Genomic DNA, 53,317 nt, shown 5'->3' with positions numbered 1-53,317 from the left:
CTCGAAAGAGATGCGCATTCTACAGACTTCTCGGTGGCCGTCAACAAGGTTTTTGAAGAAATCTCAAAAACCTTGTTGAGCAGGCCGTTACCGGCCGCCTGCGTGTGCCGTTTGCACTGCCGACGACCGCGGCCCACCTACTTATTCCGGCTTTGGTGCGGAACGGCGCCCTTTTCTCACCAGCGCCCGAATCGGACCAGACAGCGCGTAAATCAGGAAACCTGTAAACAGGACCGTGCCCGGGTCCAGGGCCACCACGACAAACATCAGCACCACCAGCAGGATCGCTGCGAATGGCACCCGACCACGAAGGTCCAGATCCTTGAAGCTGCGGTAAAGCACGTTGCTGACCATCAGCACGCCACTGCCGCCGACGACCACAATCGTCAACGCGGTGAGCCAGCTGGCCGGTTCAAAAGCGTGAAAGCACCACACCAACCCAGCCACACAGGCCGCGGCCGACGGGCTTGGCAACCCAACAAAGAATTTCTTGTCGACCGAGCCGATCTGGGTGTTGAAGCGGGCCAGACGCAGGGCCGCGCCGGCTACGTAGATAAAGGTGACCGCCCAACCAAACTGGTCCAGGTCCTTCAGGGACCAGAAGAACGCAACCAGCCCCGGCGCCACGCCGAAGGCAACCATGTCCGCCAGACTGTCGTACTCTTCGCCAAACTTGCTCTGGGTGTTGGTCATCCGCGCTACCCGACCATCCAGGCCATCCAGAATCATCGAAACGAAAATGGCAATGGCCGCGTTATCGAACACGCCGTTGGCGGCCGATACGATGGCGTAGAACCCGGAGAACAGCGAGGCCGTCGTCAACGCATTGGGGAGCAGGTAGATGCCTTTGCGGCGGACCGGCGCTCCTTCAACAAGCTCTTCCTCAACCACTTCGCCGTCTTCATGAAGGCAGTCGGACTCCTTCACGCTCTTCTCGGTGTCCGTCACTGATTCGGTTGATGCGTCTTTCTTGGTTGTCATTCCAATCTACCCTGAAAATGTGTGCAGGCATTATAGCAGCCAGGCCACTGGCTCAGTCCGTCAGCAATACCACAGATTGTTACTCCACAACGAAAAACGCGGCCACCAAGGGCCGCGCTTTTCTCAGAACTGCCGGTCGGCTTAGTTCTTGTCCTTGTCCACGATCTTGTTCGCGGAAATCCAGGGCATCATCGCACGCAGCTTCTCACCAACCTGCTCGATCGGGTGCGCCGCGTTGTTGCGACGGGCAGCTGTCATGGATGGGTAGTTGTGAGCGCCTTCGGAGATGAACATCTTGGCGTACTCACCACTCTGGATACGCTTGAGCGCATTGCGCATCGCTTCGCGGGACTCGTCGTTGATGACCTCAGGCCCCGTCACGTACTCGCCATACTCCGCATTGTTGGAGATGGAGTAGTTCATGTTGGCGATACCACCTTCGTACATCAGGTCTACGATCAGTTTGAGCTCGTGCAGACACTCGAAGTAGGCCATTTCCGGGGCATAACCGGCTTCGGTCAGGGTTTCAAAGCCTGCCTTGACCAGCTCAACGGCACCACCGCACAGAACCGCCTGCTCACCGAACAGGTCAGTTTCGGTCTCGTCCTTGAAGGTGGTTTCAATGATACCGGTCCGACCACCGCCCACACCGCTGGCGTAGGACAGTGCCAGGTTCTTGGCGTTGCCGGAAGCGTCCTGGAAGATGGCGATCAGGTCCGGAATACCGCCGCCCTTGGCGAACTCGGTGCGAACCGTGTGGCCCGGTGCCTTCGGCGCCACCATGATAACGTCCAGATCCTTGCGCGGTACGATCTGGTTGTAGTGGATAGCAAAGCCGTGGGCAAAGGCCAGAGTGGCGCCCTGCTTCAGGTTGGGTTCGATGTCGGACTTGTACAGCTGCGCCTGGAACTCGTCCGGCGTCAGTACCATCACCACGTCCGCCGCAGCAACGGCTGCCGGAACGTCGGTGACTTTCAGGCCATGAGCCTCGGCCTTGGCAATGGAGGAAGAGCCCGGACGCAGGCCAACGGTCACATCGACACCGGAATCTTTCAGGTTACAGGCATGGGCGTGACCCTGGGAGCCATAGCCGATCACGGCTACTTTCTTGCCCTGGATGATGGAGAGATCACAATCTTTATCGTAGTAAACCTGCATGACAAACCTCTATTTTTTATTGGGCCCTGGGCCCTGGATCAATACGGATTAAAAGCGTTTAGATGCTGAGGATCTTTTCCCCGCGAGCGATACCCGACACCCCGGTCCGAACCACTTCAAGCACTCCGGCAGTACCAACCGCCTGGATGAAGCCGTCGAGCTTCTCACTATCGCCAGCAAGCTGGACGGTGTAAACCGAACTGGTGACGTCCACGATCTGACCACGGAAGATGTCCACGGTACGCTTGATCTCGGCACGCTGGGAACCGGTGGCTTTGAGTTTGACCAGCATCAGCTCCCGCTCGATGTGGGCCCCCTCTGTCAGGTCCACCAGTTTGACTACCTCAATCAACTTGTTGAGCTGTTTGGTGATCTGCTCGATCACCTTGTCGGAACCGGTCGTGGTCACCGTCAGGCGGGACAGGGTCTCGTCCTCGGTCGGCGCCACCGTAAGGGTCTCGATGTTGTAGTTGCGCTGAGAGAAAAGCCCGACAACCCGCGACAGCGCACCCGGTTCGTTTTCCAGCAAGACAGAAATGATACGACGCATGGTGATCAGACCCTCTCCGTTTTGCTGAGCCACATATCTTTCATCGAGCCACGGGCAACCTGCATCGGGTAGACGTGCTCAAAGCGGTCCACGTAGATGTCCAGGAACACCAGCCGGTCTTTCATCGCCAGCGCTTCCTTGAGCTTGGGCTCCAGGTCTTCCTTCTTCTCGATTCGGATACCGACGTGACCGTACGCTTCCGCCAGTTTGATAAAGTCCGGCAGGGACTCCATGTAGGACTGGGAGTGACGGGACTCATAGTTCATATCCTGCCACTGTTTCACCATGCCCAGTGCCTGATTGTTCAGGTTGATGATCTTGACCGGCAGATCGTACTGCTTGCAGGTGGACAGCTCCTGGATGTTCATCTGGATACTGCCTTCCCCGGTTATGCACAGCACGTCGTCTTCCGGGAAGTTCAGCTTAACCCCCATAGCGGCTGGCAGCCCGAAGCCCATGGTGCCGAGGCCACCGGAGTTGATCCAGCGGTTCGGCTTGTCGAACTTGTAGTACTGGGCGGCGAACATCTGGTGCTGGCCGACGTCGGAGGTCACGAACGCCTTGCCGTCCGTCAACCGGCACAGAGCCTCGATCACTTCCTGGGGCTTGATGACATCCGGGCTGGTCTCATAGCGCATGCCATGGAATGCCCGCCACTCATCAATCTGCTTCCACCAGGCCGCCAGCGCGTCCGCATCCGGTTGCTCTTTGGCTTCCTTCACCAGCGCGATCATCTCCTTGAGCACCGCGTCCACCGGCCCAACAATGGGCACGTCCGCGTCGATGGTCTTGGAAATGGACGCCGGATCAATGTCGATGTGGACGATGCGCGCGCCCGGACAGAATTTCTCCGTGGCGTTGGTGACCCGATCGTCAAACCGTGCACCGACCGCCAGGATCAGATCCGAGTGGTGCATGGCCATGTTCGACTCGTAGGTGCCGTGCATGCCCAGCCAGCCAAGATGCTGCTTGTCCGTTGCCGGGAAGCAGCCGATGCCCATCAGGGTATTGGTCACCGGGTAACCCAGCATACGCGCCAGATCGGTCAGTTGTGAGGAAGCCTTGCCCAACACCACGCCACCACCGGCGTAAATGATCGGACGCTTGGCCGCCAACAGCATGTCCACCGCCTTCTTGATCTGACCGGCGTGACCGCGAACCGCCGGACTGTAAGAACGCAGCTTGACCTTCTTGGGGTAGCTGTATTCGTACCGCTCGTTGGGCGTGGTCATATCCTTGGGAATATCCACCACGACCGGGCCCGGGCGACCAGTGGCTGCGATGTAGTAGGCCTTGCGAATCACCTCCGGAATTTCTTCCGGGTGACGGACACTGAGGTTGTGTTTCACCACCGGGCGGGAGACACCGATCATATCGGTCTCCTGGAAAGCGTCTTCCCCGATCAGCGAGGAAGCAACCTGCCCACAGAGCACCACCATTGGAATGGAATCCATAAAGGCAGTGGCAATGCCGGTAATGGTGTTGGTGGCTCCAGGGCCAGAGGTCACCAGGACAGTACCCGGTTTACCGGTGGCACGGGCATAGCCGTCGGCCATATGGACCGCCGCCTGCTCATGACGCACCAGAATGTGCTTGACCTCGTCCTGCCTGAACAGCGCGTCATAGATATGCAGCGCTGCCCCACCCGGATAGCCGTAAATGTATTCGATCCCTTCATCCTGCAGGGACCGGATCAGCATGTCGGCGCCAGACAATAACTCCACGTTCTTCTACCCTCTGCTACGAGTGAATGATCCGGAACCACGTTCCGGTTGCCTGGATTCCGGTTCCCAGGCTTCTTGTGAAAGCCGGAACGGATGTCCGCCACACCAATAGACGAGAGGTTGTCTCCTGGCCAAACCGCGCTCCTGAGGGTTGCGGAGAGCGGCCAATCAACGGGTTGCACGAAAGCAACAACCATGGCGCGCACACGGCGCATAGCGTTCAGTGTGGTAATTGAAGGGGGATACTCGCTCGGGATTGCCTGCCGTATTGACCCCTGTCTTCAGGCAATCGGTAATTCTGACAGGGCGAAACTCGCTGTCAATAGCGACGAGGCCGGTGAGCACGGCGCAGGCGCCGGAAAGAAAGCCCGATGGCCTCGCTTTCCTGCCCAATCTGTGACCTGGGAAATTGCACTGAGCGAGTGAAACACCGCACAATAGGCCAGTAACGGTACCGGCCGTCCTGACGGCGCTCGGACTCAAACAAAGGACGACGAGAACAGGCATGAACAGCAGATCCCTTATTCTGGCGCTGACCATCGCACTGGCGCCAGGCGTAGCCAGCAGTGCATCGGTCTACAAATGGACCGATGAGAACGGCGTCACCCACTTTGGTGACCGGCAGCCTACCGGGCAACGCACCGAGTCGGTGAACATCCGCACGGGAGCACCAAGCGGCTCCCCTTCCACCAGTCGCAGCCCCCAGGAGCGCGCCGCGGAACTGGAACAGCGGCAGATGGACGAGGCGGAGATTGAGCGCCTGACCGAGGTCGAGCGCGCCCGCCAGAAGCAGCGGGCCGCTAATTGCGAGACCGCCCAGGCCAATCTCAAGGTGCTGACCCAGGGGGGACGTGTCCGGATGGAGGAAAACGGCGAACAACGCTATCTGTCGCCAGAGGAAATCGTTGAACAGAGAAGGACGTTCCAGGAACTCGCCGACGAGAACTGTGGCCCGGAAACGCCCTGATACGGAATCAGCGGGCTGAAACGGGCGGGCTTTTCATGGCCCGCCCCATTGGCCGTCAGGCTTTCCGAAACACCAACTGATCATCCTGAACCGTGCCATGGATGGTATCACCCGGTACGAACTCTCCCTGCAACAGGCGCTGGGCCAGCGGGTTCTCGATCATCCGCTGGATCGCACGCTTGAGCGGTCTCGCACCGTAGACCGGGTCGTAGCCCACTTCCGCCAGCAGCGTCATTGCAGCCTCGTCCAGCTCCAGCTTCATATCCTGCTCACGCAACCGCTTGCTCAGCAGATCGATCTGGACCCGGGCAATGCCGTGTATCTGCTCCCCGCCCAAGGGGTGGAACACCACCACTTCATCGACCCGGTTGATGAACTCTGGCCGGAAGTGCGTACCCACCACTTCCATCACCGAGGCCTTCATTGCCTCGTAGTTTTCTTCACCGGCCTTCTGCTGGATGATGTCTGAGCCAAGGTTTGAGGTCATCACAATCACGGTATTGCGGAAATCCACCGTGCGCCCCTGACCGTCCGTCAGCCGGCCGTCCTCCAATACCTGCAGCAGAACATTGAAGACATCCGGGTGGGCTTTTTCCACCTCATCCAGCAACAGCACCGAATAGGGACGCCGACGTACAGCCTCCGTGAGATACCCGCCCTCCTCGTAGCCAACGTAGCCCGGAGGCGCACCGATCAACCGTGCCACGGAATGCTTCTCCATGAACTCGGACATGTCGATGCGAACCATGGCTTCCTCAGTATCGAACAGGAACGCAGCCAGCGATTTACACAGCTCGGTCTTGCCGACCCCGGTCGGCCCCAGAAACAGGAAGGAACCATTCGGCCGGTTAGGGTCCGACAGCCCGGCACGGGACCGCCGTACCGCGTTTGCGACCGCCTCCACGGCTTCGTCCTGGCCAATCACCCGTTCGTGAAGTGCCTGCTCCATGCGCATCAACTTGTCACGCTCACCTTCAAGCATCTTCGACACCGGAATCCCGGTCCACTTCGACACCACCTCAGCAATTTCCTCATCGGTGACCCGGTTGCGGAGCAGCTTCATCTCCATCATCTCGGCCTGACTGGCCATGTCGAGCTGACGCTCCAGCTCTGGGATCCGGCCATACTGCAGCTCCGACATCTCACCCAGGTTGCCGGCGCGGCGAGCGTTCTCGAGATCGATACGAGCCTGCTCAAGCTGACTCTTGATTTTCTGGGAACCGTGCAGGGCCGCTTTCTCGGTGTTCCAGATTTCCTCAAGGTCAGCGTATTCCCGCTCAATGGTGGCGATCACGTCCTTGAGTTCCGCCAGCCGCTTCTTGGACGCGGCATCAGTCTCCTTCTTGAGCGCTTCCCGCTCAATCTTGAGCTGAATCAGCCGCCGCTCCAGGCGATCCAGCGCCTCGGGCTTGGAGTCCATTTCCATGCGGATCTGGCTCGCTGCCTCATCCACCAGGTCGATGGCCTTGTCCGGCAATTGCCGGTCGGTGATGTAGCGGTGAGACAGCTTGGACGCGGCAATGATGGCGCCATCGGTCACTTCAACCCCGTGGTGCACCTCGTAGCGCTCTTTCAACCCACGGAGGATGGCGATGGTGTCTTCTTCGCTGGGCTCTTTCACCAGCACTTTCTGGAACCGACGCTCCAGCGCGGCATCCTTCTCGATGTGCTCGCGGTACTCATCCAGCGTGGTGGCCCCGACGCAATGCAGTTCGCCACGAGCCAGAGCGGGCTTGAGCATGTTGCCGGCATCCATCGAACCCTCGGCCTTGCCGGCACCCACCATGGTGTGCAACTCGTCGATGAACAGGATGATCTGACCTTCCTGCTTGGCCAGCTCGTTCAGCACCGCCTTCAGACGCTCCTCAAACTCGCCACGGAACTTGGCACCGGCGATCAGCGCGCCCATATCCAGGGACAGCACCTTCTTGTCCTTGAGACCGTCCGGCACCTCACCGTCCACGATACGCTGGGCCAAGCCCTCGACGATGGCGGTCTTACCGACCCCGGGCTCACCAATCAGTACCGGGTTGTTCTTGCGACGGCGCTGCAACACCTGGATGGTGCGGCGGATCTCATCGTCCCGGCCAATCACCGGATCGAGTTTGCCGGCTTCCGCCCGTTCGGTCAGATCGATGGTGTACTTGCCCAGCGCCTGCCGGTTCTCCTCCGCCGAAGCGTCATTCACCGGCTCGCCGCCACGGACCTGGTCAATGGCGGATTCCAGCGCCGCCTTGTCGACCCCCTGCTCCCGCAGGACACGCCCCAGGGTGCCACGATCCTCCAGCGCCGCCAGCAACATCAACTCGCTGGAAATGAACTGATCCTGGCGTTGCTGGGCAAGCTTGTCGGCGATATTGAACAGGCGCCCCATGTCGTTGGACATGGAGACATCGCCGGCGGAGCCCTTCACTTCCGGCAGTTTCTCGATTTCCCGGGCCACCGCCTGGCGCACCCGCCCAGGCTCAACGCCGACCTGCTTGAGCAGAGGCTTGATCGAACTGCCCTCCTGATCCAGCAGCGCCTGCATCAGGTGCAACGGCTCGATGAAGTTGTGATCCTGCCCCACCGCCAGTGACTGAGCATCGGCAAGGGCGGTTTGAAGCCGGCTGGTAAGTTTGTCTATTCGCATAGTCTGGTTTCCCTGATCTGTCTGGATTCCCACGCTCCATGGACGCCGCCAGATGGTGGACGGCACGACCTTAACAACAGCATAGAACGGGGCACCCGATGCCTCTAACCGGTTCACCAGTCATGAGGCAATTCGTTGCTTTGAATCTATATGTAGGGCCCAGGATCAGGACTTCAAGCGGATCAACGACCAGATCGTCATTTTTTTGACGGAGGTCACTCCAACCAGATAAAGCTGGCCTGACGACCGGTCTCGCCGTCACGGCGGTAGGAAAAGAACCGGGCGGGGTCAGAGACCGTGCAGAGATCACCACCGTAGACGGCCGTAACACCGATAGAAGCAAGCCGCAGACGGGCGAGCTGGTAGATATTCGCCAGGAAGCGCTCAGAATGGGTCGGGCTGGGGACAAACGCCGAATCCGCCCCAGCATCGCGTTGCAAAAATGCTGCCCTCACCTCCGGCCCGACCTCGAATGCATCCGGACCAATGGCTGGTCCAAGCCATGCCATGAGCTCTGCCGGCGGGCAGCCCATCGCCGCAACCGTTTGCTCGATCACCCCGGCGCACAGTCCCCGCCAGCCCGCATGCGCGGCGGCAACACAGGTACCGGCACGATCACACAGCAGTACCGGCAGACAATCCGCGGTGAGGATGCTGCAAACCAAACCTGGCTCCGCAGTGACACTGGCATCGGCAGACACACCGGCCGGTACCGGCAACCGAACGACCTGGGTACCATGAACCTGCCGTAGCCAGCCAAAGGCCGTTTCAGGCAACCCCAGCTCCGTCGCCAGTCGCGTCCGATTAATGGCGACATCAGCGGCCTTGTCGGCCACATGATCCCCCAGATTCAACGACGCCCAGGGAGTCTCACTCACACCACCCTGGCGGGTGGTACATCCCGCGTGGACATGGGGCGGCGCAGGCCAGTCAGGGCGGATCAGCGGGAGATTACAGGGCATCCCGCTCCAGCGCCTCCCGATGCTGCCTCAGCGCCGCCAGCAGTCCGGTGAAATCCGCGGGCAGGTCGGTTTCCCAGCTCAGTACCTCGCCTGTCGCTGGGTGCTCCAGGGTCAACCGGCGAGCGTGCAGCGCCTGGCGCTGAAAGGCCGCCAGTACGTCCCGTAATTCCTCTGTGGTGCCTGGAGGCAGTCGCATACGACCGCCGTAAAGCGGGTCTCCCACCAGAGGGTGTTTGATGTGTGCCATGTGCACGCGAATCTGGTGGGTTCGGCCACTCTCCAACTGGCAGCGAACGTGGGTGTGGGCGGCAAAGCGTTCCACCAGGCGATAGTGGGTGACCGCAGGTTTGCCGGCTTTTACCACCGCCATTTTCTTGCGGTCACGGGGGTGACGACCAATGGGCGCATCGACGGTGCCGCCACCGGTAATCGTGCCGACCATCACCGCCTCGTACTCTCGCCCCATGGTGCGATCCTGCAATTGCTCCACCAGAGAGGTATGCGCAATCAGACTGCGAGCCACCACCATAATGCCCGAGGTATCCTTGTCGAGCCGGTGCACAATTCCGGCCCGGGGCAGCTTGTCGACCTCGGGAGCGTAATGCAGCAATGCATTGACCAGAGTGCCATCGGCATGGCCCGCTGCCGGGTGCACCACCAGCCCCGCCGGCTTGTTGATGACCAGCAGGTGTTCGTCTTCGTAGACCACATCCAGCTCAATGGATTCCGCCTGCCAGCTGACCTGGACCTCAGGCTCGGCGTCCAGTTCCAGCCGGTCGTCCAGCATGACCTTGTCCCTTGGCTTGCAGGCCCGTCCATTCACGGTGAGCTGACCGGATTTGATCCAGCTCTGCAGACGGGAGCGGGAATGCTCAGGCATAAGCTCGGCGGCGACCTGGTCCAGACGCCGGTCACTGAGCTCGGGCGGGACGGTGTGAGATTCGGTGATGCGGTTTTCTGCGGTCATTCAGGACTCGATTCGATGGATTGGCATAGGAGGGTTACATTACGTCTTGGTCACGGAGACCGAGGACCGGCCAGGCCCCTGCACAAGACGTGGCAACCCCGTTACAATGGCCAACCTCGCGAGGTTGTGCAAGCAGCACCCCGCAAGGAGACCCGGCGACCCGACCGGCAGGACGGGCGTTGGCCAGTCAATCATTATACGGGATTCCGGCATGAGAACAGTTGTTCGCGCCCTTCTTCTTACCATTCTGGCGGTGATGCTCAGTGCCTGCGCCACCAATTCCAAAGAAGCTCAGGTGCTGCCGGAGGAAACTTATTACGACAACGCTCGTAGCGCCATGAACTCGGGCAACTTCACCGAGGCGGAGCGCAACCTCGACTTTCTGGAAACTTACTATCCCTTCGGCCGCTACGCCGAGCAGGCGCAGCTGGACCTGATCTACGCCCGCTACCAGAACCTGGACCTGGAAGGGTCCCGAGCCGCCGCTGATCGCTTCCTGCGCCTGAATCCCCAAAGCGATCACGCCGACTACGCGCTGTACATGCGCGGCCTGGCCTCCTACAACCTGGACCTGGGGCTGGCCGGTCGCTATTTCCCAATTGATGTCAGCGCCCGGGACCCCGGCGAGCAGCGCCAGGCCTTTCGCGACTTTTCCACCCTGACCAACCGCTACCCGGACAGCGAGTACGCCGCCGATGCCCGTCAGCGGATGATCGCCATCCGCAACCGGCTGGCGGAGCTGGAACTGGAGGCTGCCCGCTACTACATCACCCGGGAAGCCTATCTGGCGGCCAACAATCGCGCCCGCTATGTACTGGAGAACTTCTCCACCACACCCGCGCTGGAAGACGCCCTGATCATCATGGCGGAAACCTACCGCTTCATGGGACTGGACGATGCGTCCAGCGACGCCATTCAGCTGCTGGCCATCAATTTCCCCGACAGCGAGGCCTTCTCCGCCGACATGAAGTTCCAGCCCAGCCTGCTGAAACGGCAGAATCGCTCACTGCTGAACGTGGTAACCTTCGGTTTACTGGGTGGCGACTAACGCCTGAACGCGGTGGGAAGGGCTGGCCGGGCCCTCTTGCTGGCTTTACAGAGAAGAAACGACAGGCGGGCCTTTCCCGCCTGTCGGGTCAACGCAGCAGACTTAACGCAGTCGACTCGCCAAACGGACCGTCATTTCCCGATCTTCCATTTGTTGGTGATGGGATAACGCCGATCCTTGCCAAAGCCCCGCTCGGTAATCCGTACGCCAATGGGCGCCTGCCGGCGCTTGTATTCGTTGATGTCCACCAGCCGCGCGACCCGCTCCACATCCGCCCGCTCAAAGCCCTCGGCCACAATGGCGTCAGCGCTGTAATCCCGCTCTACGTAGAGGTTGAGAATGCGGTCGAGTACATCGTAGTCCGGCAGGCTGTCCTCGTCTTTCTGATCCGGCGCCAGCTCCGCTGACGGCGGCCGGGTGATGACCCGCTCCGGAATGACGGCTGACACGGTGTTGCGGTAGCGGGCCAGGCGGAAGACCAGGGTCTTCGGCACGTCCTTGAGTACGTCAAAGCCACCCGCCATGTCGCCGTACAGGGTGGAATAGCCAACCGCCATTTCACTCTTGTTCCCGGTGGTAAGCACCAGCGCACCGAACTTGTTGGACAGCGACATCAGCAACACGCCCCGCAGCCGGGCCTGCAGGTTCTCCTCCGTGGTGTCCGGCGACGTGCCCTCGAAGGGCGCTGCCAGAGTCGCCATAAAGCTGTCGTACATCGGCTCGATGGAGAACACGTCGTAGTGCACGTTGAGGGCCTGGGCCTGAGATTCGGCATCCTCCAGACTCATGCTGGAGGTATAGCGGAACGGCATCATCACCGCCCGCACCCGCTCCGGCCCCAGAGCATCGACCGCCACCGCCAGGGTCACCGCGGAATCGATACCGCCAGACAGGCCCAGCACCACCGACTTGAAGCCGTTCTTGTTGACATAATCCCTCACCCCCAGCACCAGCGCCTGGTAGACGTTCTGCTCCAGTGATGGCTCCGGCAGGGCCGGTTGGGACAGGGGCTGGCAGTGGTGCTCCACCAGGAACGTCACCGGATAAAGCCCTTCGGTAAACTGCGGCGCTTCCATCGCCTGTTCGCCCGAGTGGTCGAATACCATCGAGCCGCCATCAAACACCAGTTCATCCTGCCCACCCACCAGGTTGACGTACACAATGCTGACCTGGTTTTCACGGGCTTTGCGCTCAAGCAGGGCCTTGCGACGGGCCTGCTTGTCAATGTCATAAGGCGACGCATTGAGGTTGAGGATCAGCTTGGCACCAGCGGCGGCGGCATCTTCAACCGGACCATCGCGCCAGATGTCTTCACAGACAGTGACCCCCACCGGAATGCCTTTGATGGCGGTCAGGCAGATCTCGCTGCCGGCGGCGAAGTAACGTTTCTCGTCAAACACCTGGTAGTTGGGCGGACACTGCTTGTAATAGCGACCGCGAACCTCGCCGTCAGCAATCACCAACGCGGCGTTGTACAGCAACCCGCCTTCCCGCCACGGCGTTCCAATGACAATTGCAGCAGGCAGGTCCGCCGCCAGCAGTGTTTCCAGAGCCTCATCCAGACGAAGGTCCAGACTGGGCCGCAACAGCAGGTCTTCCGGTGGATAACCGGTGAGGCACAACTCAGGAAACACCACCACATCCGCGCCATGGTCCTGAACTGCCCGCCGGGTGGACTCGATCACCAACCGGGTATTCCCGGGGATGTCTCCCACCAGGAAATCAATTTGCGCCATCACCACGTTGAGGGTGCCGGCCTGACCTGCGGCGGATTCCTGCTCGCGGGACTGGGACATTGGAGTGCTCCTGTAACTTGTTGCCGATTAACGGCTATTATACCCCGCAGCTTGCACCAATTTCCTCACGACCACGAATATCATGATGACTGTCGAACAGCCCCTGACCGACTCTGGCAGCCCTGGCCAACGCCACCTCACAGCCAACAGCGTGAAGCTGTTCCGGGTATTCAATCACTACCGGCTGGCCATCAGCGTACTGCTGGTGGGCCTGATGTTCCTCGATCCCTCGGAATTCGGCACCCAGTTCCAGATGCCCGGCTACTACCAGGTCGGCGTTTTCAGCTACCTGTCTCTGAATGTGTTCCTGGCTCTGGTACTACTGGCCGGATTTCGCCCCCAGCCCCGGCACGTCATCCTGTCCATTCTGCTGGATATCCTGTTCATGCATGCCTTCCTGCTGTTCTCGTCGGGCATTTCCAGCGGGCTCGCCAATCTGGTGATCGTTTCCGTGGCAGCGGGCAACATCATGACTCCGAGCCGCATCGGCATCCTGTATGCAGCGCTCGCCACGATCTGCTCACTCGTGATGTCGACATGGTCGGTCCTTACCCTTGATGCCAATCCCGATAGCATCGTACGCGCCGGCATTCTCGGCGTCGTCTATTTCGCCGTTGCCCTTATCCTCCAGAACATCACCCTGCGACTAACCCGTAGCGAGGCTCTGGCCATCTCCCGTGCCCACAGCCTTCAGGAAATGGAGCACATCAACCAGCAGATCATCCAGCGCATGCGTACCGGGATTCTGGTGGTCGATCGTTTCGGGCAGATCCGCCTGGCCAATGCCGCGGCGGAGGAGCTGCTGTTCGGCGTCACCGGCCGACAGGACAAGGCCCCCTCCCCCAGGGGGAAAACGCTCCCCGTTCCGCTGCGGCAGCGCCTGGAACGCTGGCTCAATGATCTGGGCGCACGGTCGGAGCCGTTCCAGGCCAGCGCGACATCGCCGCTGCTGCAGGCCAACTTCACTCAGCTCGACAAGCAACAGGGGGAGCATGTGCTGATTTTTGTCGAGGACATCAGCAAACTCACCCAGCAGGCCCAGCAAATGAAGCTGGCGTCTTTGGGGCGACTCACTGCCGGCATAGCCCACGAAATCCGCAATCCTCTGGGCGCCATCAGCCATGCGGCACAGTTGATGGCGGAGAGCGAGCAACTCGATACCGGCGACCGCAAGATGCTGGACATCATCCAGCGCCATTCCCGGCGGGTAAACGGCATCGTCGAGAACGTGCTGGATCTCTCCCGCCGGCGCCAGGCCAACAGTGAGCTGATTGAGATCAAAGACTGGCTCTCAACATTCATGGAAGACTATCGGCAAACGGTGGACAAAGACGGCGGGGAGCCTGCCAAGATCCAGATTGACGTGGACGACGCGCTCCCCCCCGCCCGGTTTGATCCCAGCCAGATCGAACAGGTGCTGGTCAACCTGTGCGACAACGGCCTGCGGTACTCCCAGCGACACACCGGTCACCGGTCGTTGTTGCTGCACGCCGGCAAGACCGCAGACGGCGAACGCAGTTATCTGGACATCTGCGATGACGGGCCCGGCATCAGCGACGAACACCGCAGCTCCATCTTTGAGCCATTCTTCACAACCGATAAGAGTGGCACCGGGTTGGGCCTTTATCTGGCCCGGGAACTGTGCGAGGCTAACCAAGCCCACCTGTCGCTGCTGGATAGGGAGCCTCCCGGCTGCTGTTTCCGGATCACCTTTTCCCATCACCGGCGACTGATTTAGTGGTCCCTGCGGCGCCCTGAAGCCATTCGCCGCAACAACCAAAGCAGGCATCAACCAAACAGACACGGGCATCAAGAGACTCAATGACCAATCAGACGGCCCTTATCGTCGACGACGAACCGGATATTCGCGAACTGCTGGAAATCACCCTGTCCCGCATGGGGATCACTACCTGGACCGCCGAAAATGTGACCTCGGCGAGGGCGTTGCTGGAGCAACACCAGCCCCAACTCTGTCTGACCGACATGAATCTGCCAGACGGCGACGGTATCGAATTGGTGCGCTGGATTCAGCAACACTCTCCCTGCACCCCCGTTGCCGTCATCACCGCCTACGGCAGCATGGACACTGCCATCGAAGCGCTCAAGGCTGGCGCCTTTGATTTCGTCTCCAAGCCGGTGGAACTGCCCCGGTTGCGCGACCTGGTGAACAGCGCCCTCAAACTCTCGTCCTCGGCACCAGCCGAGGAATCCAGCCAGGACGACCCGGGCCTGATCCTCGGGCAGTCGCAACGCATCCAGCGACTGCGAAGCCAGGTCCGCAAGCTTGCCCGCAGCCAGGCACCGGTGTTCATCAGCGGTGAATCCGGCAGCGGTAAGGAGCTGGTGGCCCGCATGATTCACCTGCAAGGGCCTCGCAGCGAAGGCCCCTTCATTGCGGTGAACTGTGGCGCCATTCCCTCGGAACTGATGGAGAGTGAGTTCTTCGGTCACAAGAAAGGCAGCTTCACTGGCGCCATCGACAACAAGGATGGCCTGTTCCGTTCTGCCCAAGGCGGCACGCTTTTTCTGGATGAAGTGGCAGACCTGCCCCTGCCCATGCAGGTCAAGCTGTTGCGGGCCATTCAGGAAAAAGCGGTGCGACCGGTGGGCGATACCCGCGAAGTGCCGGTAGATATCCGGGTGTTAAGCGCAACCCATAAAAACCTGCCGGAACTGGTTGCCGAGGGCAGTTTCCGTCAGGACCTGTTCTATCGTATCAATGTGATCGAACTAGCGGTTCCGCCCCTGCGGGAACGGGCCGAAGACATCGAGTTGCTGGCACGGCACATCCTCGAACGTATCGCGCGGGATTACGAGTGCCCGCCGGCCACTCTCACCGCGGACGCCATCGCCAGTTTGCAGAGGTACCATTTCCCCGGCAATGTCCGGGAACTGGAGAATATCCTGGAGCGGGCCTACACCCTGTGCGAAGACGATCGCATTGACGCACCGGACCTTCATTTCGGCAACGGCGCCGAGGCACCGGCGCTGCAGCCGCATTCAGCGGCTCAAGACACCAAGACGCCGACAGCCCCGGACCTGCCGGAAGGCGAGATGGATCTGGAGGGATTCCTCGAATCTGTCGAAAAACAGGCCATCGAGAAGGCCTTGGAAGCCACCCGCTGGAACAAGACCGCCGCGGCCAAGCGCTTGGGGATCAGTTTTCGGGCTTTGCGGTATAAGCTGAAGAAACTGGGAATGGACTGATCCAGTACCACTAGTACCTTAAAACTGGCTCACGGACAGAGCCAGATACAACACAGCAAGGAGGCTGTTATGCTGCGCTATCTTAAGCGGGGTTTCACCCTGCCGGAATTACTCACCACTTTGGCGGTAGTGGCTATACTGACTACGTTAGGGCTACCCGCATTAACTCGGCTGGTCACAGCCAGTGAACAAAGTCAGCTTGTTACCCAGTACCGAGTCGCTTTTGCCTTTGCGCGATCCCAGGCAATTACCTACAAACACCCGGTAACTGTCTGCCCAGTTTCTGATGATACCCATCAGTGCATTGATGACTGGTCGAAATCCGCCGCCATTTTTCCAGACGCTGATAATGATAAGTCGCCAGATGACGGTGTCGTCTGGCGACTTATCAGCCCGACCAGCAGTTACCGGATTCGGTCGCGAACTGGAGGCAGGGGTGCAATCACGTTTGGGCCAACGGGCATGACCCACGGGGCATCAGGCTCACTGGTCGCATGCCCAGTCCAGAGTGATCGACTGCCAATGAGCTACATGGCGGTGAATCGAGGCGGCCGCTTCAGGGTCCAGCATGACGACAACCTGGATTCCCAAATGCGATTATCCTGGGGCGCCATCATTACATGCCCCTGAAGCGACACTCCACCCTAGTCCTTCTGCCAGTTGTCCTCCCCGGCTTCGCCAGCATTGCCGTTGTCATTCTTGTCCCAACGACGAAGCCCTTGGTGGTTCACATCCAGGAAACCATCACCAACCTGGCTGTTTACCGGCGTTGCCTGTACCCGAAAGGTTGTCGGGGTTGCTGCAACAATCCGGAGGGTGTAGTAGGCCTGGCCCCCATCCTTTGGCACCTTATCGTAGTAGACACCCGGGCGGCCGGTATTGGAGCCTCCTGCAGCCGCGCCCAAATAGCTGTTGTTAGCCGTGAAATGCTTCTCCATCGCCGCAGTCAGCCCCAACAGGGCTGACTGCGCCTCGGCGCGTCTGGATGACTGAATCTGCTTCTGGTAGGCCGGATAGGCCACCGCTGCGATAATCCCGATAATAGCCAGGACAATCAGGGCTTCAATCAGCGTGAAGCCCTTGGACTGATTCATCACTCGAACGCTCATTCTTCCTCCCGCCAGAAGTACTGCTCAAAGGTATTGGATTGCGGCGGTTCTATACACTCTGGGCCAACACAGACCAGCAGTTTGTCATCAATACGGACAGTGCTCGGCGGTGAAGGGGGATCGCCAAGATCAAGATCTTGCCAGCGATCCGGATGAACCCCATCGGTCGTGCTAACCGGCTTTGCATCACGCTGATAGACAGTATAAAGCCGCGCCCTGCCCACCGATGGCTGACAAGCCGACAGTGAGGGAGCAGGTTCATAGGTTGTAAAGTAGATTTTACCGTCGTACGTCGTACTTGGTGCCATCACCTTCTCACCTGCATTGTCGAAATCGAAGAACCAGCCCTTCTTCCCACTCAAGTTGACTTCGGCAGTTTTTTGATCGGCTTTGGAACCATTACCGATGATATTTGAGTAAGCGTCATACAAATCGCTTTCGGTCGCAGCCACACCGTAATCTACGGCGCCAGTGCCATCCAGAGGAGCTCCGATCTGAAACGGAACTCTCAACATGTAGAACCGGTCCTCAATAACTTTGTCGAGCGGATGAGCATGCCACCCGGAGCCAATGGCAATGGACAAATACTGCTGCCCCCAGAACTTGAGAAAAGCAACATCCGGGGTGTGGTAAAACCGGCGAGCAGACGCTTCAGTGTTGCCGGCAAGATTGGCAACGACCCCTCCGGTACCAAAACTGTCGGCCACCTTGCCATTGTTGAAGTCAAACCGAAGTACCTGTCCACCCATGTCACCCACGTACAACTGATCCAACATCCCGTTACCGGAAAGATCCAGCACCTTGGGTGTGGCCGGTATGCTGTACTTCAGTGCTGGAATCTCCAGGTTTGCTCCAGAGCCAGACGGCCCGGCCCACCAAAGCCGATTGCCGGTTTCAGCATCAACGATGTAAATGGCACGTCCCATGTCGTCCTCAGTCCGAACATGGACATCATCCTGGTCGGGGTCATAACCACCGCTGATCACCAGCGCGTCCTTGACTGAACCGCCAATATTGACCTTGGTTTTAACCGGATCGGCCCAGGATTCCCCCAGTTCAGCAAAGTCACCGGTACCACCAATGATGTTCCAAAGAGCCCTCGGGCGATCCCGGTTAGTCGCATCCAGAGCGTAGTAATTCCTGCCGCCTCGGCGCATACCTACGTACAGATAGACGTGATCACCCGCACCGGCATCGATATCACCGCCACCGTTCTCAATCCAGGCAACAACTGAACCGTCGATCCCATAAGGACGCACATTGTTGATCTCTTCACCGGCCATGAAACCAGCCTGCCGGCCCAACAGCTCCTTGGGCATGAAGGAAAAGTAGAGCTCGCCGGTTGCACCATTCACAGCGTGAAGGAACCCCTGGTTATCACCAAAGAACACCGCAGTATCGGGATTGGCTTCAGTTCCACCGTAAACCACCAGTTTGGGCACAGAGTGCAAAGGATCAGCAATGAAGTTCCGGGACTCAGAGGTATCACCGTTGCCATTGATATCCTGGCTGTCAGCGCCGCGGATCCATTGGATCAACGATGTCCGATCACCGTCTGCCATGGAACCGTTGCCAAGCATGGACTTGGTAATGGCAGAGTTCGTGGAGACCAGCAAGTTATCACTCGCGGTCAGATCCGAGCCACTCAGCCAGGTATAGACTTTTCTGTTACTGACAGTGGATGGCAGATTTTCCCTCACACCGCCTTTTTTGACATCACGACCATCAGGATCTGCTGTTGGAGTCCACCAGCTAACAGCACTGTCCTTGAAAAAGCCGGTAGTTGGGTCAACAGCATCATTGTCATTGACATCCCGGATTTCTCCACTCGAGACAAGCTTGTACCGCTTCAGGTTGCCGTCCCAAAGTGTTTTTGTGCTGGGGGTAAAAACCGTGTAGTACAGGGAATCCAGGTGATTCAGCCGATTGAACGTATTCACCGCGATACCAGGCGAGACGAACGTTGAGCTGGTCTCCAGAACATTACGGATAATATCATTGAAGGCTGATGCCAGTTCCTCGGCGCTATCAGCGATATAGTACTTGCCGCCGCCAGCATTGGCGGTAGCGCTCAGGAGCGGATCGTTTAACTGGAAACCCACGGTGTAGGTATTTACAGTCTGATCCCCAGCATAAGCACTCGAAACATCATGCTCCTTGAGGTTTTTTGCTATTTCATCGAGGCAGTTGCCTGAACATCCATTAATGCCAATACTCTTTGCAATAGTAGACTTATGGTTAGTATCAGCGGTGGGCTCGCCATCGGTGAGTAGGACTATATTATTTGCCTGACATTCCATATCAATCGGAGATATGAAATTCTTGTCTGATCCTATTGTTGAACCAACCGGAGTTGTGTCGAGAAATGGGGCCCCTCCTGCAAAATAACGCCTCGCACCGAAGAGGGTTTCAGACAGCGGTGTATTGGTCGCCGGGTACAAGCTATTTACCGAAGTCTTAAAGCTGTCCCGGTTATCCGCCACATTCTCGACAGGCACACGCACCCTTCCGCCTTCACTACTCTGGTCTTCGTTAAACGTCATCAGCCCGATGTTGACACCAGAGACCGTATCGGCGAGATCATTGGCCACCTCCTGCATGATCTCCAGCCGGGTTTTCGTAACAGTTGTTGGCGATGAGTTCTGCCAGTTCAAGTAATTGCCGACATAGAAATCTCGCAAATTAGCACTGGGCCAGCTGAAAGAGATGTCGTTATCGGCCTCGCAATCAACCCAACGATTGGCCCGATGGCGCCCATCAAAATTACGCCATCTCCTGCCTCGCTTATAAACCATCTTATAACTGACGAGACGACCGGCCTGATCAATACGGTCATCCATATCATCACAAGCCAATCTATTTCGATTGATTTTCGACCAACCACTATTAGTGTTTAACTTGAAGTAGATATCATCTGTTTCAAAGCCACCTGAATAGGTTTTATCCGGGTCGAACACAGGATCGACCGGAACAGTGACCCGAACACCGGTACGCATACTCCCGGAATTATCAAGAATAAACAGGATGTTTGGCCGGATACTGGTTTGCTGGGTATTAAAATACACCTCTGTATCGTCTGCCGTTGAAATACCTGACGCCAGGGACAAACCCAGGCCGGTACAAAAACTTAATACACGGTTCCATCTAAGTTTCATGGTTCGCCCCCCAATCAATAATACACAACCCGGGTAACAAGCCCCGAGCGGTTGTCAATAATTACGACCCCCGGCTGATCCCCCCAGGTTTGTATAGCCTCATCAACCGAGATGGCCGTTTCCCGGTGCTCAAACTGAATGGCATCTCCTGGCTGAAACCCTTCATAACTACAGTCTTGGCATTGAGCAGCCTTGACTTCTACGACCCCTGCCTCCGAACTTCCGGTCACCAAAACTTTTTCAGCCTCTACCGCTCGCTCAATAAACTCAAAGGGCGATTCATCTCCCTGGGCCATCAAAGGCAACACAAGGGAAGAAACAAAAAAAGCTGAATGAATAAATTTAACGTTCATAATCGACCTCATTCATCCGGTTAAATGCCATTAATAAAAAACGGCACTGACACCTCGAGTGATAGTTGCTGTTGCACCGGAGCCTGTTAAATTCGATGACCCAATTAACATGAAACGGTGCCGATATGTCTCAATATCCTCACCCAGGGAATAACCGTCGATAATGCGGGCCTCCCCCAGATAACGAATCTCTGTATTGACCTGTCCAGAAAGAGACAACCCAGTGTAGGTCTGCAGTGGCATTTGCCTCATGATCCCTGTGTCCTGAGCATTAAGCGCCCTCTTCCATTCCGCAGAGTTCGAATTCATGGTTTCCAGCCTTTTAAACAGGTCCTGGGATGCCGCCTCGGCCGCAAAGAAGGCCTGACGCGCACTCTGGGCGTTTGCTGACATCCGTTCCTGAAGAATTGAACTGTTCATCCCAGCGATTCCGATAACGGAGATAACAAGCAAGACGATCAAACTGATCAACAGGGCCGCTCCCTGTTGGGTCTTCCTAAAGTTGGTTACATTCATTTCAATAGATCCTCAGCCATCAACTACATGGATCGCCATCGGCATTGGTGTTATCTGCATTGTCCCATTCCCACAGCGCTGTACCGGCGAGCCGCTTGAATGAGCCGCACTGACGGTTGCGGATGTCCAGCGAGCTTGTGAACGCTTTTCTCAGGCGCCGGTCCGCAGCATGAGCGAAATCCGTATTGGCTCCGACGTCGGTAAAGCGGGCACCGGGAAGGTCGTAGGTATTATCGTCGTCCTCAATCAGAATGCTCTCGACACCACTGACCAGAAGCCCCACCCGAACGCTAACAACTTCTCGCCATTCAAGGGGGGTCAACGCATCGGCGGTCACAAACTCCACCTGGTTGCTGGGAGCATCCCGGCGAATACCATACTGTATTTGCAGGCTCTCCACGCCCTCGACCAGCTCCTCCACCGTAAAGGAGGGATTAGCGGCATTTGGAAAGTCATTGGTTGCACGATAGAGCGCAAATATCGGGTCTCCGCGATCGTCGTCGCGCCCCGTATCCCCAACGAAATACACACTACTCTGTAATGCGTACAATTGAGCATCTTCGCCAGACAGGTAGGCTCTGGATAAGTTGGCGGTGGTGTTAATGGGAGTTTGGTGCTGCAATCTGAGTGGAGCACCGGCCGGATCCGCAGAGAGCCTGAATAGATCCAGCGCCTCACAGTTTCCTATCATCAGCATACTGCCAGCAGCGAATGGCCGACCACTTCCAAACACGCCAGCCGGATCGGTGATTACAATATCAGCCACTTCAGAAGCCATGTCAGCGTTTATCTGGGCATCCAGCAGTCGGAAGCGTTGAACCATTAAGACATCACTGTCAGCAATGGCCTGGCTGGTCCCACTGGTGATACCTGCGACTCCGTCAAAATCGGCTCCATTGGCCCAATTGCTCCGATTGGCCGGTGTGACTTCCCACCCCTGAATGGATGTATTCAGCAAGTAGCTGTTCGTGCTGCCCGCAGCTGGAGCCAGTGAAGGGGGCGGGTTGGCTGCGATCACATTCAACGGTGTTGTATAGGGCTCGGGACACCCCTGGAAACCTGACATACGGACCTCTCGCGACAGCATTTCCAGGCCAATTCGGGCTCCTTCCTGAACTCGCGCAAGCGCTGTCGAGGTTCGGGACGCATCATTGGAATCCATATAGATCGTCAGAACGCCGATGATCAGGGTCAGACTCAAAGCCAAAGCAATCAGCAGCTCAATGAGCGACAGCCCACGCATGCTTTGAAAGCTCAGTGCAGGATAAGATGCGTTAACAGGATCAATGTTCCGGTTTGTCATAGCGTAAACTCAAACGTTGACTGCTGATTGATAGTCTGGACTTCGCCGTTTGCCTCATCCCACTGGGACTCAGCCCAAAGAATGGTGATGGTGAAGGTGTTGCCCGCAGTCGTCGCGCCGCCGCCACCGGCGATGATTCCCTCACCTCCGGGAAGCATGGCCATGCCGCCATTGGCACCATTCACCAACTGCGCCCATTCGACCTTATCCGCGTCCACTCTCTCACTGGCCGTACACCCCGCTCCGCCGCAGCTTGGTGCGGAAGGGACACTTTTTGTTGAAAACCCGTCATAGCTACCAGCGATTGCTTCGGCTGAGTTCAGGCGCATCCGATCTGCCATATCAGATGCAAGTAAGGTTGCCTGCGTTCTAAGGAATGCGCTCTGATTGTTTTTCAGTCCCCCCATTGTCAAGCTCGCCACTCCCAATAGCCCAACCGCCAAAATAACCACGGTCACCAGGATCTCAATTAGGGTTAGCCCACGCTCCCTTCGGAAGGGCATTCGCTGCCAATTCTGTCTCACTGACCTTGGCTTATAACTACTCAGGGACATGAAAACTCTCCTCCGCCTGTACCCGTATGATCTTCCCGGCGACCATTGGAATTGGAGTCCACCGCCGCACGAATCTGGCCGGAAACAGCTACCACAACACCCAATGCTTCGCTATATCCCCGCGAATCGCACAACCGAAAAGTGACTGGTGTACTGCCTGCAGGAGTAACAACGGCACCTCCTCCACCAAAGGTAAGTGCAGTGGCATCATAGTTCGCATTCTGACCAACCCTGACCCGAAGTGTTCGCCCGCCTGGAAGCGCTTCCGATAGCTTCAGGACATTTTCACCAGCATCCACTGCACCATTGGCATTGGTATCTCTCGCCACCAGCCATCCCTGCTCCCAGGTCCTGGCGCCAGAGCAGCTGGACTGATCGGTTGTGGGGCAGAGTAATATAGGAGCAGTGGGTGTTTTTACCGCTTCGCTTCGCGCCAGCGCGATCATGCCCTGAAGCTCGTTGAATCTTGAGTTAGTTGTGTTCACCAGAATCATGTTACTCATCGCCGGGACCGCCAGGGTTGCGGCAATGGCAACGATCGCCACAGTCACCACCAACTCAACCAGCGTAAAACCACGCATCCTATTGCCACGCATAAAAGAGGTACCTCCGAGAATCTCAGGGAAAGCTTAACGAGTCGTAACGGTTGTCGACCACTGGTGGGCGACGAACGGACAAAGCCGGGGGATGAACGGAAAGACAGAAACAGAAGCGTGACGAACGTCACAGCGGGAGTGGAACGGGTGCTGGCAGCGGGGATCGCCGCCAGGCTCTGCCGCTAGCGGCCTGAGGCGATCAGGGCACCTCCACCGCATCAATCCGCAACTCTTTGGGCATGGAGAACACAATGTTTTCCTCCCGCCCGGCCACCTCTTCGGGCAGCTCTCCGCCCAGATCCTGCAGGCGCTTGACCACATCCTTGACCAACACTTCCGGAGCCGAGGCGCCAGCGGTGACGCCGATGGACTGCTTGCCCTGCAGCCACGCCGGGTCGATCTGGCCGGCTTCGTCCAGCAGGTAGGCCGGCGTGCCCATGCGTTCGGCCAGTTCCCGCAGGCGGTTGGAGTTGGAGGAGTTGGGAGAGCCCACCACCAGCATCAGGTCGCAATCGCCCGCCAGCTGTTTGACCGCATCCTGGCGGTTCTGGGTGGCGTAGCAGATGTCGTCCTTGCGAGGCCCTTCAATATCAGGGAAACGGGCCCGCAGGGCATCGATGACCCGGGCGGTATCGTCCATCGACAGGGTGGTCTGGGTGACGTAGGCCAACCGGGACGGGTCCTGCACCTGCAACTGCGCCACGTCGGCGTCGTTCTCGACCAGGTAGATGGCGCCACCGTTGCTGTCGTCGTACTGGCCCATGGTGCCCTCCACTTCGGGGTGGCCGTGGTGGCCGATCAGCACACACTCGCGTCCATCGCGACTGTAGCGCATCACTTCCATGTGGACCTTGGTGACCAGTGGGCAGGTGGCGTCGAAGACTTTCAGGCCACGCTGCTCCGCTTCCCGCTGCACGGCCTGGGAGACGCCATGGGCACTGAAGATGACGAGATGATCATCGGGCACTTCGTCCAGTTCGTCGACGAAGATCGCACCGCGATTGCGAAGGTTTTCCACCACAAAGCGGTTATGCACCACCTCATGGCGAACATAGATCGGGGCGCCAAACACGTCCAACGCGCGGTTGACGATCTCGATGGCGCGATCAACGCCGGCGCAAAAGCCACGGGGGTTGGCGAGTCGGATCTGCATGCTGGGTTCCTGCAACGGCTGGGGTCAGGTTGGCGGCTCAGTGGGTCGGCTGGGCCGGTTCCACATCGAGGATTTCCACCTCGAAGATCAGTGTACGCCCTGCCAGGGGGTGGTTGAAGTCCACCGTGACCTGGTCGCCTTCCACCTTGCTGACCACGCCCGGTAGCTCGGACTGGCGGGCATCGGCAAAGGAGATCATGACACCGGGCTCGAGCACCATGTCAGCGCTGAAATCCGAGCGCTGGAACATCTGCACGTTACTGGGGTTATGCTGTCCGAAACCCTTTTCAGGCGGTACCTCGAAGTCACCGCGCTCGCCGGCGCTCATCCCCATCAGGTAGGCCTCGAAGTTCTCCGGCAGATTGTCATCGCCAATCTCCAGACTGGCAGGCTCCTTGTCGAAGGTGGTATCGATCACCTGTCCATCGGTGAACTTCAGGGCGAAATTCAGGGTGACCCGGGTCCCCTTGTCAACGGCAAGGCCTTTCATGATCAGTCTCCACTCGCTCCGGCGTCGTCCGCCGGCTTGCGAAACATATCCAGGATCATCATTGCCGCGCCAATGGTGATGGCGGTGTCCGCCAGATTGAACGCGGGGAAGTGATAGTCCTGCCAGTAAAAATGCAGGAAGTCGACGACATAGCCGTGGACCACCCGGTCATAGACGTTCCCCAGGGCGCCCCCAAGGATCAGCGCAATGGCCACCGCAATCCAGGTCTCATCACGCTTGAGGGATTTCAGCCACAACACCAGGCCAACGCTGACCCCCAGAGCCAGTATCACAAAGAACCAGCGCTGCCAGCCCGCAGCATCAGCCAGAAAGCTGAAGGCCGCACCGGTATTGTGCAGCAAGGTCAGGTTGAACAGAGGAAACACCGGCACCGGGTCCGCATAAGTCAGCAGCGAGCTGGCCAGGGCCTTGGTGCCCAGGTCCAGCGCGATGACCAGCACCGCCAGCCAAAGCCAGTGGAGCTGAATGCCCACATCCTCAGACGGGGCCGGTTGGGTCTTGCTACGCTCGGTCATGAGCTGGTCCATCAGGCAAAGGAGCGGGCTTCACCCTGCCCTTCCACGTTAGTGACACAACGACCGCACAGGTCACTGTAACGGTCATCCTGACCCACATCCTCACGATGGTGCCAGCAGCGCTCACACTTGCTGTGCCCGGCCGGTGTAACCTTGACCAGCAGGCCTTCATGACTGGTCTGCTCCGCGCCAGCGGCGTCCGAGACAGGACGGATGCCGGCTTCCGAGGTAATCAGCACGAAACGCAGCTCCTCACCCAGGCGCCCCAGGTCCTCAGCCAACTGGCCGTCACAGAACAGCGTGACCTCAGCACTCAGAGAGCCCTTGATTTCACCACGGCCGCGAGCCTCTTCCAGGCACTTGTTGACCGCTTCCTTGACGCTGTAGATCTCGCGCCAGTAATCGCGCCCCAGTTCAGCGTCTTCCGGCAGCGCCACCAGACCCTGGTACCAGGTTTCATAGAACACGCTGTCGCCGCGCTCACCCGGCAGGTGCTGCCAGATCTCGTCGGCAGTGAAGCTGAGGATCGGCGCAATCCACCGCACCAGCGCTTCCGCAACGTGATACAGCGCAGTCTGACAGGAACGACGGGCAAGGCTGTCCGCCTGGGTGGTGTACTGGCGATCCTTGATGATGTCCAGATAGAAGCCACCCAGGGTTGCTTCACAGAAGTTATAGACCTTCTGGAACACCCGCAGGAAGGCGTAGTTCTCGTAGTCCTCGTGCAGTTCCTGTTGCAGCTGCAGGGCGCGGTCGACCATCCAGCGGTCGAGGGCGATCATATCCTCCGGCGCCACGGCATGCCGGGCGGGCTCAAAACCGGTGAGGTTACTGAGCAGGAACCGGGCGGTGTTACGGATGCGACGATAGCCGTCGGCGGTCTGGCGCAGCACGCCCTTGGTGACGGTCATCTCACCGCTGTAATCGGTGGAGGCCACCCACAGGCGCAGGATATCGGCACCCAGTTCGTTCATCACGTCCTGGGGTGAGATGACGTTACCCAGTGATTTCGACATCTTGCGGCCATCACCGTCCACGGTGAAGCCGTGAGTCAGTACCTGACGATAGGGCGCCACGCCGTTCATCGCGATGGACGTCTTGAGAGACGACTGGAACCAGCCCCGATGCTGGTCGGAACCTTCGAGGTACAGGTCCGCCGGGAACTTGCCAAGCTCTTCCCGCTGGCGCAGCACCGATTCGTGGGTCACACCGGAGTCGAACCAGACATCCAGCGTGTCGGTCACTTTCTCGTACTGGTCGGCGTCGGCACCCAGCAGCTTGCCGGCATCCAGCTCGTACCAGGCATCGATACCACCGGTCTCGACCTCCTTCGCCACCGCCTCGATCAGGTTGGCGGTGTCCGGATGCAGTTCCTGGGTCTGCTTGTGGATAAACAGGGTGATCGGCACCCCCCAGGTACGCTGACGGGAGATACACCAGTCCGGCGACTGCTCGAACATGGCCTCAATCCGGCTCTGCCCCCAGGCCGGAACCCAGCGCACACCCTTGATGGCTTCCAGCGCATCGGCCCGCAGGTTTTCCTTGTCCATGCTGATGAACCACTGGGGCGTGGCACGGTAGATCAGCGGCGTCTTGGTCCGCCAGCAATGGGGATAGCTGTGGTTGAACTTTTCAGTGAATACCAGCTTGCCTTCACGCTCGATGGCCGCTTTTACCGGGCCATCGGCCTTATAGACGTGAATACCGGCAAATTCGCCGGCGGCATTGGTGTAGGTGCCATCCGCCTGAACCAGGTTGAGGGTGTCGAGGCCATACTGCTGGCCGACCACGAAATCCTCCATACCGTGGTCCGGAGCGGTGTGCACTGCGCCGGTACCGGCGTCAGTGGAGACGTGATCCCCCATCACCACCGGTACCTGCTTGTCATAGACCGGATGCTTGAGTGGCAGGTTTTCCAGCTCCGAGCCGGTGCACGTAGCCAGGATCTCGTACTCTTCCAGCGACCAGCGGGCCATGATGCCTTCGACCATGCTGGCAGCCAGGATCAGCAGTTCCGGACCGGCGCCCGTGTCCACCTGCACCAGGGCGTAGTCGAGGTCGGCGTTGAGCGCCACCGCCTGGTTCGCGGGGATGGTCCAGGGGGTCGTGGTCCAGATCACCACCGACACATCGCCGTCGCCACGATCCGTTCCAAATACCTTCAGGGCGCTGGCCCGATCCACCGCGGTGAAGCGGACGTCGATCTGGGTCGAGGTCTTGTCCTGGTATTCCACTTCGGCTTCCGCCAGTGCCGACTGTCCCACAACACTCCAGTAAACTGGTTTGAAGCCACGGACCAAATGCCCCTTGGAAACGATCTTGCCAAGCGCCCGGATAATGCCGGCTTCCACCTTCGGGTCCATGGTCAGGTAGGGCTTGTCCCACTGTCCCATCACCCCCAGACGAATGAAATCGGTCTTCTGGATCTCGATCTGTTTGGCGGCGTAATCACGGCAGGCCTGGCGGAACGTGGCGTAGTCCACCTTGACACCCGCCTTGCCAATGTCCTGCTCCACCTTGTGCTCAATCGGCAGACCATGACAGTCCCAGCCCGGCACGTAGGGCGCATCGAAGCCCATGAAGCTGCGGGACTTGATGATCATGTCCTTGAGAATCTTGTTGAGCGCATGCCCAATGTGAATGCTGCCATTGGCGTAGGGAGGGCCATCGTGAAGGATGAACTTGTCACGCCCGGCACGTTGCTCGCGGAGGGTGCCGTAAACATCCAGGTCCTGCCAGCGCTTGAGCATCTCCGGCTCGCGCTTGGCCAGGTTACCGCGCATGGGAAACGCGGTTTCAGGCAGATTCAGGGTATGCTTGTAGTCGCTCATGGTTACCTGTGGCTTGTTACCGGTAAAAGTTACCTTTCGGGGTTCGCCTGCTGTTCCAGCCAGTGGCGGGCATCCAGGAAATCCCGGCTAATCTGGGTCTTGAGATCGTCCACCGAGTCAAACTTGACCTCATCCCGGAGCGGGTGGCGGAAACGGACATCCAGGCGCTGGCCATACAGTGTGCCAGCAAAGTCAAAGAGGTGCACTTCCAGCGACGGCTGACGGCCGTCCACGGTGGGCCTGAGGCCAATATTGGCGACGCCGTCGAAACATTCACCGTCAGCAATACAGGCTTCGACAACGTAGACGCCCCGTAACGGCGGCTGCCGCCGGAGCCGGATATTGGCGGTGGGGGCATTGATCTGACGCCCCAGTTGACGGCCATACACCACCTTGCCGGCAATGCGGTAGCCTCGTCCCAGCAGCTGTTCCGCCAGCGCCAGATTGTTATTGGCAAGCGCCGCCCGCACCGCGGTGCTGCTGACCCGTTCACCATCGACGGTGACGGTCCGGGTATGCTCGACACCAAACCCCTGTGTCTGCCCCACCCGATTCAGCAACGCAAAATCGCCGGCACGGTCACAGCCAAAACGGAAATCGTCCCCGACCACCAGATGCCGTACACCCAGACCCTGGATCAACACGTCTTCGATGAAGCCCATGGCGGAATAGCTGCGGAACTGCTCATCGAACCCCAGACAAAGCACAATGTCTATGCCGGCTGCCAGCAGGGCTTCAACCTTGTTGCGGAACTCGGTCAGTCGGGGTGGCGCGTCGCCCGCCTGGAAAAACTCCCGCGGCTGGGGTTCAAACACCATGGCCACGCCCGGCACATTGAGCTGGCGGGCCTGCTCGCGCACCTGATCGATAATGGCCTGATGCCCCAGGTGAACACCGTCGAAGTTGCCGATGGTGGCAACACAGCCGCTCGCCAGGGGTGACGACGCCTGCTGCGACAGCCTGTGCAGGTTGGCCAATCCCCGAATCAGCTGCATCAAATGCCTACTCCCATCTACGTTTTGGTGTGTTCAACGCCGCCAGACGGCCGGTGCTCGCTCACCCAGGAAAAAGTGGTTCGGAGCCGGCCAGTTGTCTGGCGATAAAACGAGCGATTATACCTTACCTGTGGCGGAAATGCCTTACCCGCACCCCGGCCAGAGCGAGGGCAATAAAATACACTGCCACCCCGGCCCCAACCAGCACCGCCATCTGACCGGCACGGGCCAGTCCCGGCATCGCCAACCACTCCGAAACCGATGGATTGAGGTAAAGAACCAGCACCGCCAGCGCGCCATTGGCCACCAGCAACTGGGCACCGAAGCGCCACCAGCCTGGCTGGCTCACCCAGCCCCCTTCCCGTTTCAAGCCACGCCACAACAGACCGGCATTGAGCCAGGCTGAGAGGGAGGTTGCCAGGGCCAGACCGACGTGAGCCATAGGCATAATCAGCGCCAGGTTGAACACCATGTTAGCCACCATGGCAATCACCCCGATCCTGACCGGCGTGCGGGTATCCTGGCGGGCAAAAAAGCCGGGCGCCAGAACCTTGATCAGCATGAACGCCAGCAGCCCGGCGGCATAGGCGCGCAGACTCGCCCCCGCCATCATCACGTCCCGGTCGGTCACCTCACCGTAGTGGAACAGGGTTGCGATCAGCGGCTCGGCCAACAGCGCCAGCGCCAAAGCTGCAGGCGCCCCGATCAGCAACACCGCGCGCACGGCCCAGTCGAGCGTGGCCGCAAACTGGTCCGCCGATGCCGCGGCATGCTTGCGGGACAGGCTCGGCAGAATCACCGTCGCGATAGCAATGCCGAACACCCCCAAGGGCAGCTCCGACAGCCGGTCGGAGTAGTACAGCCAGGACACCGAACCGGTCTGCAGCAATGACGCCAGCACCGTATCCAGCAATAGATTGATCTGGCTGACCGATACCCCAAACAGGGCCGGCGCCATCAATTTCAGAACCCGGCGCACGCCTTCGTGGCGGTAGTCGACCCGCGGTCGTGGCAACAACCCCAACCGCATCAGGAACGGCAACTGGAAGAACAGCTGCAGGGCGCCGGCAATGAACACCCCCCACGCCAGGGCCAGGACGGGCGTCTCCATCACCGGCGAGAGAAACACCGCCGCGCAGATCATCGCCAGGTTCAGCAGTACCGGGGTGAAGGCAGGGATCGCAAAACGGTCGTAGCTGTTGAGGATGGCGCCGGCAAAGGCGGTGAGCGAGATCAGCAGCAGGTAGGGAAAGGTGATCCGCAGCATATCGCTGGCCAGGCTGAACTTCACCGGCTCGTCCAGAAACCCCGGCGCAAACACCGCCGTCAGCGCAGGCGCGCCGATGACCGCCACCAGCGTGACGCCCAGCAGCACCAGTCCCAGGGTACCGGACACCGCATTGACCAGGCGGCGAACTTCGGTGATGTCCTGGGTTTCCCGATAGGACGACAGGACCGGCACGAAGGCCTGGGAAAACGCGCCTTCGGCGAACAGACGGCGCAGGAAATTGGGAATCTTGAACGCTACAAAGAAAGCGTCGGCCCCGGTACCGGCACCAAAATAGCGGGCAATGACCATGTCCCGCACCAGCCCCAACACCCGCGACAGCATGGTCATCATACCGACCAGGCCGGAGGATCGCAGCAACCCCGGCGCCGCTGCGCGCTGCCTGTCCTGACTGGAATGCTCCTGATCGGCGCTCATCGCCTGCCCTCTCTTGCCATCGCCGGTCCGCTCACCAGCCCTCCTTCCGGGATCGCTGTTGGCACCCCATGTTCACAGTGGCCGGCGAGTTTATCACAGCACCGCCCGGGCGCACGGTGAATCGGGCGTCAGCCTTGACTTTTGGGGGCGTTGGCGGCATAGTTCCGCGTCATTTATTTTGACGCGCTGTTGGTTTGGCGCGCACGCACTATTCACGATCGTTTTCAGCAACGAACAACCGATTTTCAGGAGTTTCACGGTGGCAAATACCCCACAAGCCAAGAAGCGCGCTCGTCAGAACGAGAAGAACCGCAAGCACAACGCCAGCCTGCGTTCCATGGCGCGCACCTACCTCAAGAAAGTAAACGCCCAGATCGAAGCTGGCAGCTACGAAGGCGCCCAGGCGGCCCTGAAGGAAGCCCAGCCGGTCATCGACAGCATGGTCAACAAGGGCATCTTCGCCAAGAACAAGGTAGCCCGCAGCAAGGCTCGACTGAACGCCAAGGTCAAGGCTCTGAAAGCCTGATTCGCGTTCAGCACCCACAAAAAAACCGGCATCTGCCGGTTTTTTTGTGGGCGCCAGACCGCTACGACGGGTCGACACCACACTCGCAACGGTCACCAGCGCTACACGATCACCATATTGTCCCGATGAATCATCTCCTCGTCAGAGATGTAGCCCAGCACATCAGCAATCCGGTCGCTGGAGCGACCAGCAATGGCCCGAGCCTCATCAGCATCGTAGTTGATCAGTCCGCGCGCCACTTCCTGCCCACTCTCACTGACGCAGGACACCATCTCACCACGACGAAAACGCCCTGACACGCCTCGCACACCAACCGGCAACAGACTGCGCCCGCCGCGGCACAAGACCTGCACCGCGCCATCATCCAGAATCAGCTGCCCGCGAGTCTTGAGATGGCTGGCCAACCACTGCTTTCTGGCCGCCAACCGCCCCTGCTCCGGCAACAACAACGTGCCCAGCGACTCGCCCGCCGCCAGTCGCGACACCACACCGTCAATGCGACCACCGACGATCACCGTAAACGCCCCGGAACGCGCCGCCAGCCGCGCCGCCCGCACCTTGGTCTGCATACCGCCCCGACCAAGCACGCCCGCGCCGCCAGCCGCCATCGCGTCCAGCTCCGGGTCATCCGCGCGTCGCTCGGACACCAGCCGGGCATCGGCATGCTTGCGGGGATCGCGATCAAACAGACCCTGCTGATCAGTGAGGATGATCAGCCCATCCGCCTCCACCAGGTTCGCCACCAACGCACCCAAGGTGTCGTTGTCGCCGAAACGGATCTCATCGGTCACCACGGTATCGTTCTCGTTGACGATTGGCACTACACCAAAATCCAGCAACGCCCGCAGCGTGCTGCGCGCGTTCAGGTACCGCTTGCGATCCGACAGGTCGTCATGGGTCAGCAGAACCTGGGCGGCGTGACGACCATGGCGACGGAACTGCGCCTCCCAGGTCTGCACCAGCCCCATCTGACCAACCGCCGCCGCGGCCTGCAACTCGTGCAGCTGCTGCGGACGGGCACTCCAACCCAGCCGGCTCATGCCCTCGGCTACCGAGCCGGAAGACACCACCACCACCTCCACGCCCGCAGCGATCAGCTCGGCCACCTGGTCCACCCAGCGCGCAAGGGCCTCAACATCCAGCCCTTTACCGTCGTTGGTCAGCAGGGCACTCCCAATCTTGATCACCAGGCGACGGGCCCGGGACATCTGTGAACGCTCAGTCATGGTGAAACGGTTTACTCCGGCGCATACACCACTTCAACGTCGTAATCGTCGTCGTCAAAGTCGTCGTCATCATCGTCATCGTTCTTTCTGGCCGCCCGGCGGGCTGCCCGCTCGGCTTCTATCCTGGCGCGAGCCTCTTCATCCATCTGCGCCCGGCGCTGACGCTCCTGCTCCGCAACCTCCGGATTCTGGGACTCCTCTTCCGCCCGTGCCTCGATCCAGCGCATCACCGCCTGAGTCAGCGGCTTGGTGCCCTCGCCGCTCAACGCCGAGATCCGGAACACCGGTCCCTGCCAGCCCAGCTCGTCAATGATTGCCTGACAGTGGGCCTCGCGATCCTCCTCAGCCACCATGTCGACCTTGTTGAGCACCAGCCAGCGCTCACGGTTCGACAGGGTTTCGCTGAATTTTTCCAGCTCTGCGGCAATCGCCTGAACACTCTCTGCCGGAGATGAGCCATCGTAAGGCGCCACATCCACCAGATGCAGCAGCAGTCTCGTCCGCACCAGATGCTTCAGGAAACGAATACCCAGACCCGCGCCCTCGGCCGCGCCCTCGATCAAACCGGGGATATCGGCAATCACAAAACTCTGATGCGCCTGAACGCTGACCACACCGAGATTCGGCACCAGGGTCGTGAATGGGTAGTTGGCCACTTTCGGACGCGCCGCAGACACCGAGCGGATGAACGTGGATTTGCCGGCATTGGGCATACCCAGCAACCCTACATCCGCCAGCACTTTCAACTCCAGGCGCAGGTTACGGGCCTCGCCCTCACTGCCCGGCGTGGTTTGCCGGGGCGCCCGGTTCACCGAGGACTTGAAGCGGGTGTTGCCCAATCCGTGAAAACCACCCTGAGCCACCTTCAGACGCTCACCGGCCCGGGTCAGATCACCCAGCACCTCATGGGTATCCATATCCACCACCGTGGTCCCCACCGGCACCGGCAACACCATGTCCTCGCCCTTGCTGCCGGAGCAGTTACGGCCAGCACCGGGCTCACCGTTCTGGGCCTTGTATTTACGCTGGAAACGGTAGTCGATCAGGGTATTGAGGGCGTCATCAGCCTCCAGATACACCGAACCACCATCGCCGCCGTCGCCACCATCGGGACCACCCTTGGGGACGTACTTTTCCCGCCGGAAACTGAGACAGCCGTGACCGCCCTTGCCAGCCTCCACGATGATGGTGGCTTCATCTACAAACTTCATGACCTAACCCTCGGCGCCAGTGGCGCACAAACTAAAAAGCCCCGCAGCCTCAAAGAAGCAATGCGGGGCTCCGAATCACTCTGATAGCCATGCTACCAAAGCGACTCACGGTTCGACAGAACCTGAGATCGCCGCTGCTTACGCAGCCGGAACGATGCTCACGAACTTGCGGTTCTGCGGACCCTTGGTTTCGAACTTGACCTGACCGTCCGCTTTCGCGAACAGGGTGTGGTCTTTGCCCAGGCCAACGTTGCTGCCGGCGTGGAAACGGGTGCCACGCTGACGAACGATGATGCTGCCTGCAGAAACAGCTTCACCACCAAAGCGCTTGACACCAAGTCGTTTCGACTCGGAATCGCGACCGTTACGGGTACTACCTGCTGCCTTCTTGTGAGCCATTGTAAGCCTCCTGTGTCCAGGTCAGTTAAGAGCCGTAGGCCTTAACGATTAACCTTTGATGCCTGTGATCTTGACTTCAGTAAACCACTGACGGTGGCCCTGACGCTTCATGTGGTGCTTACGACGACGGAACTTGATGATCTGAACCTTGTCGTGGCGACCGTGACTGACAACCTCGGCAGTCACCTTGGCGCCATCAACCACCGGCGCACCCACCTGAACATTGTCGCCGTCGGCAACCAGCAGAACACGATCAAACTCGACCGTACCGCCGGTTTCAACTTCCAGCTTTTCCAGCTTCAGGGTTTCGCCTTCTTTCACACGGTGCTGCTTGCCACCGCTAACAATTACTGCGTACATGGATGATCTCCGCTGTATACCCATCCCTGCTCTTATCCACCTGGTTCTAAGGGAAGCGCTTTGGCAACCCTATAGCAGGGAGCGCAGGTTGGGATGAGTTGGGGCGCGAGATTGTACGAAAAGCCACCGCACAATACAAGCATATTTGGCCGTTAAACGCCGTGACTGTCATCCCCCGGCCAGGGTCTCCAGCCGGCCGGGCCGAACCGCCGCCAGCGGCGCAATGGCCGGCCTCGGCCCAAGTTGACACCCACCCCGCCAATACCTAGCATTGCGGCGTCCTGCCCGCTTTCTTGCCAACCATGTTCACCGGGCATGTAGCTCACCAATCAGATGGAAACCAGTCCCATGACAGCCCAGAGAATTTACGACACCGTCGCCGACGACTTCAGTGACGTCAATGATCTCATTCTCCGCCGGCTGTCGTCGGACGTACCGCTGGTGGAGAAGATCGCCCAGTACATCATCGAGAGCGGCGGCAAACGGCTGCGGCCACTGCTGGTGCTGCTGTCGTCCCGGGCGCTGGGTTACGACCGGCAGGATCACCTCAAGCTGGCGGCGGTGATCGAGTTTCTCCACACCGCCACCCTGCTCCATGACGATGTGGTGGACACCTCCGACCTTCGTCGCGGCCGCTCCACCGCCAACGCCAAATGGGGTAACGCCCCCAGCGTCCTGGTAGGGGATTTCCTCTATGCCCGTGCCTTCGAGATGATGGTGGAACTCAAGAGCCTGCCGATCATGGACGTACTGTCCCACGCCACGGCCGTGATCGCCGAAGGCGAGGTTCTGCAGCTGATGAACGTCAAGAACCCGGATGTCAGTGAGGCGCAGTACATGGAGGTAATCCATAATAAGACCGCCATGCTGTTTGAAGCCGCCTCCCACAGCGGCGCTCTGCTGGCCGGAGCCGCCACCGAACAGGAGACTGCGCTGCGTGACTACGGCAAGCATCTGGGGCTGGCATTCCAGCTGGTGGATGATGTGCTGGACTACCGCGGTGACGCCGAAGCCATGGGCAAGAACGTCGGCGATGACCTGGCCGAGGGAAAACCAACGCTGCCACTGATTCACGCCATGGCCAATACCAGCGATGAGGGCCGGCAGTTGATTCGCCAGGCAATCCGCAAGGGCGGTCTCGACGATCTGCCCACGATCCTCGGTCTGGTGAACGACTCCGGAGCGCTGGAGTACACCATGGACAGGGCCCGCCAGGAGGCTGACAGCGCCCGTGCCTGCCTGGCCCAGCTGCCGGACACCCCCCATCGCGAAGCGCTGCTGCTGCTGACCGACATCGCCGTCGCCCGGGTCAGCTGATCGCGGGCACTTTTCTCGCCAGCACCATCCGCGGTCGGTCCGCTCAGCGTGCCGGGAAATCCGGGCCCAGGGCTCGCCGACCGTGCAGGGTGCGCAAGTCGACCGCCGGTCCAAGCGGCACCACCTGGGTCGGATTGATGGTGCGCTGACTGACATAGTAGTGTCGCTTGATCTGCGCCAGGTCCACCGTCTCCGCCACACCCGGCACTTGGTACAGGTCCCGCAGATAGCCTGACAACTGGGGATAGTCGGCAATTCGCTGACGGTTGCATTTGAAGTGGCCGACATATACCGGGTCAAACCGCACCAACGTAGTAAACAGTCGCCAGTCCGCCTCGGTGAGCCGGTTTCCCACCAGATAACGCTGGGCTGATAGCCTCCGGTCCAGCTTATCCAGGGTCTCGAACAGGGCACTGAACGCCTGTTCGTAGGCCGCCTGGGTGGTGGCAAAGCCAGCCCTGTATACGCCATTATTCACCGCGTGATAGACCTGCTCATTTACCGCATCGATTTCCGCCCGCAATGACTCTGGGTAGAAATCCAGGTCCTCACGCACACCCTCAAGACCATCGAAGGCGCTGTTCAGCATGCGGATAATCTCCGCCGATTCATTGCTGACGATGGTCTCTTGCTGACGATCCCAAAGCACCGGCACCGTCACTCTGCCGGTGTAGTCCGAGGCGGCCCGGGTGTAGATCTGGTGCATGTAGCGGGCACCATAGAGATGATCCTGATGAGACGGGTCACGCGGCTGGAACTGCCAGCCGTTTTCCAGCATGTCCGGGTGCACCACCGATACCGAGATGTGGGGCGCCAGTCCCTTGAGCTGGCGGAAGATCAGGGTACGATGGGCCCACGGACACGCCATCGACACATAGAGATGGTAACGCCCGGACTCAGCCTTGAAGCCGGCGTCCCCCGCCGGCCCGGCGTGACCGTCCGCGGTTACCCAATGACGGAAACGGGCCTGCTCACGCTCGAAGCGGCCGCCGGTTTTTTCGGTGTCGTACCAGCGATCCTGCCATTGTCCATCGACCAGCAGCCCCATAACATTTCCTCCTGTTCCGAGCACGGTGTGCAGTTATTCTGAATTCGTGAAGTATGATGAAGACAGCATAACGAGGGAGCTGCTAGGCTCTCAAACAAGCAGTTCTGGCCAACTTCATCAGAAAAACTGAACATGCATACCAACATCACCATCGACGCCCTCAAGGTGCTTGACGCCATCGACCGCAAGGGCAGCTTCGCCGGCGCCGCCAATGAGCTCTATCGGGTCCCCTCTGCCATCAGCTATACCGTGCAGAAGCTGGAGGAGGATCTGGGGGTAGCGATCTTCGACCGCAGCGGTCACCGTGCAGCCTTAACATCCGCGGGCCGTTACCTGCTGGAGGAAGGCCGAAGCCTGCTGGAAGCCGCTGAGGCGCTGGCGCACACCACCCGCCAGGTGGCTCAGGGCTGGGAAACCCGACTCAAGATTGCATTCAACTGTCTGCTTCCACTGGAAGCCCTGTTTGGCGCCATTCGCGAATTCCATGCCCTGGGCGTTCCAGTGGAGATCCAGGTTCTGGAAGAGGTGTTTGCGGGTACCTGGGATGCCCTGCAAAGCCGGCGCGCGGATCTGGTGGTTGGCGCCGACAACTTCAGCAAACCGGCCGGGCAGTTCACAACCCACCGGCTGGGGCGAATGCCCTTCGTCTACGCAGTGGCGCCCAACCACCCGCTGATTCAAGCCAGGCAACCATTGCGGGAAGCCGATATCGAACAGTTCCACGCCGCCGTGGCCGCCGATTCCACCCGGCAATTGCCCGCTGGCAGCGCCGGCATTTTCCGCCGTCAGCGCTCACTGACGGTGTCCAATCTGGATCAGAAAATCGCTATCCAGGAGGCTGGACTGGCGGTTGGCTGGCTGCCACTGCCACGGATACAGTCACAGCTCCAGGAAGGCCGCCTGGTGGCACTGGAGGTTGAAGACACCCGCCAGGATGTCGAACTTTTCCTGGCCCGCCACAGCGACGACAAAGGTAAGGCCCTGACCTGGTTCTGGGAGCGCCTGGCCAACGACGAAACCCTCTTAGCCTGGGTTACGGGTTAGCTATTAAGATGTCTGCACCAACGGAGGGAGCACGGCACTGAAGCCAAGCTCCCCGGACTGTGCGCGGTTTATAATGCCGCCGAATCAATCAAGGGAGCCAACCATGAGGCAGCTTTCCGAACTGGATGCATCCTTCCTCTATCTGGAATCGGACACCGCCCCCATGCACATCGGCGGTATTTACCTGTTCGATGCCCGGGAGCGGGAAGAGCCGCTGGCCTTCAGTACGTTTGTGGCCTATCTGCGCAGCCGCCTGCATGTCGTGCCGGTGTTTCGCCAGAAGCTTCGGGAAATTCCCCTGCGCCTCGGCCTGCCCTATTGGGTCGACGATCCAGACTTCAGCATTGAGCGCCACCTGGCCTATGTGAACCTGGGTGAGCATGGCCAACTGGCCAACCTCAAGGGCCTGGCCGCCCGAATCCTGGAAGAACCGCTGAAGCGCGATCGCCCACTGTGGCACATCACCTTCGTCGATGGCTTCCGCTACGACAACAGCGACCCGGACAGCGAGGGGTTCGCGCTGATCGTCAAACTGCACCATGCCGCCATTGATGCCTTCAGCGGCGAAGAAATTCTGGGCAAACTGCTGGAGTACAGCCCGACGCCCAGTCCGATCCACCCGCCCCAACCCTGGGAGCCCCGGCCGGAACCCTCGGAAGAGCGGGTCTACCTGCAGGCGGGGATGAACCTGGTGCGCAAACCGTTCCAGTTCGCCAGCCTCGCCGCCACTGCCGCCGAAGCGACCGCCCGCGGCCTGGTGCAGAAGCAGCTGCACAAGCTGCCACTGCCCTTCCCGCTGTTCACCGCGCCGCACAGCCCGTTCAATCGGCAGATCACCGCCAACCGCAAGATCGTCTCCACCTCGCTGTCACTGGCACGTTTAAAAGCGCTGAAGGCCAACCTTGGGGACGTCACCCTGAACGACGTGGTGCTGGGACTTTGTGCCGAGGCACTGCGGCGCTACATGGAAAACTGCAAAGCGGATGGCAGTCGTTCCCTGGTGGCAATGACCCCAATCTCGGTTCGCTCCAAGAGCCTGCGGCGGGCAACCGGCAACCAGATGTCGGCGATGCTGCTGGACCTGGCCACCAACGAGCCCGACCCGGCCCGGCGCATCCAGCGCATTCATTGGAACGCCGTGGCCTCAGAACCCTACCAGGAAGCCATCGCGGCAGATCGGCTGACGGAGCTGGTACCCTCCACCATGTTGGCGCTGTCAGCTCGGCTGTACTCGGAACTGCAGATCGCCCAGCGTTATCAGCCGGTATTCAACGTGCCCATCACCAACGTCCCTGGCCCCCAGGTGCCGTTGTACCTTCAGGGCGCCCAACTGATGTCGCAATACAACACCGCACCGCTGTTCGACAGCATGGGCCTGGTGATTGTTGCTGTCAGCTATCAGGGCCTGCTCACGGTGAACTTCACCCTGTGTCCAGACGTCGTGCCCGAAGGGGACTCCCTGGCCGAACTGATGCATGAAAGCCTGAGCAGTATTGAAAAAGCCGCCAGCGAGCTGCCGCCGGAGCGGAACGAGCCGGACTTGCAGCAGGCGCCGCAGGGCTCTCTGGTGGAGGGTGCATTAACGGTGATGGAAGGGGTACTAAAGAAAACGGTACGCCGGTTCAGGACCGACTGACGCCGGAGAGACCGATCGGCCTCCCCGGCTGCCAGGCTGACATACTGCCGAAGGGAAGCAGGTTTTGGCTAGTCAAATGCCCAGCGCAGGAACTCGCGCTTGTCTTCGGCGCTGGCGCGCTCCCACAGCACCTTCATCGCTTCCAGTGCCGGCAGGTCACCACCTGGCATTGACTGAGGCGCTGTGCTGACCGGCGCACCCGCAACAGGGGCTCCCGCAGGAGTGGTCGCGGAAGGCGCGCCTGCTACCGGCATCGCGGGCTCATAGCGGCCACTGGTAGCAACGATGGCACCACCGGTGTTGCTGATCTGAGCACGAAAGTTCCGGCTCAGGGCCTCCGCCTGACGGCGTGACCCCGGCTCCGGCAACACAAACTCGTACTGCTCGCCAGCACGGGCGTTGATGATCACCTGCTGGGGCTGGGTTTCAATCACCGCCACTTTCGACTCGCCGTTCTCAACCCCAGCGCCTTTGGCCCAGATCGTCTTGTATTTGAATACCACGACATTGCGCCCTGGCAGGAGCTCGTAATCCAGTGCCAGGTCGTCCATCAGGAAGTTGCCGACATCACGACCATTGACCTGGCTTACCTGGATCTCACCAGGCGTCCGCAGGACCGCCACCGCCTCTGCGTCCGCGGCAGCGCCTTCCCAGGTCTGGATCCTGGTCAGCGTCGAGCTACAGCCTGCCACCACCAGTGCCAGCAGGCCGGCCATCAGGAATCGCAAGGATCGAAGGGCTCCGGAAACGGGGCGAAAACTGCTCAACTGGATCATGAAATGCCTCTGTCTGGTATGGACAGCCCATGGCGGAACGTCGGCTGCCTAACGTTTGGCCGGACTCTGTACCGGCCGATGAGAAAGGCATTCTGACGACAGCCCCCGCAGAGTTCAAGAGAGTCCAGGGCGGAGCCCGGACAACGGTCACTGCCAACGCCTTCACAGTTCTGGGTAATTAAGGGGTGGCAGCCATTCAGCAGCCGGGAGAATTGTAAAAAAGTGTTGAATTTGGCCCGAATTGTTTTAATTTTATACAGACCGTTCATGTAAAACTGACGCAGCTCCAGAACGTCGTCACCGCAGTAGGCACAGGAGGCCTTATGGACATTCAGCACCGGACGGGCGAGGAAGGCCCGGTCCCATTTCGCAGCAGCCGGTTTTTCTGCGTCGGTAGTCGCTGGTACTTTACCACTCGTGAAGGTTTCGACAGCGGACCCTTTGCTTCCCGCCAGCGGGCCGAACAGGGCCTGGAACGCTTTCTCAACGTGGTTCGCTTGTTACCGGAAGAGCCCTCGCTACACTGAGCATCGAGGTCAGGACCACAACGGCAACAGCCAGCCATCCACCAGGGCCAGCACGCCCAGGGCCATCGCCCCTGCGATCACGTCATCGAACATGATGCCCAGGCCACCAGGCATGCGCCGGTCGAACCAGTTGATCGGCCAGGGCTTGAGCACGTCAAAGAAGCGGAACAGCAGGAACCCAAGCAGCACCCCGGTCAGGCTTTGTGGAATCAGCCCCAAGGCAATCCACATTCCGACAAACTCATCCCACACGATACCACCATGGTCATGGACCTTGAGATCGTCGGCGGTGCGACCGCACAACCAGATTCCCACCACGAACGCCAATGCCACGACGGCCCAGTAGCCCCAGGCCGGCAGCCAGCAGATCAACAACCAGAATGGGATAGCCGCTACGCTGCCCCAGGTTCCCGGAGCGCGTGACGCGGCACCGCTGCCGAACCCGAAGGCCAGCAGGTGCACCGGGTCCCGCAGGAACCCCGGGGGCAACAGCAGCGGAGGCTCATCGATGGAGTCCGGCCCCGACTGTGGGTTGTGGGGATCGCTCATGGTTGCGCTCCAAAATGGTCGTAGCCAGTGGCCGGCAGGGTGATACCTGGCGGCAGGCCGTTCAGGTCAATCCCGGTCTTGTCACGGGTGCGACCGATCACAGTAAGTTCCGCCCTCACCGCATCGGGCAAATGATGCCAGTCGTCCCGAGCCATGGTCAGGCACAGCTCGTAGTCATCACCGGCAGTCAGTGCCAGTGCGACGGCCTTCTCACCCACCACCTCCCGTAACGCCGGAGATACTGGCAAAGAGCTCGCATCCAGGTCTGCACCGATGCCGGAGGCCGCCAGAATGTGCCCCAGATCCGCCATCAGACCGTCGGACACATCAATCGCCGCCGTGGCCCAGGGACGCAACGCCTGCCCTAGAGCCAGCCGCGGCTGAGGCCGGTGGTACCGCGTCAACAGCTGGCGAACCGGCTCGGAGGGCTGGAGGACATCCAGATAGTCGAGGGCAGCACCGGCCTCTCCCAGGGTGCCGGAGACACAGATCAGTTGATCCACACCCGCACCGCTGCGACGCAGCGCCTGGCCCGCAGGTACGGTGCCATGCACTTGCAGGGACAGCGTCAGGGGACCACGGGTGGTGTCGCCTCCGGCCAGGCTCAGCCCGAACGCCCGAGCCGCTTCCCCCAGCCCCTGGCAAAACTCGCCCAGCCAGTCCTGATCGGATTCCGGCAGGGTCAGGGCCAATGAAAAACACGCCGGTTCTGCGCCCATCGCCGCCAGATCACTGGCCGCTACAGCCAGACTGCGCCATCCCAGGTGGCGGGGGTGATAACCCACGGGAAAGTGACGACCTTCCACCAGGGTATCCACCGAAAACACCAGATCGTGCCCCGCTGGCAGTCGCTGGATGGCACAGTCATCCCCGGGCCCAAGCAAAACTGCCGCTGACCGGGTTCCCCCCGCCAGCGGCAGTATCAGCTTTCGAATCAGCTCAAACTCGCCCATGACTTAGCGCGAGCGGGTTTCCGCCAGCCGCAGCCGTCCGCTCAATTTGTCGAGGATGCTGTTGACGAACTTGTGGCCCTCGGTGCCACCGAAGCGCTTTGCCATCTCAATGCCCTCATTGATCACCACCCGGTAGGGGACATCAATACGGTGCTTGAGCTCATAGGCGCCAAGGCGGACGATCGCCAGCTCAATCGCATCCACTTCCGCCAGGGGGCGGTCCAGCAGGGGCTCCAGCAGCCGATCGAGCTCGTCCTGTTCGCGGTGAACCCCACGCAGCAGGTCCCGAAAATAGGCGGTATCGACCTTGCTCATGTCGTTGTCCACCATGAATTCGGCTTCGATGTCCGACACCGGGGTCTTGCTGAAATGCCGCTGATACAGGGCCTGCATCGCCAGCGCTCTGGCACGGCGACGATCACCGGCCTTGGGTTGCCCGGCCGGTTTGGGGGATGTCTGGTCGCTGTCGCTCATCACTCACCCAGCTTCTTGAACAGGCTCACCATCTCCAGAGCGGTGATGGCAGCCTCGGCACCTTTGTTTCCGGCTTTGGTGCCGGAGCGCTCAATGGCCTGTTCGATGGAATCCACCGTCAGCACCCCGAAGGTCACCGGCACGTCGGTTTCCAGACTGACCGCGCCCAGACCACTGGAGGCTTCACCGGCCACGAAGTCAAAATGCGGCGTACCGCCGCGGATGACCGCACCCAGAGCGATGATGGCGTCATGACGACCGGTCTCCGCCACCCGCTTGACGGCCAGCGGCATTTCATAGGCGCCCGGTACGCGGACCAGGGTAATGTCTTCATCGGCAATACCGTGGCGGCGCAGGGTATCGATCGCCCCTTCCACCAGACTCTCGACCACAAAGCCATTGAACCGGCCAACCACCAGGGCGTAACGGCCCGAACACTCGGTGAAATCACCTTCCACTGTTTTAATCTCTGCCATGATCGGCTCCTTGCTGGCCCGCCCATCGGCGCAGCCTGTACTATCGGTTTAAGCGAGTGCGAGAACGCCCGGAGGCATCCTCAGCTCGCGGTGTAAGGTACGTATTCCACCACTTCCAGGTCGAAACCGGAGATGGCGGAGAACTTGATGGGGGCGCTCAGCAAACGCATCTTGCCGACACCGACATCCCGCAGGATCTGCGAGCCGGTACCGACCGTGAAATAGACGCCGGACTGTCCCTTGCTGGACGGTGAGGCACCCTGGCCGAAGAACTCGTGGATACGATCTTCCAGGTCGTGACTGTCGGCGGCGCTGTTCAGCAGCACAACCACACCATTGCCGGATTCCGCCACCGCTTTCATGGCGTGGTGCAGCGGCCAGCTACGCGAGCCCTCGCGATGGGCTCCCAACAGATCCCGCAGGGTGTCAGTGATGTGTACCCGCACCAGCGCCGGCGTCTCCGCCTCAATGTTGCCTTTCACCAACGCCAGGTGCGTGCCGCCCTGAATGCTATCGCGGTAGGTCCGCAGGCTGAATACGCCAAACTCCGTATCCAGGTCGTATTCCTCCACGCATTCGATGGTGCGCTCGTTCATGGTGCGGTAATGGATCAGGTCGGCGATCGTACCAATCTTCAGGTCATGAGCCTCGGCAAAGGCCTCCAGGTCCTCACGGCGAGCCATGGAGCCATCGTCGTTCATGATTTCACAGATCACCCCGGCCGGCTCGGCGCCAGCCAGCGACGCCAGGTCGCAGGATGCCTCGGTATGGCCTGCACGACTGAGCACACCACCGGGGTCGGACATCAGCGGAAAGATATGCCCCGGCTGAACCAGGTCCGCCGGTTTGGCGTCCTTCGCCACCGCCGCCTGAACGGTGCGCGCCCGGTCAGCGGCGGAGATACCCGTGGTCACCCCTTCGGCGGCTTCGATGGAGAGGGTGAACTTGGTGCCGAATCCGGAGGCGTTCTTTTCCACCATCAGTGGCAGCCCCAGCTGCTGGCAGCGCTCCCGGGTCATGGGCATGCAGATCAGGCCGCGACCATAGCGGGCCATGAAGTTGATGGCCTCGGCGTCGCAGAACTCGGCAGCCATCACCAGGTCACCTTCGTTCTCACGGTCCTCATCGTCCATCAGGATCACCATTTTGCCCTGACGAATATCCTCGATGATGTCTTCAATCGTGTTCAGTGCCATACCGTTTTTGCACCCTCGTTGACCCTTCGGGCATGCGGCCCACCGGGTCCTGAAATTGGAAAGGAATTTACCGGGGAATCAGGATCAGCCGCTGGTCGTCACCGACCTGGCGTTGGTCCTTGACTGTCCACTGGATCTTGTCCGCCATCCGCTCTAGGGGAAGATTGGCGGTGGGTCGGCCGGTGCTGCCCAGGAAGACCGGCGCCTGGTACAGCCAGAGCTCATCCAGCAGCCGCTCATGGACAAAGGTTCCCGCCAGGGTGGGCCCGGCCTCCACCAGCAGGTCATTGATGCCCAGCTCGCCCAGGGCGTCCAGGGCTTCCCCCAGGTCAATACCGTTGTCCTTCCAGCGTACCCCCGCCACACTGACGCCCAGTGCGGAGAGATCCTGCGCCGGCGCAGTCACCAGCGCTTCCGACGAACAGAACAGCCGCACATTGCCACCGTGCAGGATCTTGGCATCACAGGGCGTACGGGCATCCCGGTCGGCGATGACCCGCAGCGGCTGCCGGGACGGCTCGGTGGCATCACCGATGTCACCGAGCTCACTGCGACGCACGGTCAGAGACGGATCGTCGGCAAGCACCGTCCCGACACCGGTCAGGATGGCGTCACTGATCGCCCGCAGACGCTGGACGTCCTGGCGCGCCGCCGCGCCGGTGATCCACTGGCTTTCGCCCGAGGCCATAGCGGTCCGACCGTCCAGGCTGGCCGCCATCTTGACCCGCACATAGGGCCGGCCACAGTGCATCCGTTTCATGAACCCGGGATTGAGCTGCCGGGCCTGCTCTGCCAACACCCCTTCCGTCACCCGGATACCGGCGTCCCGCAGCATTGCCAGGCCACGCCCCGACACCGCGGGGTTGGGGTCCATAGTGGCAACCACCACTTTAGCAACGCCGGCGTCAATCAGCGCCCGCGCGCACGGCGGAGTACGCCCGAAATGACTGCAGGGTTCCAGCGTGACATAGGCGGTTGCCCCCCTGGCCGCCGGCCCTGCCTTGCTGAGCGCATGCACTTCGGCGTGAGCCTCACCGGCTCGCTCGTGCCAGCCTTCTCCCAGGATGTCATCACCTCGGGCAATGACACAGCCAACACGGGGATTGGGATGAGTAGAATAACGCCCGCGCCAGGCCAACTGAATCGCCCGGGCCATGAGCCGCACCTGTCGGGTGTCCGTCATGACTGTCCCTTGTCGGTATCCGCCAGCGCCTTGGCGACATCCACCGGGTCGGGACCGTCACCGCCGTTCACCGACAGCCGCTCGATCTCTTCCTTGAATTCATTGATATCCTGGAAACTTCGATACACCGATGCGAACCGGACGTAGGCGACCTTGTCGAGCTGTCTCAGCTCCGTCATCACCTCTTCGCCCAACTGCATCGACTTGATTTCCCGCTCACCGGTGGCCCGCAGCCGGAACCTGATCCGGTTGAGCGCCGCCTCGATTTCCTCGATGCTCACCGGCCGCTTTTCCAGCGCCTTCATAATGCCGGAGCGAAGCTTGTCTTCATCGAAAGGTTGGCGGGTGCCGTCCTGCTTCACCACACGAGGCATCACCAGTTCGGCTGACTCAAAGGTGGTAAAGCGTTCACGGCAGGACAGGCACTCCCGTCTACGGCGCACCTGGTCACCCTCGGCGACCAGCCGCGAGTCGATCACCTTGGTGTCGGCTTCACCACAGAACGGACAATGCATGATTGACGAGTCTCCAGAAGGTCCGGGGCAGGCATCAGGCCTGCCACCGGATTATGGACTTAACCGGCGTAAACCGGGAAACGGGCGCACACAGCTTCCACCTGGCCGCGAACCCGGTCGATGACGGCCTCATCGTCCAGATTATCAAGAATATCGCACATCCAACCGGCCAGTTCACGGCACTCGGACTCACCGAAACCACGGGTAGTCACGGCAGGAGTACCAATCCGCAGACCCGAGGTGACAAACGGCGAACGCGGGTCGTTGGGGACGGCGTTTTTGTTCACGGTGATGTGGGCGCGGCCCAGGGCGGCGTCGGCATCTTTACCGGTGATGTCCTGTTTGATCAGGCTGACCAGGAACAGATGGTTGGTGGTGCCACCGGAGACCACGTCAAAACCGCGCTCAACGAACACTTCCGCCATGGCCGCCGCGTTCTTGACCACCTGCTGCTGATAGGCTTTGAAGTCATCGCTCATGGCTTCCTTGAAGCACACCGCCTTGGCGGCGATCACGTGCATCAGCGGGCCACCCTGGCCGCCGGGGAATACCGCGGAATTCAGCTTCTTCTGGATGTCCTCGTCGTCGCACGCCAGGATCAGGCCGCCACGGGGACCACGCAGGGTCTTGTGGGTGGTGGTGGTCACAACGTGGGCGTGAGGCATCGGGTCCGGATACACACCGGCAGCCACCAGACCAGCAACGTGGGCCATGTCGACAAACAGGTAAGCGCCCACTTTGTCGGCAATCTCGCGGAAGCGGGCAAAGTCCAGCGGCTGGGAGTAGGCGGAGAAACCGGCGATGATCATCTTCGGTTTGTGCTCAACCGCCAGCGCTTCGACTTCGTCGTAATCGATCAGACCGGTTTCCGGGTTCAGGCCGTACTGAACGGCGTTGTAGATCTTGCCCGAGAAGTTGACGCTGGCGCCGTGGGTCAGGTGACCGCCGTGTGCCAGGCTCATGCCCAGCACGGTATCACCCGGCTTGACCAGGGCCATGAAGACCGCGGAATTGGCCTGGGACCCGGAGTGAGGCTGCACGTTGGCGTAAGCGGCCCCGAACAGCGCCTTGGCACGGTCAATCGCCAGCTGCTCGACCACGTCAACGTGCTCACAGCCGCCATAGTAACGCTTGCCCGGATAACCTTCGGCGTACTTGTTGGTCAGGTCGCTGCCCTGGGCTTCCATCACCCGCGGGCTGGTGTAGTTCTCGGATGCGATCAGCTCGATGTGAGCTTCCTGACGCTTGCTCTCCGCCTGCATGGCGTTCCAGATTTCGTCGTCAAAACCGGCGATCTTCATTTCACGATTAAACATGGATGCGCTGCCTCTGTGTGCTGCGTCTGCCCTGCAGACAAATGAACGTAAAGCGGGCCGGGAACCGACAATGGCCTCACGGCGCCGGCTCCCCCGGGGAAAAAGGTCGGACATTCTACCGCATCAACGCCCAAAAAATCACCTTTTCAGGCCGTGGGACACAGCCCGGGCGCGCAAGTTTCCACAATTGCCTTCGCGGAACCGTTTCGCTACCTTACAAGCCTGATCACAGCCACGCCTCGGCCCCGCATCTGTCTGCCTGGGGCCATCCGTATCGAGGCTTTCAACCAGAGGACACCGCCAGTTATGGCACAGTACGTATACTCCATGAATCGCGTGGGCAAGGTGGTTCCACCCAAGCGCGAAATCCTCAAGGACATCTCCCTGAGTTTTTTCCCGGGCGCCAAGATCGGCGTTCTTGGCCTCAACGGCGCGGGTAAGTCCACCCTGCTGAGGATCATGGCCGGCGTCGACCAGGATTATATCGGCGAAGCCCGCCCCCAGCCGGGCATCAATGTCGGCTACCTGCCCCAGGAGCCGCAGCTGGACGACAGCAAGACCGTCAAGGAAGTGGTTGATGAGGCGGTCTCCGGCATCCACGATGCCCTCGCCGAGCTGGACCAGGTGTACGCCGCCTATGCCGAGCCCGATGCCGACTTCGACGCCCTGGCCAAACGTCAGGGTGAGCTTGAGGCCTATATCCAGGCCAGCGAAGGGCATGACATTGAGCGCAAACTGGAGGTTGCCGCCGACGCCCTCCGTCTGCCCGCCTGGGACGCCAATGTCGGCAACCTGTCCGGTGGTGAGCGACGCCGGGTCGCGCTCTGCCGCCTGCTGCTCTCCAGCCCCGACATGCTGCTGCTGGACGAGCCCACCAACCACCTGGACGCCGAGTCCGTAGCCTGGCTGGAGCGCTTCCTGCACGATTACACCGGCACTGTAGTGGCGATTACCCACGACCGCTATTTCCTCGACAACGTCGCCGGCTGGATTCTCGAGCTGGACCGCGGCCAGGGCATTCCCTTCGAAGGCAACTACAGTCAGTGGCTGGAGAACAAAGAGAAGCGTCTGGAGATGGAGTCCAAGCAGGAAGCCGCCCACCAGAAAGCCGTCAAGCATGAGCTGGAGTGGGTACGCAGCAATGCCAAGGGCCGTCAGTCCAAGAGCAAGGCCCGTCTGGCCCGCTTCGAGGAGATGAGTTCCCAGGAGTTCCAGAAACGCAACGAAACCAACGAGCTGTACATCCCGCCCGGACCGCGTCTGGGTGACAAGGTGATCGAGGTGGAAGGCATCAGCAAGTCCTTCGATGGCCGCCTGCTCTACGAGGACGTGTCGTTCCGGGTACCGCCCGGGGCCATTGTCGGCATCATTGGTGGCAACGGTGCCGGTAAGTCCACACTGTTCCGGATGATTGCCGGCAAGGATCAGCCCGACCGCGGCAGCATCACCGTGGGCGAGACCGTTGAACTGTCTTACGTTGACCAGATGCGTGATCTGGACGGCGACAAGACAGTCTGGGAAGAGCTGAGCGACGGCCAGGACATCATCAAGGTCGGCAACTATGAAACGCCGTCCCGTGCCTACGTCGGCCGCTTCAACTTCAAGGGTACGGACCAGCAGAAGCGGGTCGGCGATCTCTCCGGTGGTGAGCGCAACCGCCTGCACCTGGCCAAACTGCTCAAGGAGGGTGGCAACGTCCTGCTGCTGGACGAACCAACCAACGATCTGGATGTAGAAACCCTTCGGGCACTGGAAGAGGCGCTGCTGAACTTCCCGGGCGCCGCTCTGGTGATCTCGCACGACCGCTGGTTCCTGGACCGGGTCGCCACCCATATCCTGGCGTTTGAGGACGACGGCGAGGTGGTCTATTTCGAGGGCAACTTCAGCGAGTACGATGAAGACCACAAGAAGCGCAAAGGCGACTCTGCCATGGTCCCCACCCGCATGAAGTACAAGAAGCTGGCCTAACGGTCGCTCAACCAATCCGGGGCCACTCAGGCCCCGGAGTCATTGCCAACCCCCTTCCCTTCTTCCGCAAACAACAGGGCCCGCTATGGCCAAGACCAAGACCGCCTATGTCTGTACCGAATGCGGTGCCGACTATTCCAAATGGATGGGCCAGTGCACGGCCTGCCAAGCCTGGAACACCATCAGCGAAGTGCGTGGTGTTGGCAACACCGGCAAAGCCAACCGGGGCGCCCGTTTTGACGGTTTCGCCGGCAGCCTGAGTGAGGTCCAGACCCTGGATGCCGTCAGTCTCACCGAGCAAAGCCGCATCAGCTCTGGCATGCAGGAGCTGGACCGGGTTCTCGGCGGCGGCCTGGTGGAAGGCTCCGCCATCCTGATGGGGGGACACCCTGGCGCCGGCAAGAGCACGCTGCTGCTGCAGACTGTCTGCCACCTGGCATCCCAGGTACCGGCGTTGTACGTCACCGGTGAGGAATCGCTGCAGCAGGTTGCGATGCGCGCCAAGCGTCTTGGCCTGGCAACGCAAGACCTGAAAATCCTGTCGGAGACCAGTGTCGAGCGCATCGTTCAGATCGTCGAAACCGAACGTCCCCGCATTCTGGTGGTGGACAGTATTCAGGTGATGCATGTCAGCGAGACCGAGTCAGCACCCGGCAGCGTCTCTCAGGTGCGGGAGAGTGCGGCCTTCCTGACCAGGATGGCCAAACAGACCGGTACCATCCTGTTTCTGGTTGGTCACGTCACCAAGGACGGCAGCCTGGCCGGCCCCAAGGTGCTGGAACACATGATCGACTGTTCGATTCTGCTGGAAGGTTCCAGTGACAGCCGGTATCGCACCCTGAGGGGAATCAAGAACCGGTTTGGCGCGGTTAATGAGTTGGGCGTGTTCGCCATGCTTGAGCAGGGCCTGAAGGAAGTTAAGAACCCCAGTGCCATCTTCCTGAACCGGGGCGAGGAGGCCGCTCCCGGCAGCGTGGTGATGGTGGTCTGGGAAGGTACCCGGCCCATGCTGGTGGAAATACAGGCATTGGTGGATCTGGCCCAGGGCGGTTATCCACGGCGGGTCGCGGTTGGGCTCGACCAGAACCGGCTGGCCATGCTGCTGGCGGTGCTGCATCGCCATGGCGGCCTGCATGTGGCGGATCAGGACGTGTTTGTCAACGTGGTCGGCGGTGTAAAGGTCAACGAGACCAGTGCGGACCTGGCGCTGCTGGCTGCCATAGTGTCGTCATTCCGCGATCGTGCGCTGCCCCAGGATCTGGTGATTTTTGGCGAGGTTGGGCTGTCCGGCGAGATCCGGCCCGTGCCCAGTGGCCAGGAACGGGTCTACGAGGCTTCAAAGCACGGCTTCACCCGGGCACTGGTGCCCAAAGCCAACATGCCCCGCAAGCCCATCGAAGGCATGAAAGTGATACCGGTCACCAAGCTCAGCGACGCCCTGACGGCCCTGGAGGAGCTTTAGAGCGCCTTAGCCAAGGCTCTGAAGCTCACTCAATCAGGTGGGCAAACTCCCGTTCCAGCAGCTCGGGATCTCCCAGGTTAAGCTCGACCAGACGTTTAAGGTGGCTGGCGCTCTCCAGATCGATGTACTGGCACTGGAACCCCAGCCGCTCGGGTTCGATGTGGCGGAGCTCGACCGCCATCACAATAGCGGTATTCTCGCCGTTCAGCTGGACGACCAGTTCACTGGGCTGGTTGAGGGGCACATCCCAGTCATCCGGGCGTGCAACAAGCACCCCTTTCAGCGAAATATCCAGCACCTTGGTTGCCCAGACCCTGTCCTGACAGAACAGCTCGCAAGGCGCGTCAAATTCGATTCGGTGGAATCGACGCTTTTCAGTGGTTTGGTCGGTCAAGCAGGCACCTCATTGTTCAGCGATAGGGACGTGGCCGGACGCCCCGGAAAACACCCGGGGCCTCCCTAAATATAGTCCGCTACCGCTGAACAACAAGCGGTCAGCCCTGGTGATACTGCCCGCTGAGTTCCACGACCGCTTCAATGAACGCGCCGGCGTGCGTAGGGTCGACATCTGGTGTGATGCCGTGACCAAGGTTGAAGATATGGCCACTGCCCTGACCAAATCGGGAGAGGATGTCCGCTACTTCCGCCCGGATACGGGCCGGCGGCGCGTACAGCATCGCCGGGTCCATGTTGCCCTGCAAGGCCACGCGATCTCCGACCCGGGCACGGGCCTGGGCAATGTCGGTTGTCCAGTCCAGCCCCAGCGCATCAGCTCCGGTGTCAGCCATACTCTCCAGCCACTGCCCGCCATTCTTGGTAAACAGAATCACCGGGATGCGACGACCGTCCTGCTCACGAATCAGACCATCAATGATCTGTTTCATGTAGGCCAGTGACAACTCCTGGTAGGCCCAGCTGCTCAATGCACCGCCCCAGGTATCGAAGATCTGCACCGCCTGAGCGCCGGCCCGAATCTGTTGGTTGAGGTAGTCGGTGACGGCGCTGGCCAGCTTGGCCAACAACGCGTGCATCACCTCCGGTTCGGAGTACATCAGCTTCTTCGCTTCCCGGAAGTCCTTGGAAGAGCCACCCTCTACCATGTAGGTGGCCAGCGTCCAGGGGCTGCCGGAGAAGCCGATCAGAGGCACGCGACCGTTCAGGGCCCCGCGGATGGTGGACACAGCATTCATCACGTAGTCCAAGTCAACGGCGGAATTCAATTCCGGCAAGGCGGCGACGTCGTCGGCACTGCGAACGGTATGGCGGAACTTGGGGCCTTCACCAGTCTCAAAATACAGCCCCAGCCCCATGGCGTCGGGAATGGTGAGAATGTCGGAGAACAGAATCGCAGCATCCAGTGGAAAGCGCTCCAATGGCTGCAGGGTAACCTCACAGGCCAGCTCCGTGTTCTTGCACAGGCTCAGGAAATCACCGGCCTGGGCTCGCGTCGCCCGATACTCCGGCAGGTAACGCCCGGCCTGCCGCATCATCCACACCGGGGTTCGATCCACTGGCTGCCGCATCAGCGCACGTAGGAAACGGTCATTCTTTAACTCTGTCATAGTTTCATCCCGGTGGTTGGTCCCATGGTCAATGGCCTGCAATGATAGCGTTTCTGGCCCGCAAGTAGGAGGGGGCCATGCACCTGTGCTTTACGGTAAAGGCCGGCTATTTGATTCAAAGCGTTGATGCTCTACCCGGCGCCGACTCGACAATACTGGCCAGTCTTCGGTCGCCCGCTTTTCTGCAGGCAATAAAAAACCCCAACATCGAAGATGCTGGGGTTTTCAGTATTAAGAGCCTGACGATGACCTACTCTCGCATGGGCAAGTGCCACACTACCATCGGCGCAGGTCTGTTTCACTTC

Annotated in this window: 50 protein-coding genes; 13 read left to right on the top strand and 37 right to left on the bottom strand. The window is 60.1% G+C overall.

Going from position 1 to position 53,317, the window contains the following annotated elements; genetic code table 11:
* Nucleotides 1–141: 141 nt before the first annotated feature.
* The 4 genes from pssA to MLD24_RS19710 form a co-directional block, all read right to left on the bottom strand.
* Entirely contained in the window at nt 142–981 is an 840-nt protein-coding gene (pssA, locus tag MLD24_RS19725; protein ID WP_248168765.1) for a CDP-diacylglycerol--serine O-phosphatidyltransferase, read from the bottom strand.
* A gap of 141 nt (nt 982–1,122) precedes the next feature.
* Nucleotides 1,123–2,139: a ketol-acid reductoisomerase gene (ilvC, locus tag MLD24_RS19720; RefSeq protein ID WP_248168763.1), complete on the bottom strand. Its 1,017-nt coding sequence runs from the start codon at nt 2,137–2,139 to the stop codon at nt 1,123–1,125.
* A 58-nt stretch (nt 2,140–2,197) separates the two neighbouring features.
* A complete protein-coding gene (ilvN, locus tag MLD24_RS19715; RefSeq protein WP_227176160.1) occupies nt 2,198–2,689 on the bottom strand; it encodes an acetolactate synthase small subunit in 492 nt (163 codons plus the stop codon).
* A 5-nt stretch (nt 2,690–2,694) separates the two neighbouring features.
* Nucleotides 2,695–4,413, bottom strand: a complete 1,719-nt coding sequence (locus MLD24_RS19710) for an acetolactate synthase 3 large subunit (RefSeq protein WP_248168762.1) — start codon at nt 4,411–4,413, stop codon at nt 2,695–2,697.
* 505 nt (nt 4,414–4,918) lie between these two features.
* On the opposite strand from MLD24_RS19710, the gene MLD24_RS19705 reads away from it, so the two are divergent.
* Entirely contained in the window at nt 4,919–5,380 is a 462-nt protein-coding gene (locus tag MLD24_RS19705) for a DUF4124 domain-containing protein (protein WP_248168760.1), read from the top strand.
* 55 nt (nt 5,381–5,435) lie between these two features.
* On the opposite strand, the gene clpB is transcribed toward MLD24_RS19705, so the two are convergent.
* The 3 genes from clpB to rluD all read right to left on the bottom strand — a co-directional run bounded on the left by clpB (nt 5,436) and on the right by rluD (nt 9,941).
* The gene (clpB, locus tag MLD24_RS19700; protein WP_248168758.1) at nt 5,436–8,012 is read right to left on the bottom strand and encodes an ATP-dependent chaperone ClpB; all 2,577 of its coding nucleotides are present in this window, start codon (nt 8,010–8,012) and stop codon (nt 5,436–5,438) included.
* Between the two features lie 215 nt (nt 8,013–8,227).
* The gene (pgeF, locus tag MLD24_RS19695; protein WP_248168757.1) at nt 8,228–8,974 is read right to left on the bottom strand and encodes a peptidoglycan editing factor PgeF; all 747 of its coding nucleotides are present in this window, start codon (nt 8,972–8,974) and stop codon (nt 8,228–8,230) included.
* On the bottom strand, nt 8,964–9,941 hold the full coding sequence (gene rluD / locus MLD24_RS19690) for a 23S rRNA pseudouridine(1911/1915/1917) synthase RluD (RefSeq protein ID WP_227172276.1): 978 nt from the start codon (nt 9,939–9,941) through the stop codon (nt 8,964–8,966). The genes pgeF and rluD overlap by 11 nt, the downstream gene beginning before the upstream one ends.
* Before the next feature lie 211 nt (nt 9,942–10,152).
* On the opposite strand from rluD, the gene MLD24_RS19685 reads away from it, so the two are divergent.
* Entirely contained in the window at nt 10,153–10,989 is an 837-nt protein-coding gene (locus tag MLD24_RS19685; RefSeq protein ID WP_248168756.1) for an outer membrane protein assembly factor BamD, read from the top strand.
* 131 nt (nt 10,990–11,120) lie between these two features.
* Here the strand turns inward: MLD24_RS19685 and MLD24_RS19680 are convergent, their stop codons facing one another.
* On the bottom strand, nt 11,121–12,785 hold the full coding sequence (locus tag MLD24_RS19680; RefSeq protein ID WP_248168755.1) for an NAD+ synthase: 1,665 nt from the start codon (nt 12,783–12,785) through the stop codon (nt 11,121–11,123).
* Between the two features lie 82 nt (nt 12,786–12,867).
* Between MLD24_RS19680 and MLD24_RS19675 the strand changes: the two genes are divergently transcribed.
* From MLD24_RS19675 to MLD24_RS21770, 3 genes are all read left to right on the top strand, one after another.
* The gene (locus MLD24_RS19675; protein WP_248168754.1) at nt 12,868–14,523 is read left to right on the top strand and encodes a two-component system sensor histidine kinase NtrB; all 1,656 of its coding nucleotides are present in this window, start codon (nt 12,868–12,870) and stop codon (nt 14,521–14,523) included.
* An 83-nt stretch (nt 14,524–14,606) separates the two neighbouring features.
* Nucleotides 14,607–15,992, top strand: a complete 1,386-nt coding sequence (locus MLD24_RS19670) for a sigma-54-dependent transcriptional regulator (RefSeq protein ID WP_248168753.1) — start codon at nt 14,607–14,609, stop codon at nt 15,990–15,992.
* Nucleotides 15,993–16,061: 69 nt separating this feature from the next.
* On the top strand, nt 16,062–16,622 hold the full coding sequence (locus tag MLD24_RS21770) for a GspH/FimT family pseudopilin (protein WP_425562315.1): 561 nt from the start codon (nt 16,062–16,064) through the stop codon (nt 16,620–16,622).
* A 14-nt stretch (nt 16,623–16,636) separates the two neighbouring features.
* On the opposite strand, the gene MLD24_RS19665 is transcribed toward MLD24_RS21770, so the two are convergent.
* From MLD24_RS19665 to murJ, 13 genes are all read right to left on the bottom strand, one after another.
* Nucleotides 16,637–17,101, bottom strand: a complete 465-nt coding sequence (locus MLD24_RS19665; protein ID WP_282450739.1) for a type IV pilin protein — start codon at nt 17,099–17,101, stop codon at nt 16,637–16,639.
* The gene (locus MLD24_RS19655; RefSeq protein WP_248168752.1) at nt 17,098–20,256 is read right to left on the bottom strand and encodes a pilus assembly protein; all 3,159 of its coding nucleotides are present in this window, start codon (nt 20,254–20,256) and stop codon (nt 17,098–17,100) included. Before MLD24_RS19655 ends, MLD24_RS19665 begins: the two co-directional genes overlap by 4 nt.
* Before the next feature lie 14 nt (nt 20,257–20,270).
* Nucleotides 20,271–20,609: a hypothetical protein gene (locus tag MLD24_RS19650; protein WP_248168751.1), complete on the bottom strand. Its 339-nt coding sequence runs from the start codon at nt 20,607–20,609 to the stop codon at nt 20,271–20,273.
* 30 nt (nt 20,610–20,639) lie between these two features.
* Nucleotides 20,640–21,125, bottom strand: coding sequence for a pilus assembly PilX N-terminal domain-containing protein (locus MLD24_RS19645; RefSeq protein WP_248168750.1), 486 nt, complete (start codon nt 21,123–21,125; stop codon nt 20,640–20,642).
* A gap of 19 nt (nt 21,126–21,144) precedes the next feature.
* Nucleotides 21,145–22,428: a PilW family protein gene (locus tag MLD24_RS19640; protein WP_248168749.1), complete on the bottom strand. Its 1,284-nt coding sequence runs from the start codon at nt 22,426–22,428 to the stop codon at nt 21,145–21,147.
* The gene (gene pilV, locus MLD24_RS19635) at nt 22,425–22,931 is read right to left on the bottom strand and encodes a type IV pilus modification protein PilV (protein WP_248168769.1); all 507 of its coding nucleotides are present in this window, start codon (nt 22,929–22,931) and stop codon (nt 22,425–22,427) included. Before pilV ends, MLD24_RS19640 begins: the two co-directional genes overlap by 4 nt.
* A 41-nt stretch (nt 22,932–22,972) precedes the next feature.
* Entirely contained in the window at nt 22,973–23,578 is a 606-nt protein-coding gene (locus MLD24_RS19630) for a GspH/FimT family pseudopilin (RefSeq protein WP_248168748.1), read from the bottom strand.
* Between the two features lie 199 nt (nt 23,579–23,777).
* On the bottom strand, nt 23,778–24,731 hold the full coding sequence (ispH, locus tag MLD24_RS19625; protein ID WP_248168747.1) for a 4-hydroxy-3-methylbut-2-enyl diphosphate reductase: 954 nt from the start codon (nt 24,729–24,731) through the stop codon (nt 23,778–23,780).
* Between the two features lie 37 nt (nt 24,732–24,768).
* On the bottom strand, nt 24,769–25,221 hold the full coding sequence (gene fkpB, locus MLD24_RS19620; RefSeq protein WP_227172287.1) for an FKBP-type peptidyl-prolyl cis-trans isomerase: 453 nt from the start codon (nt 25,219–25,221) through the stop codon (nt 24,769–24,771).
* A 2-nt stretch (nt 25,222–25,223) separates the two neighbouring features.
* The gene (gene lspA, locus MLD24_RS19615) at nt 25,224–25,757 is read right to left on the bottom strand and encodes a signal peptidase II (RefSeq protein WP_248168746.1); all 534 of its coding nucleotides are present in this window, start codon (nt 25,755–25,757) and stop codon (nt 25,224–25,226) included.
* 11 nt (nt 25,758–25,768) lie between these two features.
* A complete protein-coding gene (gene ileS / locus MLD24_RS19610; RefSeq protein ID WP_248168745.1) occupies nt 25,769–28,588 on the bottom strand; it encodes an isoleucine--tRNA ligase in 2,820 nt (939 codons plus the stop codon).
* Between the two features lie 29 nt (nt 28,589–28,617).
* Nucleotides 28,618–29,583, bottom strand: a complete 966-nt coding sequence (gene ribF, locus MLD24_RS19605; RefSeq protein ID WP_248168767.1) for a bifunctional riboflavin kinase/FAD synthetase — start codon at nt 29,581–29,583, stop codon at nt 28,618–28,620.
* A gap of 124 nt (nt 29,584–29,707) precedes the next feature.
* The gene (gene murJ, locus MLD24_RS19600; protein ID WP_248168744.1) at nt 29,708–31,288 is read right to left on the bottom strand and encodes a murein biosynthesis integral membrane protein MurJ; all 1,581 of its coding nucleotides are present in this window, start codon (nt 31,286–31,288) and stop codon (nt 29,708–29,710) included.
* A gap of 259 nt (nt 31,289–31,547) precedes the next feature.
* On the opposite strand from murJ, the gene rpsT reads away from it, so the two are divergent.
* The gene (rpsT, locus tag MLD24_RS19595) at nt 31,548–31,814 is read left to right on the top strand and encodes a 30S ribosomal protein S20 (protein WP_248168743.1); all 267 of its coding nucleotides are present in this window, start codon (nt 31,548–31,550) and stop codon (nt 31,812–31,814) included.
* Nucleotides 31,815–31,915: 101 nt separating this feature from the next.
* Here rpsT and proB read toward each other — a convergent pair whose 3' ends face one another.
* From proB to rplU, 4 genes are all read right to left on the bottom strand, one after another.
* Nucleotides 31,916–33,040 (bottom strand): glutamate 5-kinase, encoded by a 1,125-nt coding sequence (gene proB, locus MLD24_RS19590; protein ID WP_248168742.1) that lies wholly within the window; start codon nt 33,038–33,040, stop codon nt 31,916–31,918.
* A gap of 11 nt (nt 33,041–33,051) precedes the next feature.
* The gene (gene cgtA / locus MLD24_RS19585; protein WP_248168741.1) at nt 33,052–34,251 is read right to left on the bottom strand and encodes an Obg family GTPase CgtA; all 1,200 of its coding nucleotides are present in this window, start codon (nt 34,249–34,251) and stop codon (nt 33,052–33,054) included.
* A 138-nt stretch (nt 34,252–34,389) separates the two neighbouring features.
* Nucleotides 34,390–34,650: a 50S ribosomal protein L27 gene (gene rpmA / locus MLD24_RS19580; protein WP_227172295.1), complete on the bottom strand. Its 261-nt coding sequence runs from the start codon at nt 34,648–34,650 to the stop codon at nt 34,390–34,392.
* A 48-nt stretch (nt 34,651–34,698) separates the two neighbouring features.
* On the bottom strand, nt 34,699–35,010 hold the full coding sequence (gene rplU, locus MLD24_RS19575) for a 50S ribosomal protein L21 (RefSeq protein WP_227172296.1): 312 nt from the start codon (nt 35,008–35,010) through the stop codon (nt 34,699–34,701).
* 348 nt (nt 35,011–35,358) lie between these two features.
* On the opposite strand from rplU, the gene ispB reads away from it, so the two are divergent.
* The gene (ispB, locus tag MLD24_RS19570) at nt 35,359–36,327 is read left to right on the top strand and encodes an octaprenyl diphosphate synthase (protein ID WP_248168740.1); all 969 of its coding nucleotides are present in this window, start codon (nt 35,359–35,361) and stop codon (nt 36,325–36,327) included.
* Nucleotides 36,328–36,370: 43 nt separating this feature from the next.
* Here the strand turns inward: ispB and MLD24_RS19565 are convergent, their stop codons facing one another.
* Nucleotides 36,371–37,375, bottom strand: coding sequence for a glutathione S-transferase family protein (locus tag MLD24_RS19565; protein ID WP_248168739.1), 1,005 nt, complete (start codon nt 37,373–37,375; stop codon nt 36,371–36,373).
* Between the two features lie 132 nt (nt 37,376–37,507).
* On the opposite strand from MLD24_RS19565, the gene MLD24_RS19560 reads away from it, so the two are divergent.
* Nucleotides 37,508–38,419, top strand: a complete 912-nt coding sequence (locus tag MLD24_RS19560) for a LysR family transcriptional regulator (protein WP_248168738.1) — start codon at nt 37,508–37,510, stop codon at nt 38,417–38,419.
* A gap of 103 nt (nt 38,420–38,522) precedes the next feature.
* Nucleotides 38,523–40,055 carry a WS/DGAT/MGAT family O-acyltransferase gene (locus MLD24_RS19555; RefSeq protein WP_227172302.1) on the top strand — a complete coding sequence of 511 codons (1,533 nt, stop codon included), beginning with the start codon at nt 38,523–38,525 and terminating at the stop codon, nt 40,053–40,055.
* A gap of 68 nt (nt 40,056–40,123) precedes the next feature.
* Here MLD24_RS19555 and MLD24_RS19550 read toward each other — a convergent pair whose 3' ends face one another.
* The gene (locus tag MLD24_RS19550) at nt 40,124–40,831 is read right to left on the bottom strand and encodes a DUF2057 family protein (RefSeq protein WP_227172306.1); all 708 of its coding nucleotides are present in this window, start codon (nt 40,829–40,831) and stop codon (nt 40,124–40,126) included.
* A 323-nt stretch (nt 40,832–41,154) separates the two neighbouring features.
* Here MLD24_RS19550 and MLD24_RS19545 point away from each other — a divergent pair, with 323 nt between their 5' ends.
* Nucleotides 41,155–41,358, top strand: a complete 204-nt coding sequence (locus tag MLD24_RS19545; RefSeq protein ID WP_227172309.1) for a DUF6316 family protein — start codon at nt 41,155–41,157, stop codon at nt 41,356–41,358.
* 9 nt (nt 41,359–41,367) lie between these two features.
* Here the strand turns inward: MLD24_RS19545 and MLD24_RS19540 are convergent, their stop codons facing one another.
* The 8 genes from MLD24_RS19540 to glyA all read right to left on the bottom strand — a co-directional run bounded on the left by MLD24_RS19540 (nt 41,368) and on the right by glyA (nt 48,020).
* Nucleotides 41,368–41,907, bottom strand: coding sequence for a phosphatidylglycerophosphatase A family protein (locus MLD24_RS19540; RefSeq protein WP_227172310.1), 540 nt, complete (start codon nt 41,905–41,907; stop codon nt 41,368–41,370).
* On the bottom strand, nt 41,904–42,860 hold the full coding sequence (gene thiL, locus MLD24_RS19535; protein WP_248168737.1) for a thiamine-phosphate kinase: 957 nt from the start codon (nt 42,858–42,860) through the stop codon (nt 41,904–41,906). Before thiL ends, MLD24_RS19540 begins: the two co-directional genes overlap by 4 nt.
* Before the next feature lie 3 nt (nt 42,861–42,863).
* Nucleotides 42,864–43,334 (bottom strand): transcription antitermination factor NusB, encoded by a 471-nt coding sequence (gene nusB, locus MLD24_RS19530; RefSeq protein ID WP_227172313.1) that lies wholly within the window; start codon nt 43,332–43,334, stop codon nt 42,864–42,866.
* Complete coding sequence (ribH, locus tag MLD24_RS19525; protein WP_227172314.1) at nt 43,334–43,810, bottom strand: 6,7-dimethyl-8-ribityllumazine synthase; 477 nt, start codon at nt 43,808–43,810, stop codon at nt 43,334–43,336. The genes nusB and ribH overlap by 1 nt, the downstream gene beginning before the upstream one ends.
* An 80-nt stretch (nt 43,811–43,890) precedes the next feature.
* Nucleotides 43,891–45,006 (bottom strand): bifunctional 3,4-dihydroxy-2-butanone-4-phosphate synthase/GTP cyclohydrolase II, encoded by a 1,116-nt coding sequence (gene ribBA / locus MLD24_RS19520; RefSeq protein WP_248168736.1) that lies wholly within the window; start codon nt 45,004–45,006, stop codon nt 43,891–43,893.
* A 67-nt stretch (nt 45,007–45,073) separates the two neighbouring features.
* Nucleotides 45,074–46,189 carry a bifunctional diaminohydroxyphosphoribosylaminopyrimidine deaminase/5-amino-6-(5-phosphoribosylamino)uracil reductase RibD gene (ribD, locus tag MLD24_RS19515; RefSeq protein WP_248168735.1) on the bottom strand — a complete coding sequence of 372 codons (1,116 nt, stop codon included), beginning with the start codon at nt 46,187–46,189 and terminating at the stop codon, nt 45,074–45,076.
* Entirely contained in the window at nt 46,186–46,704 is a 519-nt protein-coding gene (gene nrdR / locus MLD24_RS19510) for a transcriptional regulator NrdR (RefSeq protein WP_227172320.1), read from the bottom strand. Before nrdR ends, ribD begins: the two co-directional genes overlap by 4 nt.
* 59 nt (nt 46,705–46,763) lie before the next feature.
* On the bottom strand, nt 46,764–48,020 hold the full coding sequence (gene glyA / locus MLD24_RS19505) for a serine hydroxymethyltransferase (protein WP_248168734.1): 1,257 nt from the start codon (nt 48,018–48,020) through the stop codon (nt 46,764–46,766).
* A gap of 306 nt (nt 48,021–48,326) precedes the next feature.
* On the opposite strand from glyA, the gene ettA reads away from it, so the two are divergent.
* Together ettA and radA are read left to right on the top strand one after the other, a co-directional pair.
* Nucleotides 48,327–49,988 (top strand): energy-dependent translational throttle protein EttA, encoded by a 1,662-nt coding sequence (ettA, locus tag MLD24_RS19500; protein ID WP_248168733.1) that lies wholly within the window; start codon nt 48,327–48,329, stop codon nt 49,986–49,988.
* Between the two features lie 85 nt (nt 49,989–50,073).
* Nucleotides 50,074–51,450, top strand: coding sequence for a DNA repair protein RadA (radA, locus tag MLD24_RS19495; protein ID WP_248168732.1), 1,377 nt, complete (start codon nt 50,074–50,076; stop codon nt 51,448–51,450).
* Between the two features lie 25 nt (nt 51,451–51,475).
* Here radA and MLD24_RS19490 read toward each other — a convergent pair whose 3' ends face one another.
* Nucleotides 51,476–51,844, bottom strand: coding sequence for a PilZ domain-containing protein (locus tag MLD24_RS19490; RefSeq protein ID WP_227172331.1), 369 nt, complete (start codon nt 51,842–51,844; stop codon nt 51,476–51,478).
* A gap of 100 nt (nt 51,845–51,944) precedes the next feature.
* Complete coding sequence (gene hemE / locus MLD24_RS19485) at nt 51,945–53,012, bottom strand: uroporphyrinogen decarboxylase (protein ID WP_248168731.1); 1,068 nt, start codon at nt 53,010–53,012, stop codon at nt 51,945–51,947.
* Nucleotides 53,013–53,089: 77 nt separating this feature from the next.
* Here hemE and MLD24_RS19480 point away from each other — a divergent pair.
* A partial coding sequence (locus MLD24_RS19480; RefSeq protein WP_248168730.1) for a hypothetical protein occupies nt 53,090–53,317 on the top strand: 228 nt, incomplete at its 3' end.

Source organism: Marinobacter xestospongiae (assembly GCF_023156385.1).
Classification (GTDB): Bacteria; Pseudomonadota; Gammaproteobacteria; order Pseudomonadales; family Oleiphilaceae; genus Marinobacter; species Marinobacter xestospongiae.
This window is presented reverse-complemented; position numbering and strand designations above follow the sequence as displayed.

Coding starts and splice junctions, on each gene's coding strand:
- MLD24_RS19675 (WP_248168754.1), top strand. CDS start 12,868: ATGATGACTGTCGAACAGCCCCTGACCGACTCTGGCAGCCCTGGCCAA.
- MLD24_RS21770 (WP_425562315.1), top strand. CDS start 16,062: ATGCTGCGCTATCTTAAGCGGGGTTTCACCCTGCCGGAATTACTCACC.
- MLD24_RS19680 (WP_248168755.1), bottom strand. CDS start 12,785: ATGTCCCAGTCCCGCGAGCAGGAATCCGCCGCAGGTCAGGCCGGCACC.
- murJ (WP_248168744.1), bottom strand. CDS start 31,288: ATGAGCGCCGATCAGGAGCATTCCAGTCAGGACAGGCAGCGCGCAGCG.
- hemE (WP_248168731.1), bottom strand. CDS start 53,012: ATGACAGAGTTAAAGAATGACCGTTTCCTACGTGCGCTGATGCGGCAG.
- ribF (WP_248168767.1), bottom strand. CDS start 29,583: ATGCAGCTGATTCGGGGATTGGCCAACCTGCACAGGCTGTCGCAGCAG.
- rpmA (WP_227172295.1), bottom strand. CDS start 34,650: ATGGCTCACAAGAAGGCAGCAGGTAGTACCCGTAACGGTCGCGATTCC.
- MLD24_RS19650 (WP_248168751.1), bottom strand. CDS start 20,609: ATGAACGTTAAATTTATTCATTCAGCTTTTTTTGTTTCTTCCCTTGTG.
- MLD24_RS19670 (WP_248168753.1), top strand. CDS start 14,607: ATGACCAATCAGACGGCCCTTATCGTCGACGACGAACCGGATATTCGC.
- MLD24_RS19565 (WP_248168739.1), bottom strand. CDS start 37,375: ATGGGGCTGCTGGTCGATGGACAATGGCAGGATCGCTGGTACGACACC.
- thiL (WP_248168737.1), bottom strand. CDS start 42,860: ATGGGCGAGTTTGAGCTGATTCGAAAGCTGATACTGCCGCTGGCGGGG.
- pilV (WP_248168769.1), bottom strand. CDS start 22,931: ATGCCCTTCCGAAGGGAGCGTGGGCTAACCCTAATTGAGATCCTGGTG.
- proB (WP_248168742.1), bottom strand. CDS start 33,040: ATGACTGAGCGTTCACAGATGTCCCGGGCCCGTCGCCTGGTGATCAAG.
- MLD24_RS19555 (WP_227172302.1), top strand. CDS start 38,523: ATGAGGCAGCTTTCCGAACTGGATGCATCCTTCCTCTATCTGGAATCG.
- MLD24_RS19665 (WP_282450739.1), bottom strand. CDS start 17,101: ATGAGCGTTCGAGTGATGAATCAGTCCAAGGGCTTCACGCTGATTGAA.
- ribBA (WP_248168736.1), bottom strand. CDS start 45,006: ATGGCACTGAACACGATTGAAGACATCATCGAGGATATTCGTCAGGGC.
- nusB (WP_227172313.1), bottom strand. CDS start 43,334: ATGAGCGACAGCGACCAGACATCCCCCAAACCGGCCGGGCAACCCAAG.
- nrdR (WP_227172320.1), bottom strand. CDS start 46,704: ATGCATTGTCCGTTCTGTGGTGAAGCCGACACCAAGGTGATCGACTCG.
- MLD24_RS19550 (WP_227172306.1), bottom strand. CDS start 40,831: ATGATCCAGTTGAGCAGTTTTCGCCCCGTTTCCGGAGCCCTTCGATCC.
- MLD24_RS19705 (WP_248168760.1), top strand. CDS start 4,919: ATGAACAGCAGATCCCTTATTCTGGCGCTGACCATCGCACTGGCGCCA.
- MLD24_RS19540 (WP_227172310.1), bottom strand. CDS start 41,907: ATGAGCGATCCCCACAACCCACAGTCGGGGCCGGACTCCATCGATGAG.
- MLD24_RS19645 (WP_248168750.1), bottom strand. CDS start 21,125: ATGAATGTAACCAACTTTAGGAAGACCCAACAGGGAGCGGCCCTGTTG.
- pssA (WP_248168765.1), bottom strand. CDS start 981: ATGACAACCAAGAAAGACGCATCAACCGAATCAGTGACGGACACCGAG.
- ilvC (WP_248168763.1), bottom strand. CDS start 2,139: ATGCAGGTTTACTACGATAAAGATTGTGATCTCTCCATCATCCAGGGC.
- glyA (WP_248168734.1), bottom strand. CDS start 48,020: ATGTTTAATCGTGAAATGAAGATCGCCGGTTTTGACGACGAAATCTGG.
- ispB (WP_248168740.1), top strand. CDS start 35,359: ATGACAGCCCAGAGAATTTACGACACCGTCGCCGACGACTTCAGTGAC.
- ileS (WP_248168745.1), bottom strand. CDS start 28,588: ATGAGCGACTACAAGCATACCCTGAATCTGCCTGAAACCGCGTTTCCC.
- lspA (WP_248168746.1), bottom strand. CDS start 25,757: ATGACCGAGCGTAGCAAGACCCAACCGGCCCCGTCTGAGGATGTGGGC.
- MLD24_RS19685 (WP_248168756.1), top strand. CDS start 10,153: ATGAGAACAGTTGTTCGCGCCCTTCTTCTTACCATTCTGGCGGTGATG.
- cgtA (WP_248168741.1), bottom strand. CDS start 34,251: ATGAAGTTTGTAGATGAAGCCACCATCATCGTGGAGGCTGGCAAGGGC.
- ettA (WP_248168733.1), top strand. CDS start 48,327: ATGGCACAGTACGTATACTCCATGAATCGCGTGGGCAAGGTGGTTCCA.
- clpB (WP_248168758.1), bottom strand. CDS start 8,012: ATGCGAATAGACAAACTTACCAGCCGGCTTCAAACCGCCCTTGCCGAT.
- pgeF (WP_248168757.1), bottom strand. CDS start 8,974: ATGCCCTGTAATCTCCCGCTGATCCGCCCTGACTGGCCTGCGCCGCCC.
- fkpB (WP_227172287.1), bottom strand. CDS start 25,221: ATGAAAGGCCTTGCCGTTGACAAGGGGACCCGGGTCACCCTGAATTTC.
- MLD24_RS19630 (WP_248168748.1), bottom strand. CDS start 23,578: ATGCGTGGCAATAGGATGCGTGGTTTTACGCTGGTTGAGTTGGTGGTG.
- MLD24_RS19545 (WP_227172309.1), top strand. CDS start 41,155: ATGGACATTCAGCACCGGACGGGCGAGGAAGGCCCGGTCCCATTTCGC.
- ribH (WP_227172314.1), bottom strand. CDS start 43,810: ATGGCAGAGATTAAAACAGTGGAAGGTGATTTCACCGAGTGTTCGGGC.
- rplU (WP_227172296.1), bottom strand. CDS start 35,010: ATGTACGCAGTAATTGTTAGCGGTGGCAAGCAGCACCGTGTGAAAGAA.
- radA (WP_248168732.1), top strand. CDS start 50,074: ATGGCCAAGACCAAGACCGCCTATGTCTGTACCGAATGCGGTGCCGAC.
- MLD24_RS19655 (WP_248168752.1), bottom strand. CDS start 20,256: ATGAAACTTAGATGGAACCGTGTATTAAGTTTTTGTACCGGCCTGGGT.
- ispH (WP_248168747.1), bottom strand. CDS start 24,731: ATGCAGATCCGACTCGCCAACCCCCGTGGCTTTTGCGCCGGCGTTGAT.
- MLD24_RS19640 (WP_248168749.1), bottom strand. CDS start 22,428: ATGACAAACCGGAACATTGATCCTGTTAACGCATCTTATCCTGCACTG.
- rluD (WP_227172276.1), bottom strand. CDS start 9,941: ATGACCGCAGAAAACCGCATCACCGAATCTCACACCGTCCCGCCCGAG.
- MLD24_RS19560 (WP_248168738.1), top strand. CDS start 37,508: ATGCATACCAACATCACCATCGACGCCCTCAAGGTGCTTGACGCCATC.
- ribD (WP_248168735.1), bottom strand. CDS start 46,189: ATGACGGACACCCGACAGGTGCGGCTCATGGCCCGGGCGATTCAGTTG.
- ilvN (WP_227176160.1), bottom strand. CDS start 2,689: ATGCGTCGTATCATTTCTGTCTTGCTGGAAAACGAACCGGGTGCGCTG.